Annotated in this window: 58 protein-coding genes and 1 pseudogene (1 of these 59 running past the window's edge); 33 read left to right on the forward strand and 26 right to left on the reverse strand. The window is 61.7% G+C overall.

The annotated features are described in order from the left end of the window. Positions 1–747 (forward strand): sigma 54-interacting transcriptional regulator (locus tag PSTU_RS0107800; RefSeq protein WP_019340482.1); only part of this gene is annotated, 747 nt, incomplete at its 5' end. A gap of 30 nt (positions 748–777) precedes the next feature. Further along, positions 778–855, forward strand: a pseudogene (locus PSTU_RS21275) (DUF2147 domain-containing protein); the annotation flags it as partial. Positions 856–920: 65 nt separating this feature from the next. Here PSTU_RS21275 and typA read toward each other — a convergent pair. Further along, positions 921–2741 (reverse strand): translational GTPase TypA, encoded by a 1821-nt coding sequence (gene typA / locus PSTU_RS0107805; RefSeq protein WP_019340483.1) that lies wholly within the window; start codon positions 2739–2741, stop codon positions 921–923. Positions 2742–2908: 167 nt separating this feature from the next. Then, positions 2909–4363, reverse strand: a complete 1455-nt coding sequence (gene thiI / locus PSTU_RS0107810) for a tRNA uracil 4-sulfurtransferase ThiI (RefSeq protein ID WP_019340484.1) — start codon at positions 4361–4363, stop codon at positions 2909–2911. A 337-nt stretch (positions 4364–4700) separates the two neighbouring features. Here thiI and glnA point away from each other — a divergent pair, with 337 nt between their 5' ends. From glnA to ntrC, 5 genes are all read left to right on the forward strand, one after another. Then, positions 4701–6107 carry a glutamate--ammonia ligase gene (glnA, locus tag PSTU_RS0107815; protein WP_019340485.1) on the forward strand — a complete coding sequence of 469 codons (1407 nt, stop codon included), beginning with the start codon at positions 4701–4703 and terminating at the stop codon, positions 6105–6107. Between the two features lie 182 nt (positions 6108–6289). After that, entirely contained in the window at positions 6290–6817 is a 528-nt protein-coding gene (locus PSTU_RS0107820) for a DUF4124 domain-containing protein (protein ID WP_019340486.1), read from the forward strand. Then, complete coding sequence (locus PSTU_RS0107825; protein WP_019340487.1) at positions 6814–7446, forward strand: DUF4124 domain-containing protein; 633 nt, start codon at positions 6814–6816, stop codon at positions 7444–7446. Before PSTU_RS0107820 ends, PSTU_RS0107825 begins: the two co-directional genes overlap by 4 nt. Positions 7447–7615: 169 nt before the next feature. Next, the gene (gene glnL, locus PSTU_RS0107830; protein WP_019340488.1) at positions 7616–8698 is read left to right on the forward strand and encodes a nitrogen regulation protein NR(II); all 1083 of its coding nucleotides are present in this window, start codon (positions 7616–7618) and stop codon (positions 8696–8698) included. Next, positions 8695–10131, forward strand: coding sequence for a nitrogen regulation protein NR(I) (gene ntrC / locus PSTU_RS0107835; protein ID WP_019340489.1), 1437 nt, complete (start codon positions 8695–8697; stop codon positions 10129–10131). The genes glnL and ntrC overlap by 4 nt, the downstream gene beginning before the upstream one ends. Before the next feature lie 29 nt (positions 10132–10160). Here ntrC and PSTU_RS0107840 read toward each other — a convergent pair whose 3' ends face one another. Further along, a complete protein-coding gene (locus PSTU_RS0107840) occupies positions 10161–10604 on the reverse strand; it encodes a hypothetical protein (RefSeq protein WP_019340490.1) in 444 nt (147 codons plus the stop codon). Between PSTU_RS0107840 and trmL the strand changes: the two genes are divergently transcribed. From trmL to PSTU_RS0107860, 4 genes are all read left to right on the forward strand, one after another. After that, complete coding sequence (gene trmL, locus PSTU_RS0107845) at positions 10603–11064, forward strand: tRNA (uridine(34)/cytosine(34)/5-carboxymethylaminomethyluridine(34)-2'-O)-methyltransferase TrmL (protein ID WP_019340491.1); 462 nt, start codon at positions 10603–10605, stop codon at positions 11062–11064. The two genes, PSTU_RS0107840 and trmL, sit on opposite strands and share 2 nt — an antisense overlap. A gap of 241 nt (positions 11065–11305) precedes the next feature. After that, positions 11306–11842 (forward strand): ATP-dependent protease subunit HslV, encoded by a 537-nt coding sequence (gene hslV, locus PSTU_RS0107850; protein ID WP_021207298.1) that lies wholly within the window; start codon positions 11306–11308, stop codon positions 11840–11842. Between the two features lie 28 nt (positions 11843–11870). Further along, positions 11871–13214, forward strand: a complete 1344-nt coding sequence (gene hslU, locus PSTU_RS0107855; RefSeq protein WP_019340493.1) for an ATP-dependent protease ATPase subunit HslU — start codon at positions 11871–11873, stop codon at positions 13212–13214. A 77-nt stretch (positions 13215–13291) separates the two neighbouring features. Then, complete coding sequence (locus PSTU_RS0107860; protein WP_019340494.1) at positions 13292–13666, forward strand: gamma-butyrobetaine hydroxylase-like domain-containing protein; 375 nt, start codon at positions 13292–13294, stop codon at positions 13664–13666. A 105-nt stretch (positions 13667–13771) separates the two neighbouring features. On the opposite strand, the gene PSTU_RS0107865 is transcribed toward PSTU_RS0107860, so the two are convergent. After that, positions 13772–14050 carry a polyhydroxyalkanoic acid system family protein gene (locus tag PSTU_RS0107865; protein WP_019340495.1) on the reverse strand — a complete coding sequence of 93 codons (279 nt, stop codon included), beginning with the start codon at positions 14048–14050 and terminating at the stop codon, positions 13772–13774. Between the two features lie 173 nt (positions 14051–14223). Between PSTU_RS0107865 and ubiE the strand changes: the two genes are divergently transcribed. The 10 genes from ubiE to PSTU_RS0107915 all read left to right on the forward strand — a co-directional run bounded on the left by ubiE (position 14224) and on the right by PSTU_RS0107915 (position 20678). Then, on the forward strand, positions 14224–14994 hold the full coding sequence (gene ubiE, locus PSTU_RS0107870; RefSeq protein WP_029404672.1) for a bifunctional demethylmenaquinone methyltransferase/2-methoxy-6-polyprenyl-1,4-benzoquinol methylase UbiE: 771 nt from the start codon (positions 14224–14226) through the stop codon (positions 14992–14994). Continuing rightward, positions 14994–15617 carry an SCP2 domain-containing protein gene (locus PSTU_RS0107875; protein WP_019340497.1) on the forward strand — a complete coding sequence of 208 codons (624 nt, stop codon included), beginning with the start codon at positions 14994–14996 and terminating at the stop codon, positions 15615–15617. Before ubiE ends, PSTU_RS0107875 begins: the two co-directional genes overlap by 1 nt. Continuing rightward, the gene (gene ubiB / locus PSTU_RS0107880) at positions 15614–17224 is read left to right on the forward strand and encodes a ubiquinone biosynthesis regulatory protein kinase UbiB (RefSeq protein WP_019340498.1); all 1611 of its coding nucleotides are present in this window, start codon (positions 15614–15616) and stop codon (positions 17222–17224) included. Before PSTU_RS0107875 ends, ubiB begins: the two co-directional genes overlap by 4 nt. A 49-nt stretch (positions 17225–17273) precedes the next feature. Continuing rightward, on the forward strand, positions 17274–17669 hold the full coding sequence (gene hisI / locus PSTU_RS0107885; RefSeq protein ID WP_019340499.1) for a phosphoribosyl-AMP cyclohydrolase: 396 nt from the start codon (positions 17274–17276) through the stop codon (positions 17667–17669). After that, a complete protein-coding gene (locus PSTU_RS0107890) occupies positions 17662–17994 on the forward strand; it encodes a phosphoribosyl-ATP diphosphatase (protein WP_019340500.1) in 333 nt (110 codons plus the stop codon). The genes hisI and PSTU_RS0107890 overlap by 8 nt, the downstream gene beginning before the upstream one ends. Before the next feature lie 24 nt (positions 17995–18018). Further along, a complete protein-coding gene (gene tatA, locus PSTU_RS0107895; protein ID WP_019340501.1) occupies positions 18019–18249 on the forward strand; it encodes a twin-arginine translocase TatA/TatE family subunit in 231 nt (76 codons plus the stop codon). A gap of 6 nt (positions 18250–18255) precedes the next feature. Then, positions 18256–18654, forward strand: coding sequence for a Sec-independent protein translocase protein TatB (gene tatB / locus PSTU_RS0107900; protein ID WP_019340502.1), 399 nt, complete (start codon positions 18256–18258; stop codon positions 18652–18654). Beyond that, positions 18651–19454, forward strand: a complete 804-nt coding sequence (gene tatC / locus PSTU_RS0107905; protein ID WP_019340503.1) for a twin-arginine translocase subunit TatC — start codon at positions 18651–18653, stop codon at positions 19452–19454. Before tatB ends, tatC begins: the two co-directional genes overlap by 4 nt. Next, entirely contained in the window at positions 19451–20158 is a 708-nt protein-coding gene (locus tag PSTU_RS0107910) for a 16S rRNA (uracil(1498)-N(3))-methyltransferase (protein ID WP_019340504.1), read from the forward strand. The genes tatC and PSTU_RS0107910 overlap by 4 nt, the downstream gene beginning before the upstream one ends. Positions 20159–20258: 100 nt before the next feature. Next, on the forward strand, positions 20259–20678 hold the full coding sequence (locus PSTU_RS0107915; RefSeq protein WP_019340505.1) for a UPF0158 family protein: 420 nt from the start codon (positions 20259–20261) through the stop codon (positions 20676–20678). Between the two features lie 20 nt (positions 20679–20698). Here PSTU_RS0107915 and dtd read toward each other — a convergent pair whose 3' ends face one another. Continuing rightward, the gene (dtd, locus tag PSTU_RS0107920) at positions 20699–21136 is read right to left on the reverse strand and encodes a D-aminoacyl-tRNA deacylase (protein WP_019340506.1); all 438 of its coding nucleotides are present in this window, start codon (positions 21134–21136) and stop codon (positions 20699–20701) included. Then, a complete protein-coding gene (gene pip / locus PSTU_RS0107925; protein ID WP_019340507.1) occupies positions 21136–22107 on the reverse strand; it encodes a prolyl aminopeptidase in 972 nt (323 codons plus the stop codon). Before pip ends, dtd begins: the two co-directional genes overlap by 1 nt. A 79-nt stretch (positions 22108–22186) precedes the next feature. On the opposite strand from pip, the gene PSTU_RS0107930 reads away from it, so the two are divergent. Beyond that, positions 22187–22618, forward strand: a complete 432-nt coding sequence (locus PSTU_RS0107930) for a hypothetical protein (RefSeq protein WP_019340508.1) — start codon at positions 22187–22189, stop codon at positions 22616–22618. A 34-nt stretch (positions 22619–22652) separates the two neighbouring features. Here the strand turns inward: PSTU_RS0107930 and PSTU_RS0107935 are convergent, their stop codons facing one another. The 5 genes from PSTU_RS0107935 to PSTU_RS0107955 all read right to left on the reverse strand — a co-directional run bounded on the left by PSTU_RS0107935 (position 22653) and on the right by PSTU_RS0107955 (position 27824). Continuing rightward, positions 22653–23198 carry a lipocalin family protein gene (locus tag PSTU_RS0107935; protein WP_019340509.1) on the reverse strand — a complete coding sequence of 182 codons (546 nt, stop codon included), beginning with the start codon at positions 23196–23198 and terminating at the stop codon, positions 22653–22655. A gap of 9 nt (positions 23199–23207) precedes the next feature. Then, a complete protein-coding gene (bamE, locus tag PSTU_RS0107940; protein ID WP_019340510.1) occupies positions 23208–23462 on the reverse strand; it encodes an outer membrane protein assembly factor BamE in 255 nt (84 codons plus the stop codon). 96 nt (positions 23463–23558) lie between these two features. After that, on the reverse strand, positions 23559–24161 hold the full coding sequence (locus tag PSTU_RS0107945) for a DUF924 family protein (RefSeq protein WP_019340511.1): 603 nt from the start codon (positions 24159–24161) through the stop codon (positions 23559–23561). Between the two features lie 3 nt (positions 24162–24164). Then, positions 24165–25175, reverse strand: coding sequence for a class 1 fructose-bisphosphatase (locus PSTU_RS0107950; RefSeq protein WP_019340512.1), 1011 nt, complete (start codon positions 25173–25175; stop codon positions 24165–24167). 189 nt (positions 25176–25364) lie between these two features. After that, the gene (locus PSTU_RS0107955; protein WP_019340513.1) at positions 25365–27824 is read right to left on the reverse strand and encodes a glycogen/starch/alpha-glucan phosphorylase; all 2460 of its coding nucleotides are present in this window, start codon (positions 27822–27824) and stop codon (positions 25365–25367) included. A gap of 202 nt (positions 27825–28026) precedes the next feature. Here PSTU_RS0107955 and PSTU_RS0107960 point away from each other — a divergent pair, with 202 nt between their 5' ends. From PSTU_RS0107960 to PSTU_RS0107970, 3 genes are all read left to right on the forward strand, one after another. Continuing rightward, entirely contained in the window at positions 28027–28431 is a 405-nt protein-coding gene (locus tag PSTU_RS0107960; protein ID WP_019340514.1) for a YkgJ family cysteine cluster protein, read from the forward strand. Between the two features lie 129 nt (positions 28432–28560). Continuing rightward, on the forward strand, positions 28561–29013 hold the full coding sequence (locus tag PSTU_RS0107965; protein ID WP_019340515.1) for a thioesterase domain-containing protein: 453 nt from the start codon (positions 28561–28563) through the stop codon (positions 29011–29013). Positions 29014–29261: 248 nt separating this feature from the next. Continuing rightward, complete coding sequence (locus tag PSTU_RS0107970) at positions 29262–30050, forward strand: substrate-binding periplasmic protein (RefSeq protein ID WP_019340516.1); 789 nt, start codon at positions 29262–29264, stop codon at positions 30048–30050. A 22-nt stretch (positions 30051–30072) separates the two neighbouring features. Here PSTU_RS0107970 and PSTU_RS0107975 read toward each other — a convergent pair whose 3' ends face one another. The 10 genes from PSTU_RS0107975 to sufB form a co-directional block, all read right to left on the reverse strand. Further along, positions 30073–30768, reverse strand: a complete 696-nt coding sequence (locus PSTU_RS0107975; RefSeq protein WP_019340517.1) for a carbonic anhydrase — start codon at positions 30766–30768, stop codon at positions 30073–30075. A gap of 126 nt (positions 30769–30894) precedes the next feature. Then, positions 30895–31803, reverse strand: coding sequence for a glutaminase B (glsB, locus tag PSTU_RS0107980; protein ID WP_019340518.1), 909 nt, complete (start codon positions 31801–31803; stop codon positions 30895–30897). 227 nt (positions 31804–32030) lie between these two features. After that, positions 32031–33848: a sodium-extruding oxaloacetate decarboxylase subunit alpha gene (oadA, locus tag PSTU_RS0107985; RefSeq protein WP_019340519.1), complete on the reverse strand. Its 1818-nt coding sequence runs from the start codon at positions 33846–33848 to the stop codon at positions 32031–32033. A gap of 10 nt (positions 33849–33858) precedes the next feature. Next, positions 33859–35274 carry an acetyl-CoA carboxylase biotin carboxylase subunit gene (locus tag PSTU_RS0107990; protein WP_019340520.1) on the reverse strand — a complete coding sequence of 472 codons (1416 nt, stop codon included), beginning with the start codon at positions 35272–35274 and terminating at the stop codon, positions 33859–33861. A gap of 287 nt (positions 35275–35561) precedes the next feature. Then, a complete protein-coding gene (locus PSTU_RS0107995) occupies positions 35562–36011 on the reverse strand; it encodes a SufE family protein (RefSeq protein WP_019340521.1) in 450 nt (149 codons plus the stop codon). Between the two features lie 63 nt (positions 36012–36074). Beyond that, positions 36075–36602, reverse strand: a complete 528-nt coding sequence (gene sufT / locus PSTU_RS0108000) for a putative Fe-S cluster assembly protein SufT (RefSeq protein WP_029404674.1) — start codon at positions 36600–36602, stop codon at positions 36075–36077. 130 nt (positions 36603–36732) lie between these two features. Further along, positions 36733–38010, reverse strand: coding sequence for an aminotransferase class V-fold PLP-dependent enzyme (locus tag PSTU_RS0108005; RefSeq protein WP_019340523.1), 1278 nt, complete (start codon positions 38008–38010; stop codon positions 36733–36735). A gap of 6 nt (positions 38011–38016) precedes the next feature. Beyond that, entirely contained in the window at positions 38017–39303 is a 1287-nt protein-coding gene (sufD, locus tag PSTU_RS0108010) for a Fe-S cluster assembly protein SufD (protein ID WP_019340524.1), read from the reverse strand. Between the two features lie 10 nt (positions 39304–39313). Then, complete coding sequence (sufC, locus tag PSTU_RS0108015; protein ID WP_019340525.1) at positions 39314–40072, reverse strand: Fe-S cluster assembly ATPase SufC; 759 nt, start codon at positions 40070–40072, stop codon at positions 39314–39316. Between the two features lie 32 nt (positions 40073–40104). Further along, complete coding sequence (sufB, locus tag PSTU_RS0108020) at positions 40105–41562, reverse strand: Fe-S cluster assembly protein SufB (protein WP_019340526.1); 1458 nt, start codon at positions 41560–41562, stop codon at positions 40105–40107. A gap of 439 nt (positions 41563–42001) precedes the next feature. Here sufB and PSTU_RS0108025 point away from each other — a divergent pair, with 439 nt between their 5' ends. Then, positions 42002–42964 (forward strand): LysR family transcriptional regulator, encoded by a 963-nt coding sequence (locus PSTU_RS0108025; RefSeq protein ID WP_019340527.1) that lies wholly within the window; start codon positions 42002–42004, stop codon positions 42962–42964. Here PSTU_RS0108025 and PSTU_RS0108030 read toward each other — a convergent pair. Continuing rightward, on the reverse strand, positions 42918–43121 hold the full coding sequence (locus PSTU_RS0108030; protein ID WP_019340528.1) for a PA3496 family putative envelope integrity protein: 204 nt from the start codon (positions 43119–43121) through the stop codon (positions 42918–42920). The genes PSTU_RS0108025 and PSTU_RS0108030 overlap by 47 nt on opposite strands. Positions 43122–43226: 105 nt before the next feature. Further along, positions 43227–44093, reverse strand: a complete 867-nt coding sequence (hexR, locus tag PSTU_RS0108035; protein WP_019340529.1) for a transcriptional regulator HexR — start codon at positions 44091–44093, stop codon at positions 43227–43229. Positions 44094–44397: 304 nt separating this feature from the next. Between hexR and zwf the strand changes: the two genes are divergently transcribed. The 6 genes from zwf to PSTU_RS0108065 all read left to right on the forward strand — a co-directional run bounded on the left by zwf (position 44398) and on the right by PSTU_RS0108065 (position 51263). Next, on the forward strand, positions 44398–45840 hold the full coding sequence (gene zwf / locus PSTU_RS0108040) for a glucose-6-phosphate dehydrogenase (RefSeq protein ID WP_019340530.1): 1443 nt from the start codon (positions 44398–44400) through the stop codon (positions 45838–45840). Positions 45841–46496: 656 nt separating this feature from the next. Beyond that, positions 46497–47030, forward strand: coding sequence for a diaminobutyrate acetyltransferase (gene ectA, locus PSTU_RS0108045; RefSeq protein ID WP_019340531.1), 534 nt, complete (start codon positions 46497–46499; stop codon positions 47028–47030). Then, positions 47027–48304, forward strand: coding sequence for a diaminobutyrate--2-oxoglutarate transaminase (gene ectB, locus PSTU_RS0108050; RefSeq protein WP_019340532.1), 1278 nt, complete (start codon positions 47027–47029; stop codon positions 48302–48304). The genes ectA and ectB overlap by 4 nt, the downstream gene beginning before the upstream one ends. Positions 48305–48316: 12 nt before the next feature. After that, positions 48317–48712 (forward strand): ectoine synthase, encoded by a 396-nt coding sequence (locus PSTU_RS0108055; protein ID WP_019340533.1) that lies wholly within the window; start codon positions 48317–48319, stop codon positions 48710–48712. A gap of 114 nt (positions 48713–48826) precedes the next feature. Further along, the gene (thpD, locus tag PSTU_RS0108060; protein WP_029404675.1) at positions 48827–49735 is read left to right on the forward strand and encodes an ectoine hydroxylase; all 909 of its coding nucleotides are present in this window, start codon (positions 48827–48829) and stop codon (positions 49733–49735) included. Between the two features lie 97 nt (positions 49736–49832). Next, the gene (locus tag PSTU_RS0108065) at positions 49833–51263 is read left to right on the forward strand and encodes an aspartate kinase (protein WP_019340535.1); all 1431 of its coding nucleotides are present in this window, start codon (positions 49833–49835) and stop codon (positions 51261–51263) included. A 44-nt stretch (positions 51264–51307) separates the two neighbouring features. Here the strand turns inward: PSTU_RS0108065 and PSTU_RS0108070 are convergent, their stop codons facing one another. Next, the gene (locus PSTU_RS0108070; protein ID WP_019340536.1) at positions 51308–52117 is read right to left on the reverse strand and encodes a cytochrome c oxidase assembly protein; all 810 of its coding nucleotides are present in this window, start codon (positions 52115–52117) and stop codon (positions 51308–51310) included. Then, positions 52114–52584: a DUF2243 domain-containing protein gene (locus PSTU_RS0108075; RefSeq protein ID WP_019340537.1), complete on the reverse strand. Its 471-nt coding sequence runs from the start codon at positions 52582–52584 to the stop codon at positions 52114–52116. Before PSTU_RS0108075 ends, PSTU_RS0108070 begins: the two co-directional genes overlap by 4 nt. Before the next feature lie 184 nt (positions 52585–52768). Here PSTU_RS0108075 and yegQ point away from each other — a divergent pair, with 184 nt between their 5' ends. Next, positions 52769–54142 carry a tRNA 5-hydroxyuridine modification protein YegQ gene (gene yegQ, locus PSTU_RS0108080; RefSeq protein WP_019340538.1) on the forward strand — a complete coding sequence of 458 codons (1374 nt, stop codon included), beginning with the start codon at positions 52769–52771 and terminating at the stop codon, positions 54140–54142. A gap of 467 nt (positions 54143–54609) precedes the next feature. Here the strand turns inward: yegQ and PSTU_RS0108085 are convergent, their stop codons facing one another. Then, a protein-coding gene (locus PSTU_RS0108085) for a putative bifunctional diguanylate cyclase/phosphodiesterase (protein WP_019340539.1) crosses the window boundary here: on the reverse strand, positions 54610–56570 show its 3' portion. 880 nt of this gene lie beyond the right edge of the window; the window shows 1961 of its 2841 coding nt (coding positions 881–2841); the start codon falls outside the window, past its right edge; it ends in the stop codon at positions 54610–54612.

Here is a 56570-nt window from a genome sequence, read left to right on the forward strand (position 1 = left end):
GGCCACGTCAAGGGCGCCTTCACCGGTGCCATCCACCACCGCGCCGGCAAGTTCGAGATGGCGGACAAGGGCACCCTGTTCCTCGACGAGATCGGCGAGCTGTCGCTGACCCTGCAGGCCAAGCTGCTGCGCGTGCTGCAGTACGGCGACCTGCAGCGCATCGGCGACGACCGCAGCCTCAAGGTCAACGTGCGCATCCTCGCCGCCACCAACCGCGACTTGAAAAGCGCGGTGCTGGCCGGGGAGTTTCGTGCCGACCTCTACCACCGCCTCAGCGTGTTCCCGATCAGGGTGCCGGCACTGCGCGAGCGGCAGGAAGACATCGCCTTGCTCAGCGGTTTCTTCTGCGAACGATGCCGCAGCCAGCTGGGCCTCGGCGGACTGGCGCTGAGCAAGGCCGCGCTGACGTTGCTGCAGCGCTACCCCTGGCCTGGCAACGTGCGCGAACTGGAGCATGCCATCCACCGCGCCGCGGTACTGGCGCGGGCCGAACAGGGCACGGGAGAGGTGCTGCTCAAACCGTCCTATTTCTGCCTGGAAGGGCCGACTGCCACCGTCAGCCAGCTGCCACCGGCACCCGCCGGCCTGCCCGGCGTTGGTTTGCGCGAGGCACTCGACGAATTCCAGGGGCGCCTGATTCGCCAGACGCTGGAGAGCTTCAACGGCAACTGGTCGGCCACCGCCCGCGAGCTGCAACTCGACACCGGCAATCTGCATCGCTTGGCAAGGCGCCTGGGCATCAAGTAGCCGGACACGCAGCCTGGTCAGCCTCGCGTCGGTGGCGACAAGCTGGAGGTGCGCGGCTACATCGGCATCGAGGCGCTGGGGCGCAGCCAGACCTGGGTTCGTCAGTAACGCGATCAACTCGCAGACAGCAAAAAGGCGCCCTAAGGCGCCTTTTCGTTGCAGCTAAGCGGGAATCAAGCCTTGGCTTTCTTCGCAGCGCGGTTGCGCTCGCCTTCGTCGAGGATCTTCTTGCGAAGACGGATCGATTTCGGCGTCACTTCGCACAGCTCATCGTCCTGGATGAATTCCAGAGCCTGCTCCAGCGTGAAGCGAACTGGCGGAACCAGGGCGATGGTTTCGTCCTTGCCCGAAGCGCGCATGTTGTCGAGCTTCTTGCCCTTGGTCGGGTTCACGCCCATGTCGTTGTCACGGCTGTTCAGGCCGACGATCTGACCGTTGTAGATTTCCTGCCCGTGCTCGACGAACAGCTTGCCGCGCGCCTGCAGGGTTTCCAGGGAATAGGTCAGTGCCTTGCCGGTATCGATCGACACCAGTACGCCGTTCTGACGGCCGGACATCTGGCCGGACTTCATCACGTCGTAACGGTCGAAGATCGAGGTCAGGATGCCTGCACCGTTGGTGATGGTCAGGAACTGGTTACGGAAACCGATCAGACCACGGGCCGGGATGTTGTATTCCAGACGCACACGACCCTTGCCATCCGGCACCATGTTGCTCAGATCGCCCTTACGCAGGCCCATCTCTTCCATGACCTTGCCCTGGGCTTCTTCAGGAATGTCGATGGTGACGTTCTCGAACGGCTCGTGCTTGGCGCCATCGACTTCACGAATGATTACTTCGGGACGGCCTACGCCCATCTCGAAGCCTTCGCGGCGCATGTTCTCGATCAGTACCGACAGGTGCAGTTCACCACGACCGGAGACCTTGAACTTGTCAGCCGAGTCGCCTTCCTCGACGCGCAGGGCCACGTTGTACAGCAGCTCCTTGTCCAGGCGCTCCTTGATGTTACGGCTGGTGACGAACTTGCCTTCCTTGCCGCAGAACGGCGAGTCATTGACCTGGAAGGTCATGGAAACGGTCGGCTCGTCGACGGTCAGCGGCTTCATCGCTTCGACGTTGTTCTGGTCGCACAGGGTGTCGGAGATGAACAGCTCGTCGAAACCGCTGATGCAGACGATGTCACCGGCGGTGGCTTCGTCGACGTCGACGCGGTGCAGACCGTGGTGACCCATCAGCTTGAGGATACGGCCGTTACGCTTCTTGCCATGCATGTCGATGGCGGTGACCGGGGTGTTCGGCTTGACGCGACCACGGGCGATACGGCCGACACCGATGATGCCGAGGAAGCTGTTGTAGTCCAGCGCGGAGATCTGCATCTGGAACGGGCCGTCGATATCGACGTTCGGAGCCGGTACGTGGTCGACGATGGCCTGGTACAGCGGCGTCATGTCTTCGGCCATGTCGGTGTGATCCAGACCGGCGATGCCGTTCAGGGCCGAGGCGTAGACGACCTGGAAGTCCAGCTGCTCTTCGGTGGCGCCGAGGTTGTCGAACAGGTCGAAGATCTGATCCAGCACCCAGTCAGGACGCGCGCCCGGACGGTCGACCTTGTTGATCACGACAATCGGGCGCAGGCCGGCTTCGAAGGCCTTCTTGGTCACGAAGCGGGTTTGCGGCATCGGGCCGTCCTGGGCGTCGACCAGCAGCAGCACGGAGTCGACCATCGACATCACGCGCTCCACTTCACCGCCGAAGTCGGCGTGGCCGGGGGTGTCGACGATGTTGATGCGGTATTCGTTCCAGCGAATGGCGGTGTTCTTGGCCAGGATGGTGATGCCGCGCTCTTTTTCCTGGTCGTTGGAGTCCATCACGCGCTCGTCGTTGAGCTCGCCGCGCTCCAGGGTGCCGGACTGACGCAGAAGCTTGTCGACCAGGGTGGTTTTGCCATGGTCAACGTGAGCAATGATGGCGATGTTACGTAGATTCTCGATCACAGTAGTGGTCTCGTAGTTGGGATGGACTGCACGGCAAATGCCTCAAGCGGCCCAACGCGAAAAATTGGATGAAGGGAAGAGCTCGTTAACGACGTGTCGCGGCAATTTAGCCGCGCAGCGGGTCGGGAGGGCGATGGCGGATACTGCCGCCTAGCAGGCCGGGCTGTTTAGCTCGGACGATAAACGCGCACATTGACATGCCCCTCACTCAACAGATGATGAGCATGCAGGCGGCTCATGACACCTTTATCGCAATACAGCAGGTACTGGCGATTCACGTCCAGCTCCTTGAAACGGTTGTTCAGTGCATAGAACGGCAGCGTATGCACTTCGATGCCCTGCAGTTGCAGAGGTTCGTCCTCGGCAAGGTCAGGATGGCGAATGTCGAGCACCACCTGCCCGGCACTCGCCTCGATGACTTCTTCAACTTGCAAATCCTGGCCCAGCTCGTCGATCACTCGGTCGATCGCCACCTGGCGCGTGTTTGCCATGGCGCGCTCGAGCACCGCCATGTCGAACTGCTTCTCTTCGTGTTCGATGCGGTAGCGCTTGGCCTTGGTGGTCGGGTTCTTCGAGATCACGCCGCAGTACTCGGGCATGTTCTTGGCAAACTCGGCGGTGCCGATTTCGAAGGCGGTATCGATGATGTCCTGTTTGTGGCTGGCGATCAGTGGTCGCAGCACCAGCATATCGGTGGCCGAGTCGATCACCGACAGATTCGGCAGCGTCTGGCTCGACACCTGGGAAATCGCCTCGCCAGTGACCAGCGCATCGATATGCAGGCGCTCGGCGATCTGCGTGGAGGCGCGCAGCATCATGCGCTTCAAGACCACGCCCATCTGGCTATTGTCGACCTTCTCGAGAATCTCGCCGACGACTTCCTCGAAGGGCACGCTGATAAACAGAACGCGGTGAGAGCTGCCGTACTTCTTCCATAGATAGTGGGCGACTTCCATCACGCCCAGCTCATGGGCGCGGCCGCCAAGATTGAAGAAGCAGAAATGCGTCATAAGCCCGCGGCGCATCATCTGGTATGCCGCCACAGTGGAGTCGAAGCCGCCAGACATCAGCACCAGCGTTTGTTCCAGCGCACCCAGCGGATAGCCGCCGATCCCGTCATGCTGGGCATGAACGATGAACAGGCGCTGATCACGAATTTCCATCCGCACTTCGATTTCCGGCGCCTTCAGCGAAATACCGGCCGCGCCGCATTCCTCGCGCAACCGACTACCGACGAGCCGCTCGACATCCATCGAGCTGAACGGGTGCTTGCCGGCGCGCTTGCAGCGCACGGCGAAGATCTTGCCAGCCAGCCGATCAGCGAAGTGCGCCTTGCATTTCTCGACGATGTCCTCTGGGTCGACCAGTGGATACTCGTGGACTTCCAGGCAGTGCGCAATGCCCGGTGTGCAACGCAGGCGCTCGATCATCTGCTGCAGGATTTTCGCGTCGCTGAGCGCAGTTTCCACCTCAACGTTGTCCCACACCCCTTCCACCCGCAGTTCGGGATCGAGGTCGCGCAGCACGGTGCGGATGTTCTTCGCCAACTGGCGAATGAAGCCCTTGCGCACCGGCGGGCTCTTGATGGTGATTTCTGGGAATACTTTGACGATCAGCTTCATGGAAACAGCGCGTGCGCTGGCAAGGCGTGAAAAGAGGGGGGCGGAGTATATCGGAAATTGATCAAGCTTTAGGCAGTTTTATCAAACGCACCTTATGCGCACTCAAATTGAACAACCCCAAGCAACGTTGCACCAATACAGTGCAGGAAAACACTGCCGTGCGGCGTCGCGCGTCGCGCCTGCACGGCAAGACCCCGTCAGCAGGCATCAAGCGCCAATACAGAGCGCTGGCATGCAATTTGCTCCCTTGTGAGGCAGATCGCCTTGGCGGAACATCGCCGCCCGGCTTCACCCTGATTCGGAAGCGCCAGTCAGCTTCCACCACTTGGAGAACACCATGTCGAAGTCGCTTCAACTGATCAAAGATTACGATGTGAAGTGGATTGATCTGCGCTTCACTGATACCAAAGGCAAGCAGCACCACGTCACCATCCCGGCTCGTGATGCCCACGACGAAGATTTCTTTGAGCACGGCAAGATGTTCGACGGCTCCTCCATCCATGGCTGGAAGGGCATCGAAGCGTCCGACATGATCCTGATGCCGGTCGACGAGACTGCCGTGCTGGACCCGTTCACCGAAGAGCCGACCCTGATCCTGGTCTGCGATATCGTCGAGCCGAGCACCATGCAGGGTTACGACCGTGACCCGCGCTCGATCGCCAAGCGCGCCGAGGAGTTCCTCAAGTCCACCGGCATCGGCGACACCGTATTCGTCGGCCCGGAGCCCGAGTTCTTCATCTTCGACGAAGTGAAGTTCAAGTCCGACATCTCCGGCTCGATGTTCAAGATTTACTCCGAGCAGGGCTCCTGGATGACCGACCAGGACGTCGAAGGCGGCAACAAGGGCCATCGCCCAGCCGTCAAGGGCGGTTACTTCCCGGTTCCCCCGTGCGACCACGACCACGAAATCCGTACGGCCATGTGCAACGCCATGGAAGAGATGGGCCTGGTCATCGAAGTGCACCACCACGAAGTGGCGACTGCCGGCCAGAACGAAATCGGCGTGAAGTTCAACACGCTGGTTGCGAAGGCTGACGAAGTCCAGACCCTGAAGTATTGCGTGCACAACGTGGCCGATGCCTATGGCAAGACAGCGACCTTCATGCCGAAGCCGCTGTACGGCGACAACGGTTCGGGCATGCACGTGCACATGTCCATCTCCAAGGATGGCAAGAACACCTTCTCCGGCGAAGGCTATGCCGGCCTGTCCGATACCGCGCTGTACTTCATCGGCGGCATCATCAAGCACGGCAAGGCGCTGAACGGTTTCACCAACCCGTCGACCAACTCCTACAAGCGTCTGGTCCCGGGTTTCGAAGCTCCGGTTATGCTGGCCTACTCGGCTCGCAACCGCTCCGCCTCGATCCGTATTCCGTACGTCTCCAGCCCGAAAGCCCGCCGTATCGAAGCGCGCTTCCCGGACCCGGCCGCCAACCCCTACCTGTGCTTCGCCGCACTGCTGATGGCTGGTCTGGACGGCATCCAGAACAAGATTCACCCTGGCGATGCCGCTGACAAGAACCTGTACGATCTGCCGCCGGAAGAAGGCAAGCTGATCCCGCAGGTCTGCGGAAGCCTGAAGGAAGCGCTGGAAGAACTCGACAAGGGCCGTGCGTTCCTGACCAAGGGCGGCGTGTTCAGCGACGACTTCATCGATGCCTACCTCGAGCTGAAGAGCGAGGAAGAAATCAAGGTCCGCACCTTCGTGCATCCGCTGGAATACGACCTGTACTACAGCGTCTAAGCCAGTTTGCGTGACTGAAAAGCCTCCTTCGGGAGGCTTTTTCGTTTCTGCGGTGTCACTAGCCAGCAACCCACGTTACGGCAAGCGGCCGCAGTGGCGTCGATCGCAAATCGCAACGGTTGCACTTGCCTAGCCGCCGGAGCGGTGCAAGGCTTCCAATCATCCCTAACGCGGAGCTTCCTATGCGCATTGCATTGTTCAGCCTGCTGCTCATCGTCATCGCCCCCGCCATGGCGCAGATCTACAAATACACCGACGACAAGGGCAACACTGTCTTCACCAATCAACCTCCCGAGGGCGTCGAGGCAAACGCTGTCGATCTTCCACCCGCCAACACCGTGAACATCCAGACGCCCGACGCCCCGCCACCGCTTGCCAACGAGCAACGCAGCGAGGGACAACGGCAGCCCTATCGAAGCCTCGCAATCGGCGGCATCCCGGATGAGCAGGCGTTGCGAGCCAACAGCGGCACCTTTGTCGTTAACGCCCAACTCGATCCGCCGCTAAAGCCGGGCCACCAGATCCGCTTCCTGCTCGACGGCGTTCCCCAGGCAGAACCCAGCACCACGACTGCACTGCAGCTGACCAACGTGGATCGCGGAACCCACCTGCTCGAAGTGCAGGTGCTCAGCGGTGGGCAGGTCGTGCAGCAGGCCGAGGAACAATTCACCGTTCAGCGGGTGCACACTTCAAGCCCGGCACGCCGATGAGGCGCGCTTTGCGGCTTGGCCTGTTCGGCCTGTTGCTGACCCTCGCGCTACCCGCTGGCGCGGCGATCTACAGTTATATCGACGCCGAGGGTAATCGAGTTTTTACCGATCGCCCCGCGGGCCACGCAGCCGAACCGGTCGAGACCAGACCGGCCAACAGCATGGCAGCCCAGCCCGTGCCGCCACTGAAGCAGGCGATCAAGGTGCTCAAGCCAACCATGCCCGGCTACACCTTGATCGATATCGTGCAACCCGTTGCCGATGCCACCATCCGCAACAATGCCGGCGAGCTGACAGTCAGCGTGACCAGTAATCCCGCTTTGCATCCCGGTCACCAATATCGCGTGTTACTCGATGGCGCCCCGGCAGGCGCGCCGGGCGAGAGCCCTGTAGTGATGCTGCAAAACGTCGACCGAGGCAGCCACCAGCTGATGGTCGACGTTATCGATAGTCAAGGTGAGAGCCTGCAGTCCAGCGCGCCCCGTGTATTCCACATGATGCGCACCTCTCTTGCGCAGCGCCGCATGGTCAACCCATGCAAGAAGGGCGACTACGGCGTCCGCCCCGAGTGCGCGTTGAAAGACAAGCCGAAGGAAAAGAAAGACATTCCATTCGTGCCCTTTCTATGATCATTCTATGCACCGGAATGGTGCATAGAGTCAGTCATCTGATTTAGCGCTGCCCTTCCTCGTTCGACGCCCTGCTCTGGAGCCCTAGAGCTCCCGGCGCCGTGCCCGAAATGGTGCGCATTGGTTTGCTTCTTGCATTTGCTGCCTTACACCCCGGACGCAGACTGCCATGATCAACGAAGCCCTACAGCGCCTGCTGATCGACAATCTCACCACCGCCACCCTGCTGCTGAATTCAAGGTTGCGCCTGGAATACATGAATCCCGCTGCCGAGATGCTGCTGGCAGTCAGCGGCCAGCGCAGCCACGGCCAGTTCATCAGCGAACTCTTCACTGAATCGTCCGAAGCCTTGGCCGCATTGCGCCTCGCTGTCGAACAAGCACATCCATTCACCAAGCGGGAAGCGACACTGACCTCCGCCAGCGGGCAGTCGCTGACCGTGGACTACGCCGTGACGCCGGTACTGACGAAGCAGGAGACGATGCTCCTGCTGGAAGTGCTGCCACGCGACCGGCTACTGCGTATCACCAAGGAAGAGGCGCAGCTATCCAAGCAGGAAACCACCAAGATGCTGGTGCGTGGCCTCGCCCATGAGATCAAGAATCCGCTCGGTGGTATACGCGGTGCAGCCCAGCTGCTGGCACGCGAACTACCCGAAGAGCACCTCAAGGACTACACCGAAGTCATTATCGAGGAGGCTGATCGCCTGCGAAATCTGGTCGACCGTATGCTCGGGTCGAACAAGCTGCCATCGCTGGCCGTGACCAACATTCACGAGATTCTCGAACATGTCGCCAGCCTGATCGAAGCCGAATGCCAGGGCAGCCTCATTTTGGTGCGCGACTATGACCCGAGCATTCCCGAGGTGCTGATGGATCGCGAACAGATGATTCAGGCCGTGCTCAACATCATGCGCAACGCCATGCAGGCGCTTGCCGGGCAATCCGAACTGGGGCTCGGCCGCCTGACGCTGCGCACTCGCTCGCTGCGCCAATTCACCATTGGCCATATCCGCCATCGCCTGGTGGCGCGAATCGAAATCATCGACAACGGCCCGGGCATCCCCGCCGAACTGCAGAACACCCTCTTCTACCCGATGGTCAGCGGCCGCCCTGACGGCACCGGGCTGGGCCTGGCCATCACCCAGAACATCATCAGCCAGCACCAGGGCCTGATCGAATGCGAAAGCCATCCCGGGCATACCGCGTTCTCGATCTTCCTACCGCTGGAACAAGGAGCACCAACCGCATGAGTCGCAGCGAAACTGTCTGGATTGTCGACGATGACCGCTCCATCCGCTGGGTGTTGGAGAAAGCGCTGCAACAGGCGGGCATGACCACCGAGAGTTTCGACAGTGCCGATGGCGTACTGGCGAAGCTCGCGCGGCAACAGCCGGACGTGATCATTTCTGACATCCGCATGCCCGGCATCAGCGGCCTCGACATGCTCGCGCAGATCCGCGATCACTACCCGCGCCTGCCGGTGATCATCATGACCGCGCATTCGGACCTCGACAGTGCAGTGGCGTCCTATCAGGGCGGCGCCTTCGAGTACCTGCCCAAGCCTTTCGACGTCGATGATGCCGTGTCCCTGGTCAAGCGCGCGAATCAGCACGCGAAGGAGCAGCAAGGCCTCAAGCCGCCAGCCGACCCGCGCCACACGACGGAGATCATTGGCGAAGCACCGGCGATGCAGGAGGTGTTCCGCGCCATTGGTCGCCTTTCCCACTCCAACATCACGGTCTTGATCAATGGCGAATCCGGCACCGGCAAAGAACTGGTCGCCCACGCCCTGCATCGCCACAGCCCGCGTTCGGCCTCGCCCTTCATTGCGCTGAACATGGCCGCGATCCCCAAGGACCTGATGGAGTCGGAGCTGTTCGGTCACGAGAAAGGCGCCTTTACCGGCGCCGCCAACCAGCGTCGCGGCCGCTTCGAGCAGGCCGATGGCGGCACCCTGTTTCTCGACGAAATCGGCGACATGCCCGCCGACACCCAGACCCGCCTCCTGCGCGTCCTGGCGGACGGCGAGTTCTATCGAGTCGGCGGTCATATACCGGTCAAGGTCGACGTGCGCATCGTTGCTGCCACGCACCAGGACCTTGAAACCCTGGTTCAGGCCGGCAAGTTTCGCGAAGACCTGTTCCATCGGCTGAACGTCATTCGCATCCACATCCCCCGCCTGTCCGACCGCCGCGAAGACATCCCGACGCTGGCCGCGCATTTTCTCGCCAGTGCCGCTACTGAGCTGGCAGTCGAGACCAAGCTGCTCAAGCCTGAAACCGAGGAATACCTGCAGAACCTGCCGTGGCCAGGCAACGTCCGGCAGCTTGAGAATACATGCCGCTGGATCACGGTAATGGCGTCCGGGCGCGAGGTGCATGTCGATGATCTGCCACCGGAGCTGCTCAATCAGCCGGCCGATGCCATGCCGTCGAACAATTGGGAGCAGGCGCTGCGCCATTGGGCCGACCTGGCGCTGACGCGGGGCCAATCGAACCTGCTCGACGAGGCGGTGCCGGAATTCGAGCGCATCATGATCGAGACCGCGCTCAAGCACACCGCCGGACGGCGCCGCGATGCGGCCCTGTTGCTAGGCTGGGGGCGGAATACCTTGACGCGCAAAATCAAGGAACTGGGCATGGGCGGAGACAGCGCGGACGAGGACGAGGGAGACGAAGGCTGACCCGGCAACCGCGGTCAAACCGGCTCGCTTCAACGCGGCTTGATCTTGACCAGCAAGCGCCATTCGCCGTCGATCTTTTCCCCCGACCAATCGGCTACAAGCGGTCGGGTCGCCACGAAATGCAGCAGCAAACCCTTCTCCGTCGCTTGCACACGCCAACCCGCACTGGCGGCGCCCTCGATTTCAATGCGCCCGGCGTCGGCACTGCCCTTGGACTGAAAAAGCATTCCGACAGCGCCATCGACGTCCTGACTGTATAGCTCCGGCTCGCGGTTGAACCATAGCTGCAGCCCACTGGCTACCGGCACGACGCGCAACAACTCCACCGGCTCCGGCCGAAAGATGTGACCAAGGAACGAGCCGAACAACAGCCCAAGCAACACCAGCGAGCCGAAAAAGCGCCGACGATGACGACGTAACGGATCGCCTGCCGCAGTAGAATGCCGGTCGTTTTCTGAGTCGGTGCCGCGCATGTTCCATGTGATCCTTTTCCAGCCGGAGATTCCGCCTAATACCGGCAACATTATCAGGCTCTGCGCCAACGCCGGCTGCAGCCTGCACCTGATCGAGCCGCTGGGCTTCGAGCTGGATGACAAGCGGCTACGCCGCGCCGGGCTGGATTATCACGAGTACGCGCCGCTCAAGCGACACCCCGATCTCGACAGCTGCCTCGAGAGCCTCGGCCACCCTCGCCTGTTCGCCTTTACCACCAAGGGTTCACAGCCCTTCCATCAGGTGCAGTTCCAGCGCGGCGATGCGTTTCTGTTTGGCCCCGAGAGCCGCGGCCTGCCTCCGGAGATCCGCGATGCACTGCCGAACGAGCAACGCCTGCGTCTACCGATGCGCCCCGACAGCCGCAGCCTGAACCTGTCCAACACCGTTGCCGTCGCCGTTTACGAGGCCTGGCGTCAGCTGGATTTCGCGCTGCAATAGGCAGCCCGGTGCATATTTAGCACCCATGCTGCTGTGCACATAGCTCATCGCCCCGCGCCATCGGCGCCGACGCCAGCGGCTGGCAAGGTGCCGCCGACGATCTCACCCACTGATCCGCGCCGATAGGCAGTACAGGGCGTCGGGGGGACGCGAATCCCGAACGCCGGTTGAAATGCGTGGCAGCGTCCCCCATATCAACCGCATTCGGGCATTCATCGCCCCGCTGCGTGGAGATTTTCCTTTGACCACCATCGTTTCAGTGCGCCGCAACGGCAAAGTCGTCATGGGCGGCGACGGCCAGGTTTCCCTCGGCAACACCGTCATGAAAGGCAACGCCAAGAAGGTTCGGCGCCTGTATCACGGCCAGGTCCTGGCCGGATTCGCGGGTGCCACCGCAGACGCCTTCACCCTGTTCGAGCGCTTCGAGGGCCAGCTGGAAAAACACCAGGGCCACCTGGTGCGCGCCGCTGTGGAGCTGGCCAAGGACTGGCGGACCGACCGTTCGCTGAGCCGTCTCGAGGCCATGCTCGCCGTCGCCAACAAGGATGCCTCGCTGATCATCACCGGCAACGGCGACGTGGTGCAGCCCGAGGACGACCTGATCGCCATGGGCTCCGGCGGTGGTTTCGCCCAGGCCGCCGCCATGGCGCTGATGCGCAAGGGCGGCGACGACATGAGCGCGCAGGAAATCGCCGAGACGGCGCTGAACATTGCCGGCAGCATCTGCGTCTTCACCAATCAGAATCTCACCATCGAGGAGCTCGACAGCGCGAACTGATCGCCCTCGAGCCCCGGAGTACCGCACCATGTCCATGACGCCCCGCGAGATCGTCCACGAACTCAACCGCCACATCATCGGCCAGGACGACGCCAAGCGTGCCGTCGCCATCGCCCTGCGCAACCGCTGGCGGCGCATGCAGCTGTCCGCCGAGCTGCGCCCGGAAGTCACCCCGAAGAACATCCTGATGATCGGCCCGACCGGCGTCGGCAAGACCGAAATCGCCCGTCGCCTGGCCAAGCTGGCGAACGCGCCGTTTATCAAGGTGGAAGCGACCAAGTTCACCGAAGTCGGCTACGTCGGCCGCGACGTGGAGTCGATCATCCGCGATCTCGCCGATGCTGCCCTGAAAATGCTGCGTGAACAGGAAGTAGTGAAGATGCGCCATCGCGCCGAGGACGCCGCTGAAGAGCGCATCCTCGACGCATTGCTGCCCCAGGCACGCCCAGCGGGATTCGGCGACGAGCCGGTGCAGAGCACCGACTCCAACACTCGCCAGCTGTTTCGCAAGCGGCTGCGCGAAGGCCAGCTGGATGACAAGGAAATCGATATCGAAGTCGCCGAGAGCCCGGCTGGCGTCGAAATCATGGCCCCGCCCGGCATGGAGGAGATGACCAATCAGTTGCAGAACCTGTTCTCCAACATGGGCAAGGGCAAGAAGAAAAGCCGCAAGCTGAAGATCAAGGACGCGCTCAAGCTGGTACGCGACGAGGAAGCCGCGCGCCTGGTCAACGAGGAAGAACTCAAGGCCCGCGCGCTCGAAGCGGTGGAGCAGCACGGTATCGTCTTCATCGACGAGATCGACAAGGTTGCCAAGCGCGGCAACACCGGTGGCGCCGATGTGTCCCGCGAAGGCGTTCAGCGCGATCTGCTGCCACTGATCGAAGGCAGCACGGTCAACACCAAGCTGGGGATGGTCAAGACCGACCACATCCTGTTCATTGCCAGCGGTGCCTTCCACCTGTCCAAACCCAGTGATCTGGTACCGGAACTCCAGGGTCGCCTACCGATCCGCGTCGAGCTCAAGGCCTTGTCGCCGGAAGACTTCGAACGCATCCTCACCGAACCGCATGCCTCGCTCACCGAGCAGTATCGCGAGTTGCTGAAGACCGAGGGGCTGGGCATCGAATTCACCGATGACGGCATCAAGCGCCTGGCGCAGATCGCCTGGCAGGTCAACGAGAAGACCGAGAACATCGGCGCTCGCCGCTTGCACACACTGCTCGAGCGGCTATTGGAAGAGGTATCGTTCAGCGCTGGCGACCTGGCCGGCCAGCAGAACGGCGAACCGATCCGCATCGATACCGCCTACGTCAACAGCCACCTCGGCGAACTGGCCGAAGACGAAGACCTGTCGCGCTACATTCTGTAAAGCAGCTGGACGCTGGAAGCCTGTCGCTGAACGTAGAAGCGCTGGCTTCAAGCTTCAAATTCCGACGGAGCAGGCCCATGCGTATCCCCACCGCGATCAAGCTACACAAGGCATCGAAAACGCTGGAGCTGGAGTACGGTTCGGAGCAGCGCTACGTGCTAACCGCCGAATTTCTGCGTGTGCACTCCCCCTCCGCCGAAGTGCAGGGCCATGGCAATCCGATCTTGCAGACCGGCAAGATCAACGTTGCACTCGATGGCATCGAGCCAGCCGGGCAATACGCGCTGAAGTTGATCTTCAGCGACGGCCACGACAGCGGACTGTATACCTGGGATTACCTGCACCATCTGGCCGTCGATCATCAACAACTGTGGGCCGATTACCTCGCTGCGCTGGCCACCGCGGGGCAGTCTCGAGACCCGGACATCTCGCCAGTGAAGATGATGCTCTAAAGACCGATCCTAGGGCGCTGGTCGGGTGAATCGCGACTCATCGATCCACCGGCAGGTATCACGGCGGATGTAAAAAACCACATCCACCTTACGACCAGGCCCGCGTCAGGCTGCCAGCGCCTTGTCCAGGGCTCGCTCGATCTGCGCCTGAACGCTGGCGCCCATGGCCGACATGAGCAGGCCGAGATTGAGCAACACACGGACCCGGTCTTCCTCCACCTCGATACGCCCGTCCGCGCCGCTGCGGCGCACTTCCAGTACGTCACCCTTCCACTCGCAGCGCACGCCGAAATCGCGTTCCAGCTTCGCCGCCAGCTGCTCCGCCTTCTCACGCGCGGCGTCCCGGCCAAGGCTGTGGTTGCGCTCGACGATGATGCGGGCCATGGCAACTCCTGACTGCTGTTAAAAAAGGCGCGCACTATAGCAGTTGCGGAGTCTGAGCCAGCTGTTGGGCCGCCTCCGCCAGCCATGGGCTGCGCTGACTTGCCGCTCGCGGCTTGGCGCTCAAGGATGCTTTTAGGTTTAGAATGCCGGCACATTCTTCCGGTGAAAGTGACATGACCGATCCCCGCAAAGAGCGTGACGCAGAAGCCACCACCCACTTCGGCTACAAGAACGTGCCGGAGAGCGAAAAAGCGCAGAAGGTGGCAGAGGTATTTCATTCTGTAGCCGCCAAATACGACCTGATGAACGACCTGATGTCCGGCGGCGTGCATCGCCTCTGGAAGCGCTTCACCATCGAGCTGTCTGGCGTGCGCCACGGCAACCGCGTGCTGGATATCGCCGGCGGCACCGGCGATCTGGCGCGCCAGTTCTCACGCATCGTCGGCCCGACCGGCGAAGTGGTGCTGGCCGATATCAACGCGTCAATGCTCAAGGTCGGCCGTGACCGCCTGCTCGACAAGGGCGTGGCCGGCAACGTGAAGTTCGTCCAGGCCGACGCCGAGAAGCTGCCGTTCCCGGACAACCACTTCGACGTGGTCACCATCGCCTTCGGCCTGCGTAACGTGACGCACAAGGAAGATGCCATCGCATCCATGCTGCGCGTACTCAAGCCCGGCGGACGGCTGTTGGTACTGGAATTCTCCAAACCGACCAATCCGCTGTTCTCGAAAGCCTACGACGCCTACTCGTTCAGCCTGTTGCCGATGATGGGCAAGCTGATCACCAACGATTCCGAGAGCTACCGCTACCTGGCCGAGTCGATCCGCATGCATCCGGACCAGGAAACGCTGAAGGGCATGATGGCCGACGCCGGCTTCGAGCGCGTCACCTACCACAACATGACCGGCGGCATCGTCGCCCTGCATCGCGGCATCAAGCCCTGATGCTGCGCGCCGCCCTGCTGGCCGGTGCTGAGCGCGGCCTCAACCGAGTTCTGCGTCTGGATCCGACCGCCCTGCCGCGGCTGGCCAGGCTCAGTGGCCGGATCATCGAAGTGGATTGCACGGCACCGGCGTGGAAACTGTTCATCCTGGCCGATGCCGATGGCCTGCGGTTAGCAACGCAATGGGGCAGTGAGCCGGATTGCCGCCTGCGCGCTTCCGCCACGGACCTGCTGCGCCTGGCGACCAGCCGCAACAAGACGGCCATCCTGCATGGCCCGAATGTCGAAATCGACGGCGACAGCGGCGTGCTGTTGAACCTCGCCGAAGTTCTGCAGGATCTCGAGCTGGACTGGGAATACGAGGTATCGCGCTGGCTGGGGCCGGTCGGCGCGCATCTGCTCGGTTCCGGCGCGCGGAGCCAATCCACCTGGTTGCGGCAGACTGCCGACAGCCTGCAGCAGAACCTGGCCGAATACCTCAGCGAAGAATCACGCACCCTGATCGGCACAGCCGAGGCTGAAACGCGCTTCGCTGAGCTCGACCGCCTCAAGCTCGACCTCGACCGACTCGAAGCCCGCATCGAGCGGCTCACCCACTCCCAGAAACCAGACCGATCCGAATGAAGCTGTTCGCCGCGGCCCGCCGCCTGTTTCGCATCCTGCTGGTGGTGATCCGCTACCGCCTGGACGACATTATTCTAGATCTGCCGATGCCGTGGTGGCTGCGCACAACCAGTTACCTGCTGCCATGGCGATGGCTGCCGCGCCGGCGCACCGAACTCTCGCGAGGAGCGCGTCTGCGCCTGGCGCTGGAAGGGCTGGGGCCGATCTTCATCAAGTTCGGCCAGATTCTTTCGACCCGCCGCGACTTGCTGCCGCTGGATATCGCCGAAGAGCTGGCCATGCTTCAGGATCGGGTACCGCCGTTCGACTCCGCAGTCGCCACGGCACTCATCGAGCGCGAGCTCGGTGCGCCGGTCGGCGAGGTGTTCGCGCGGTTCGACAGCAAGCCGCTGGCGTCCGCCTCGGTCGCCCAGGTGCATGCGGCCAGATTGCGCAGCGGCGAAGAAGTCGTGGTGAAAGTCGTGCGGCCGAATCTGCGCCCGATCATCAGCCAGGACATTGCCTGGTTATTCCTGCTGGCGAAGACGGCCGAACGCGCCTCCAACGAGGCGCGCCGCCTGCATCTCGTGGAAGTGGTCGACGACTACGCCAAGACCATCTACGACGAGCTCGATCTGCTGCGCGAAGCGGCCAACGCCAGCCAGCTCAAGCGCAACTTCCAAGGCTCGCCGCTGCTCTACGTCCCGCAGGTTTACTGGGATTACTGTCGCCCGCAGGTGCTGGTGATGGAGCGCATCTACGGCGTGCCGGTGACTGACATGAAGCGCCTGGCCGAGCAGCGCACGGACATGAAACAGCTGGCCGAGCGCGGTGTGGAGATCTTCTTCACCCAGGTCTTCCGTGACAGCTTCTTCCATGCCGACATGCACCCCGGCAACATTTTCGTCAGCACGCACCAGCCGTGGAATCCGCAGTACATCGCGGTCGACTTCGGCATTGTCGGCAGCCTTACACCGGAAGATCAGGATTACTTGGCGCGCAACCTGATGGCCTTCTTCAAGCGTGACTACCGCAAGGTGGCGCAGCTGCACATCGACTCGGGGTGGGTGCCGGCAGAGACCAAGGTCAACGAATTCGAGGCGGCGATCCGTACCGTTTGCGAGCCGATCTTCGAGAAGCCGTTGAAGGACATCTCCTTCGGCCAGTTGCTGGTGCGCCTGTTCCAGGTTGCCCGTCGCTTCAACATGGAGGTCCAGCCGCAGCTGGTGTTGTTGCAGAAGACGCTGCTCAACATCGAAGGCCTGGGCCGCGAGCTGTACCCGGAGCTCGATCTGTGGACCACCGGCCAGCCGTACCTTGAACGCTGGATGCGCGAGCGCATGAGTCCCAAGCAGCTGCTGAAGAATGCCCAGGCGCAGATCGAGCAGTTGCCGCATCTTGCCGGGATGACCCGCGAGCTGCTCGAGCGAATGTCCGGACCCCATGCGAATAACCCGCCGCCGCCCTGGCGCGAGCACCATCACCACTGGCCATTGCGCCTGGTTGGCGCTGCGTTGCTAGCCGGGGGCGCCACGCTGGCGGCGGCCGCTGAAAGCCTTTCCGCGCTGGCCACCTGGCCTGCCTGGTTGATGCTGGCAGCCGGCATCTACATCGTGGTACGCCGATAGCCAGCGGTCGGGCAGGCTGGCACACTGCGCGTACAGAGTGGAGAATTCGATGAACTGGCTGGACCAAATCAACTGGAACGAAGACGGGCTGGTACCGGCGATCGCCCAGGACCATCAAACCGGGCGCATCCTGATGATGGCCTGGATGAACCGCGAAGCGCTGGAGCTGACCGCTGCGGAGCACCGCGCCATCTATTGGTCACGTTCGCGCGGCAAGCTGTGGCGCAAGGGCGAAGAATCCGGCCACGTGCAAAAGCTCCACGAGCTGCGCCTGGACTGTGATGCCGACGTGATCGTGCTGCTGGTCGAGCAAGTCGGCGGCATCGCCTGTCATACCGGTCGCGAAAGCTGCTTCTACCGGGTCTTCGAGAATGGCGATTGGAAGGCCGTCGAACCGGTTCTAAAGGACCCGCGCGCGATATACGCGGAGCACGCACATGAGTGATACTTTTTCCCGTCTGGCCGAGGTGCTGGAAGCCCGCAAAGGCGCCGCGGCAGACAGTTCCTATGTCGCCAGCCTCTACCACAAGGGACTCAACAAGATTCTCGAAAAGGTCGGCGAAGAGTCGGTGGAAACCATACTGGCAGCCAAGGATGCTGCAGCCAGCGGAGACGCCAGCGACCTGATCTACGAAACCGCCGACCTCTGGTTTCACAGCCTGGTGATGCTGGCCGCACTGGACCAGCACCCCCAGGCGGTGCTGGACGAATTGGACCGGCGTTTCGGTCTCTCTGGGCATGCGGAAAAAGCCGCTCGCCCACAATCCTGATAAACAACTCTGGAGTACTGCAGCATGGGTTTTGGTGGAATCAGCGTCTGGCAACTCCTGATCGTTCTGCTCATCGTGGTCATGCTTTTTGGCACCAAGCGCCTCAAGGGTTTGGGCTCGGATCTCGGCGATGCGATCAAGGGGTTCCGCAAGTCCATGGGCACCGATGAGGAAAAACCCGGTGTCGAGGAGAAACAGAACCACACCATCGATGCCGAGGCCCGCAAGGTCGAAGAACCGACGAAGAAGAACTGAGGCGCCATGTTCGATATCGGTTTCACCGAACTGCTGCTGATCGGCCTGGTTGCGCTGTTCGTACTTGGCCCGGAGCGCCTGCCCGGTGCCGTGCGTACAGCTGGCCTGTGGATCGGGCGTGCCAAGCGAAGCTTCGCCAACATCAAATCCGAGGTTGAGCGCGAAATCGGCGCCGACGAGATTCGTCGGCAGCTGCACAACGAGCGCATCCTCGACCTTGAGCGGGAAATGAAGCAGAGCATCATGCCCAGTTCGCCCAGTTCGCCCAGCGCGAACAGCACGCCGTCCCCGCAATCGGCCACACCGCCGCCAGATGCCAGCCATCTTGAAACGGCAGCGCCTGCCGAAGCCAAACCCGCCGACACGGCCCCCGTACCCCGCCCGGACAAATCGCCTGAGCCATGAGCAAAACATCCATCGATGATCAGGAAATGCCGCTGATTGCCCACCTGACCGAGTTGCGCAAGCGACTGCTGCGTTGCACGGTGGCGATCCTGCTGCTGTTCGGCGGGCTGTTCTACTTCTCGCAGCAGATCTATGCGCTGGTCGCGGCGCCACTCAGAGCGTACCTGCCGGAAGGCGCGACCATGATCGCCACCGGTGTCGCCTCGCCGTTCCTGACGCCGTTCAAGCTGACGATGATGGTGGCGTTGTTCCTGTCGATGCCGGTCATCCTGCATCAGATCTGGGGCTTCATTGCGCCCGGTCTATACAAGCATGAAAAGCGCGTGGCGGTGCCTCTGCTGATCTCTAGCATCTTTCTCTTCTACGGCGGCATGGCCTTCGCCTACTTCGTGGTGTTTCCGATCATGTTCGGCTTCTTTGCCAGCGTGACGCCGGAAGGCGTGGCGATGATGACCGACATCGGCCAGTACCTGGATTTCGTGCTCACGCTGTTCTTCGCCTTTGGCGTGGCGTTCGAGATTCCGGTTGCGACCTTCCTGCTGATCTGGGTGGGCATCGTTGATGTAGAGACGTTGCGCAAGAGTCGTCCGTACGTCATCGTCGGCTGCTTCGTTATCGGCATGGTGCTGACGCCACCGGATGTGTTCTCCCAAGCGTTGCTCGCCATACCTATGTGGATTCTGTTCGAAGCCGGGTTGATCTGCGGCAGCATGGTGAAAAAGCGCGAGGAAGAATTCCGCGGCGATGCAGACAGCAGCGATCCCCATCCCGGCGATCAACCGCCTGCTTCACGCCAGTGAATCTGCTGCTGCTGGAGGCGGCCGACTTCGTTGCCGCCAATAGGGTCATCCTGCGTGACCGCCGCCTGACACACATCCAGGAGGTTCACCGCGCCGAGGCAGGTGGCTCACTGCGGGTCGGGTTGCTAGGCGGGCAGATGGGCCAAGGGCAGCTGCTGCGTCTGGATGCCCGAGAAGCCGAACTCGAGATCAAGCTTCAGCAAGCCCCACCCGCCAAATTGCCCGTTACGCTGCTGTTGGCCTTGCCCCGCCCAAAAATGCTGCGCCGCGTGCTGCAGACCGTAGCCAGCATGGGCGTACCCAGGCTTGTGTTGCTCAACAGCTACCGCGTGGAAAAGAGCTTCTGGCAGACCCCGTTCCTTGAGCCGCTGGCCATTCGCGAGCAGTTGCAGCTCGGCCTGGAACAAGCGCGCGATACGGTGCTACCTGAGGTCAGCGTCGAGAAACGCTTCAAACCCTTCGTCGAAGACCGCCTGCCACAACTGGTCGCCGGCACGCGCGGTCTGGTGGGTCATCCGGGTGATTACCCAACCTGCCCTCGCGCACTGAGCGAACCGGTGACGCTCGCCATCGGCCCGGAAGGTGGCTGGATACCCTACGAAGTAGAGAAGCTGACCGAGGCCGGCCTGCAGCCCGTGCAGCTCGGTGATCGCATTCTGCGCGTAGAGACAGCCGTCAGCGCCCTGTTGGCGCGCCTGTTCTGAAGCGCCGTTTTGCCAAGATGCGACGCAGTACCGATGAACGTAGCGCACGCAGCTGGTGCGTACGGGTCATAGGCTGTGAACCCTCACAACAGTTGTAGCCATGCGACCCTTGACCATCGACCTTCACCGCCTGGAATACGCGCTGGATAACCGCGACGCCAGCGAGCACTACCTGGACTTGGAATCAGGCCAAATACGCGCGGTTTTTCCTGGCGAAGCCGCGCCGGGCGTCAATGAGAAATATGATGTGCAGGACGATCGTTATCTGCACATCGAACCGCTCGGTTTACCGCAGTCCATCGCCATGCGCGAGGCGTTCCTGTTCACCCAGCATGACCCCAACGCCCATGCCGTTCTCAGCAACGCACTGCAAGGACGCAAGCCGCTGCGGACCTTCGACTTCAAGTTGGAGGATTTTCCAGCGGTCCGTCAGGCCTGGCTGGACTACCAAACCGTGCAGCTACGCGAGTATGCGATTACCTGGTTGCACGACAACGGCCTCGAACCGTCGAGCCGCTGACCTGCTCTGCCGTCTTACCCTCAGCTTTCCAGCAAAAAGGTCACCGGCCCGTCGTTTTGAAGGTGCACTTGCATAGCTGCACCGAAACGGCCGAAGGCCACATTTGGATGCTGAAGACGCGCCTGAGCGGCCAGATAATCATAGAGTTCTTCGCCAAGGGCAGGCGGTGCGGCACTCGAGAAGCTTGGTCGCAGGCCACTGCCTGTGTCGGCCGCCAGCGTGAATTGAGACACCAGCAACAAGCCACCACCAACATCTGCAAGCGAGCGGTTCATCTTGCCGTTGTCGTCGCTGAACACTCGATATCGCAATAGCTTGTGCAGAAGCTTGTCGGCACGCGCCCGATCATCTTCCCGCTCCACCCCTACCAGCACCAGCAGCCCCTGGTCGATCGAACCGACCACCTCTCCCGCCACCTCGACCCGCGCCTGCTGCACGCGCTGGATCAGCCCCTTCATCAGGCTTCCTCGGGCGGCAAATCGAGCAGGCGCTTGGCAATATCGGCGGCGGCTCGCACCAGCGCGTCGCAGATGCCCGACTCGGAAGCCGAGTGTCCTGCCTCACGAATGATCTGCAGCTCGCTGTTAGTCCACACCTCGTGTAGCTCCCAGGCGTTGTCCAGCGGGCAGATGACGTCGTAGCGACCATGCACGATGATGCCAGGCAGGTGCGCAATCTTGTGCATGTCGCGCAAGAGCTGATCCGGCTGCAGAAACGCTTGGTTGACGAAGTAGTGGCATTCGATGCGCGCCATCGCCAGCGCCCGATGTGTATCGGAGAAGCGGTCGACGACCTGGGTGTTGGGTCGCAAGGTCGCGGTGCGTCCCTCCCAGCATGACCAGGCCTTGGCTGCATGCATCTGGGCAATCTGGTCGCTGCCCGTCAGGCGCTTGTAGAACGCCTGCATCAGATCGCCGCGCTCTTCCGGCGGGATCGGTGCAATGTAATCCTGCCAATAGTCGGGGAACAAACGGCTGGCACCGTCCTGATAGAACCATTCGAGGTCCTTCGTGCGGCAGAGAAAGATGCCCCGCAGAATGAGGGCATGGACGCGTTCTGGAAAGCTCTGCGCATACGCCAGTGACAGCGTCGAGCCCCAGGAGCCGCCGAACAGCACCCACTTGTCGATACCGAGAAATTCGCGGATGTGCTCCATGTCTGCGATCAGGTGCGCCGTGGTGTTATTTTCGAGGCTTGCATGGGGGGTGGAACGACCGCAGCCGCGCTGATCGAAGGTGATGATGCGATACAGGTTGGGGTCGAAGAAACGGCGACTCAGCGCATCGCAACCACCGCCTGGACCACCGTGAACGAACACCACGGGCAGCCCCTCCGGCGATCCACTCTCGTCGACGTAAAGCACATGCGGCGCTTCAACCGCCAGCTCATGCCGGGCGTAGGGTTTGATCTCCGGATACAAGGTCTGCATGGCACACTCCGTGGTCGGTGCGCGGGTCGCGGACCCGCCTGACGTTTCCGGCATCATAACGAGGTTCGAGAGGTTCGGCATGCTCCTATGGAAATTAGCCGCCGCGGTGCTGGCGATCGCGCTGCTGCTTGTCGGTTGCGGTCGGGATGACCCAGAGGCTGCGCTGCGGGCGGCGGTTGAATCGCTGCAGAACAGCATCGAAAACAAGGACACCTCGCAGCTCCTGGACGTTGTCCACACCGACTTCAGCGCCAACCGAGAGCTGGACCGGGACTGGGTTCGACGCACGGCTACCTTGATGTTCTTGCGTCATCGCAACGTGAGCGTCATCGCGCTCAATAGCCGCAGCTGGATTGACCCAACCTACCCGGACAAGGGCTACAGCGAAGCGCAGATCGCGCTGACCGGCGCTGAAGGCTGGTTACCGCAGCGCCTCGGCCACTACGACGTCCGGCTCGAATGGTGGCTTTCGGAGGGAGAATGGCGGCTGGCACGCTTGAACTGGGAGTGACCCAGTTGCCGAGCGCGGCTTGGGGCGACGAAGCCTAGGACGACTCGCCACGCCAAATCAGCTCGTTGGTGTTGTAGCCACGCTTGCGCGCCTCGTCGAGCAGCCTGTCGCGCATTGCCGCGTCGATCTCCTTGTCCCTCGACAGTAGCCAGAGATTGTCCCGATCCGGGCTGCCGACCAGCGCCACGCTGTAGTCATCGGCCAGATAGAGAATCCAGTAATGCCCCTTGGTCAGGCCAGGGAAGAGCTTGCTGAACCAGTTATCGAAGCGAACCCACAGCTTGTCGGTTCGCCCCTCCTGCTGAGGGAACGCTTCGCCTTCGGCCTGCTTCCATTCCCCATCGGTTGTTTCACAACGGTTGGTCACAGCCGTACGGCCGTCGTCCTGCAGACGATAGTGGGCTTCCGATCGGACGCAATTACGCTGGAAGAACATTGGCAATCTCGCCTGCTCGTACCACACGCCCTGGTAGCGTTTCAGGTCGACCTGCCCGGCTGTGTCCGGCCCGTCGACATCACTACCGGAGCCAGCACATCCAGAGATAAGCAGTACTGAGAAAAGCGCAACCAGCAGACGCATACGACCTCCTTATTTCAGGCCCTGGCCCGAGAACATCATGACCTTGTCGCCTGCGAACTGGATGCTGATGAAGCGATTCTTCTGGCCCCAGGTGCAACTCGACATACCCAGCGCACCCGCGCACTCACCCGGCTTGCCCAGCAACTCTTCAACCTCGGCGCGGGACATCCCAGCCTGCAACTTGGCGAAGTTTTCCTGGGTCACCGGGCTGCACGCAGCCAACAGCACGACAGCAGCGATCAGCGATAAATAGCGCAACGACATGACAGGATCCTTTGTTGGTCGGCAACGGGCCTTGCTTGGCCTTGCCTTGCGATAACAGATAGAAAACAAGCCACCCGGGAAGGTTCCTCGGGAAAGCTAGAAGTGCGAGCCGGGCTCGGCAAGAAAAGCCCGTTCCGCCTCGCTGGAGGCGCGTCCGAGTATTTCGTTGCGATGGGGGAAGCGGCCGAAACGGGCAATGACTTGCCGATGGCGTTCAGCGAAGTCGAGGAAACCGGCAAACAGCTTTCGCTCATACGCATCGGCAATACCAAGGAGCTGCTCGAACTGCTGAACGGCCTGATCCTGAATGCTGAGATCTTCAGCGTGCTCCAGCACCAGATAGATAAACACTCGCTGGATCGGTGCAAGCAGGACGTCGCCGCCGTGGGCCATGCCGTCCCGCACAAGCTGCAGTGCGAGTTCGCCGCCGGCGAACGCCTGCGGTGTGCCGCGATGGATCATACGCGGCAGCTGGTCGAGCAACAGGACAAGCCCGAGCCAGCCCTGCGGCGATCCTGCCCAATCGTTCAGCTCACCTGCAAGTGCACGTTCGCTGAGGTCACCGAAACGTTCGCGCGCTTCGGCATCCTGTTCGGACTTGTAGCCGAACCAGAGGCCGTTCTTTGCGCCGGCTATTTCAGTGGCGGTCACGCCCTCACCGAACCACCAGTGCAGTAAGTCCTGTGCGGGCGAAGTCATCTGTCAGGCCTGGTGGTAACCGGTGACGCGCTCGACTTCTTCCTTGGAGCCCAGGAACACCGGGACACGCTGGTGCAGCGACTCGGGCTGCACGTCGAGGATGCGCTGAGTGCCGGTGGTTGCCGCGCCGCCGGCCTGCTCGATGATGAAGGACATCGGGTTGGCTTCGTACATCAGGCGCAGCTTGCCGGCCTTGCCAGGCTCGCGGGAGTCGCGTGGGTACATGAACATGCCGCCGCGGGTCAGGATACGGTGCACATCGGCGACCATCGAGGCGATCCAGCGCATGTTGTAGTTCTTGGTCAGCGGGCCTTCTTCGCCGGCCAACAATTCACTGACGTAGCGCTGCACCGGTGCTTCCCAGTGGCGCTGGTTGGACATGTTGATGGCGAATTCAGCGGTGCTTTCCGGCACGCGGAGATTTTCGTGAGTCAGCACGAAGCTGCCCAGTTCGCGGTCGAGGGTGAAGCCCATGACGCCGTTACCCAGGGTCAGTATCAGCATGGTTTGCGGGCCGTAGATCGCGTAACCCGCAGCCACCTGTTTGGTGCCCGGCTGGAGGAACGCCTCCTCGCCCAGCGCGTCGTTCTGGCTGAAGCATTCGCCGGGGCAACGCAGCACCGAGAAAATGGTGCCGACCGACACGTTGACATCAATGTTGCTGGAGCCGTCCAGCGGATCGAAGACCAGCAGGTAGGCGCCTTTCGGGTACTTGCCCGGAATCTGGTAGGCGTTGTCCATTTCTTCGGACGCCATGCCGGCCAGGTGACCGCCCCACTCGTTGGCTTCAAGCAGGATTTCGTTGGACAGCACGTCGAGCTTTTTCTGCACTTCGCCCTGGATGTTCTCGCTATCGGCGCTGCCGAGCACACCGCCCAGCGCGCCCTTGGAGACCGCGTGGCTAATTTCCTTGCACGCTCGAGCCACTACTTCGATAAGGAAGCGCAGATCTGCAGGGGTGTTGTTGCTGCGGGTCTGCTCAATCAAGTAGCGACTCAGGGTTACGCGTGACATGGAATGGCTCCGGAGGGATGGATAAGCCCGCGCAGTTTAGCAGGCCAAGGGGAAACTAACCCCCCTCAGACCTGCCGACCGTGCGCAGAGTTCAGCGCAGCGGCAAAGGGCCTGCCAGCCACCTCCAACATCCCAGCACCGCTTTTTTGTGCCGAAGAGGCAACGGCGTGATCGGCCACCCCTTTCCCGTCAGAGCACCTTCCAGATTTCCTCGGCGTATTCGCGGATGGTGCGATCCGAGGAGAACCAGCCGGTGCGTGCCGTATTGAGCACCGCCGAACGCCACCAGCTGTCCGCATCGCGCCAGCGCGCCTCGACTTCCAGCTGCGCCTGCCAATACGCCTCGAAGTCGGCGCAGACCATGAACGTATCGTGCCATTTCAAGCCGTCGATCAAGGCGGTATAGCGACCCGGATCTTCGGCCGAGAAAGCACCATTGCGGATTGCCATCAACACTTCGTTGAGCCGCGGCGAACTGATGATGGTGGCTTCGGCGTTGTACTCGTTGGCCTGTTTGCGGGCCTCGACCTCTTCGGCGGTCATACCAAAGATGAACATGTGCTCGGCGCCGATCTGCTCGCACATTTCGACGTTGGCGCCATCCAGCGTGCCGATGGTCAGCGCGCCATTGAGGGCGAATTTCATGTTGCTGGTTCCCGACGCCTCGAGTCCGGCGGTAGAAATCTGCTCGGACAGGTCAGCGGCCGGGATGATGCGCTCGGCCAGGCTGACGTTGTAGTTGGGCAGGAACACGACCTTCAGCAAGCCACGCACGGTCGGATCATCATTAATGGTCCGCGCGATATCGTTGGTCAGTTTGATGATCAGTTTGGCCGTGTGATAACTGGCCGCCGCCTTGCCGGCGAAGATCTTCACGCGTGGCACCCAATGGCCGCCCGGATCGGAGCGAATCGCCTGATACAGCGCGACGGTATGCAGCAGGTTCAGCAATTGGCGCTTGTACTCATGGATGCGTTTGACGTGCACATCGAACAACGCATGCGGATCGATGCTGATCCCCAGCCGCTCCTGAATCATGCGTGCCAGCAACTGTTTGTTGCCCAGCCGCTGGGCGGCGAAGCGGGCGCGGAAGTCCGGCTGGTCAGCGTAGGGCTCCAGCTCGCGCAGCAGTGTTTCTGGCGAGTCGAGCAGTTCTTCGCCGACGTGATCGACCAGCAGACGGGTCAGCTGCGGGTTGGCCTGGTACAGCCAGCGGCGGAAGGTGATGCCGTTGGTCTTGTTGCTGATCCGCTTGGGATAGAGTGAATGCAGGTCCGTAAACACCGTCTCGCGCATGAGGCCAGTGTGCAGCGCCGAAACGCCATTGACGCAGTGCGAACCGAGAAACGCGAGATTGCCCATGCGCACGCGGCGGCCATGACCCTCTTCAATCAGCGAGACCGAGCGCAGCAGGTTTACGTCGTGAATCCCCCGCTCACGCAAGGCATCGAGATGCTGCGCGTTGATCAGGTAGATGATCTGCATGTGCCGCGGCAGCAGGCGCTCCATCAGCCCCACGGGCCAGGTTTCCAGCGCCTCGGGCAGCAGCGTGTGATTGGTATAGGACAGCGTGCCGACGGTCAGCTCCCAGGCTTTACGCCAGGGAATGTCGTGCACATCCACCAGCAAGCGCATCAACTCGGCAACCGCAATGGCGGGGTGCGTGTCGTTGAGCTGGATCGCAGCGAACTCGGGCAGGTTCATCAAGGTCCCGCGCTGGTCCAGGTGGCGCCGTATCAAGTCCTGCAGCGAAGCGGCGACGAAGAAATACTCCTGCCGCAGGCGCAGCTCCTGCCCTGCTTCGGTGCTATCGGCGGGATACAGCACGCGGGAAATACTTTCAGCGCGCGCTTCCTCGGCGACCGCCCCGATGTGGTCGCCAGCGTTGAAGCGTTCCAGATGGAAATCCGCCTCGGCCCGCGCACGCCACAGGCGCAGCGTATTGACGCTGGCGCCGCGCCAACCCACCACGGGCGTGTCGTAGGCAATCGCACGAACGCCTTCGGCCCAGTGCCAGAAATGCTTGGGCTGGTCGGTGCCGCTGCCGTCCGATGGCATCGCCGCCACGCTACCGCCAAAGCCGATCAGGTAGCTGACTTCCGGGCGTTCGAACTCCCAGGGGTTACCGAAATTGAGCCAGGTTTCGGTCTGCTCGTGCTGCCAGCCGTCGACAATCGCCTGGCGGAACAGACCGTGGTCGTAGCGGATGCCGTAGCCATGCGCGGCCACACCGAGGGTCGCCATGCTTTCCATGAAGCAAGCCGCCAGCCGCCCCAGGCCACCATTACCCAAGGCGGCGTCAGGCTCCAATACACGAATGCGCTCGAAGTCGACATCAACGCCGGCCAGCGCCTCGCGTGCGACATCGAGCAAGCCCAGGTTGCTGAGGCTGTCGGTGAGCAGACGGCCGATCAGAAATTCCAGCGAGAGGTAATAGACCCGCTTTTTGCCTTCGCGATAGCCCTGCCGGGTACGGTCCATCCACTGGTCGATCATGCGGTCACGGGTGGCCAGCGCCACCGCCTCGAACCAGTCATGGTCGGAGGCATGCTCGGGGTCCTTGCCGATCGAGTAGGTCAGCTTGCTGATTACATTCTCACGAAAAGCTGTGACCTCATCGGCGTTGGGAGCGGTCGTTTCTTGCGTCATGGACAGGCCTCGTGGAGCTGAAGATAGAAAATGAGGGGTTCATGGCGGCGCCGGGCCACCGCTGCAAATGGCAATGCAGACAGGTTTGCAGGTTTCGTCTGAGTTTGCGTGACCGTCTGTCCGGCGTTCGACTCGTCGGATTCGCTGGAAATTCCACGCCGTGTCGTTATGATCGCGCGCCGCCATTACCGATACCGCCACCGTGAAGACACGCATAATCGCTTCAGCCGACCCTGACCGCCTGGAGACCTGGGCTCGATACAGCAATGGGCTGTGCCGCGATTGCCAAGCGACCTGCTGCACACTACCCGTCGAAGTGCGTTTCGATGACCTGATTCGCCTGGAGCTGGTCGATGCCTTCGAGCGTGACGAACCACCAAAGAACGTTGCCAAGCGCTTGAGCAAAGCCGGCATCGTCGAGCACTTCAACCAGAAGCACGGCATCTTCACCCTGACCCGCCTGGCCAACGGCGATTGCCTCTTCCTCGATCGCAAGACACGCTTGTGCACGGTCTACGCCAAGCGCCCGGACACCTGCCGCAACCATCCGCATGTCGGCCCACGGCCTGGCTATTGCGCGTACCAGCAGAAACAACCGGCTCGCTGAACGAGCGCCGCGCATCCAGAAGCCTTTATCGGGGCGCTAAAAAGCCGTTCGGAAACTGGCAATATCGTGACTCAGCAGTCATGCTTGACGTCTGCCTGTATCCGCAAACGTTTTAGGAATCCGCCCGGCATGAGCCGTGATAGCCGCTACCTGGAAGCCATCCTGCACCACGACATCCCGCTGACCCGAGCAATGGGCTTGCGTGTCGAGCATTGGGAAAATCATGAGCTGCGCTTGAAGGTCCCGCTGCAAGCGAACATCAACCACAAGAGCAGCATGTTCGGTGGCAGCCTGTACTGTGCTTCGGTGCTGGCGGGCTGGGGGTGGCTGCATCTGCGCTTGTGCGAAGCCGGCATCGACGACGGTCATATCGTGATCCAGGAAGGACAGATCGACTATCCGCTTCCAGTAGTCGATGACGCCACAGCCATCTGCGCGGCGCCGGACAAGGGGGCCTGGGAACGCTTCGAGACCATCTACCGCCGCCGTGGCCGCTCGCGTCTGACGCTTCACAGCCGCATCCTCGCCGCCGATGGCCGCGACGCGGTGCGTTTCACCGGTCAGTTTGTGCTGCATAAGTAACCCAGCCGCTCACCGCTCTGCCCCGGTGCGCTGAACCTCAGGTTCGCGCACTCAGCTCCTTCGGCGCGTCGAGTGCCAACGCACCAGGCTGCCTTGCAGCTCGCGGTCACCTTCAGCTCGCTACAAGCCGCATTTCCCACCGAACGTGTACCGGCGCACGCCATGCCGACTGCGTACTGGCACCTCGACACTGCGGGGGCTACCCTCCTGCTTGCCAACATAAAAACAGCATCGAGGATACCGATACCATGGGCATGTCCCGTATAGCCGTCCTATCGTTCGGTGTTCTGCTCGTTCTCTCTGGCGCAGCCCGTGCGGAGTTGCCGAAGGACTACCAGATCATCCTGCAGACCGACAATTTCCCACCGTTCAACATGGGGCCCAACCACAAAAATTTCGCTCGCGGAGACGAGGTTCTGGGCATCGCCACCGACACCGTGCGGGAGATATTCAAACGCGCCGGCATCGATTACAGCCTGACGCTGCGCTCGCCCTGGGACCGCATCTACACCCAGACCCTCGCCGATGCCGGCCATGGCCTGTTCTCCGTCACTCGCACCGTGCAGAACGAAGGACAGTTCAAGTGGGTTGGCCCTCTGGCCCGATACGAAAGCGTGCTGCTCGCGGCAGCGGACACGCGCGTCGACCTGAGCACGCTGATGCAGGCCAAGGGGCTGCAGATCGGTGTGCAGAAAAGCAGCGGTGTCAGCCAATATCTGGAGAGCCAAGGCCTACGACCGACTGACAGCCTCAGCGAAGAGGAAAACCTGCGCAAACTGCTCAGCGGCCGCTTGGACCTATGGGCAACGGCCGACCCGGTCTGGCGTTACCAAGTCAAGGAGCATGGAGCAGAAGGCATCAAGCCGGTGCTGAATCTTCGCGCTGAAGATCTGTACCTGGCGCTGCACAAGCACACGCCCGACGAAGCCGTCGAGCGTTTGCAACGCGCACTTAATGAAGTGATCAGCGAGGGCTATGCCGGCTGCAGCAACACTCCCGACCTTTGCTACCTGATCCGCGACCGCAAGGCACCGTGACCGCGCCGCATCGCGGCAACGATCACACGTAGCGCGACTTGGGTGTAGCCATTGGCAGCGGGCCGTCGCCGATCAGGCGGAACTCGCCCTTGGCCGCATCGTAGGCGCGGATTTCGCTGGTGCCGATGTTGTAGACCCAGCCGTGAATGAACAGCTGCCCGCTGGCCAGCCGCGCCGCGACTGAGGGGTGCGTGCGCAGGTGATCGAGCTGGGCCAGCACGTTCTCTTCGGTCAGCACGCCCAGCGTATTGTGATCGGCGCAGCCGCAGTTTTCCTCCACCACTGTCCTGGCCACTTCGGCATGGCGCAGCCAGCTGCGTACGGTCGGCATGCCGTCGAGGCTCTTCGGATCCAGCACCGCTTTCATCGCGCCGCAATCGGAATGGCCGCAGACGATGATGTGATGCACGCCAAGCGCCATTACCGCGAACTCGATGGCGGTCGACACGCCGCCGTTCATGATCCCGTAGGGCGGCACGATGTTGCCGACATTACGGGTCACGAACAGGTCGCCTGGCGAACTCTGGGTGATCAGCTCCGGCAGGATGCGCGAGTCGGCGCAGGTGATGAACATTGCCCGCGGCGTCTGCTCGTGGGCCAGCTTGCTGAACAGCTCACGCTGCTCCGGGTAGATTTCTTCGCGGAACTGAATGACCCCCGCGATCAGGTTGTCGAGCGCCTCCTGCGCTGTTTCGGTCGTCTTGTCGTCGAGACTCATAACAGGATCTCTCTTATGGTTTGGTTAGGTAAAACTGCACGCTGGTGGCCGGGCCCTGCACCGATGTGACAGACCGTGCCGAACGCCGGGCGCTTGCCCCGACGTGATGAATCCTTAGCGATGGCCTCAAAAGACGGACCAGCCAATGCGCTGCGAAAGCTTCTCCAGTGCCGCCATGCCGATCAGTGAATTGCCCGCCTGGTTGAGTTCAGGCGACCAGACGCACACCGTGAAACGCCCCGGCACCACGGCCACGATGCCGCCGCCGACCCCGCTTTTGCCAGGCAGGCCGACGCGATAGGCAAAGTTGCCGGCCTCATCATAGAGCCCGCTGGTGGCCATGATGGCATTGACCTGTTTGGCCTGGCGCGGGCTCAGCACGGGTTCGCCCCCGTTCAGACAGGCCCCGTCACGCGCGAGGAAGCCGAACGCACGGGCCAGATCAATGCAGTTCATGCGCAGCGCACAGTGATGGAAATAGCTGCGCAGCACCGCCTCGACATCGTTGTGGAAGTTACCGAAGGCTTGCATCAGATAGGCCATCGCCGCGTTGCGCGCCCGATACTGGTATTCCGACTCCGCAACCCGTGAGTCCGACACGATCAGCGGATTGCCCGACAGGTGCCGGACGAAATCGCGCATGGACAGCGCCGGTACGGCAAAGCGCGACTGGTTGATGTCGCAGATCACCAGCGCGCCGGCATTGATGAAGGGATTGCGCGGCCGGCCGCGCTCGAACTCCAGCTGCACCAGCGAGTTGAACGGCTGCCCGGACGGCTCATGACCCAACCGCTCCCACAGCGACTCGCCGCCATGCTGGATCGCCTGGACCAGGCTGAACACCTTGGAAATGCTCTGGATCGAAAACGGCGTTTTCGCATCGCCTGCGTAATAGAGCTCACCTTCGGCGCTGTAGACCGCGATACCCAGCTGATCGGCCGGCACGTCCGCAAGCGCTGGAATGTAATCGGCAACCTTGCCCTGCCCCAACAGGGGGCGAACTTCATCGAGGATTTCTTCAAGCAGCGCTTGCATATCTTGCGGCTCCAACCAGGTCTGTTGGATGGACGCCCCAGGCTTCGATTGCATCACACAAGCGCGCTCAGGCGTACGGCTGCATGGCCATTTCGCCGCAAGTCGGATACCGGGCACGTCTGTCATTCGGCCTCCTTCTGCGCGGTAGTCTTTCGAATCGACCCAGTTGCTTGAGCCGCGGCGGCACGTATAAAAAAGGGAGCCTTTCGGCTCCCAAGGGACAACTGTCAGGCTTCAATCTCTATCAGAAGATCGCCAGGGGTCACCCGGTCGCCTTTAGCCACATGCACCGCCTTAACCGTGCCGGCGATAGGCGCCTGGATTTCGGTCTCCATCTTCATCGCTTCACTGATCAGCACCGGCTGTCCGGCTCTGACCGTATCGCCTTCCTTGACCAGCACATCGACCACGTTGCCCGGCATGCTGGTGCTGACATCGCCCGGCGCGCTGGCCTGTTTGCGCTGTCCGGCGCTGCCGCCACCGACGAAATTGTTCAGCGGCTCGAACACCACTTCTTCCGGCATGCCGTCGATGGAGAGGAAGAAATGCCGCTTGCCCTCGCCCTTGACGCCCACTCCGGTGATGTCGACGCGATAGGTCTCGCCGTGTACGTCGATGACGAACTCGGTCGGCACGCCTTCGCCACTGGCGGCGCCCACCGCGCTGCCATCCGGGATCGGCAGCAGCACTTCCGGTTGCAACGTGCCGGCCTCGCGCTCTTCAAGGAACTTGCGGCCGATGTCCGGGAACATGGCGTAGGTCAGCACGTCCTCTTCGCTATGGGCCAGCGCGCCGATCTCCTGGCGCAGCTTGTCCAGCTCCGGCTTGATCAGATCGGCCGGACGCACCTCGATGAGCTCCTCGCCGCCGATGGCCTGGCGCTGCAGCTTCGCGTCGATGGTCCCAGGCGCCTTGCCGTAACCGCCCTGCAAGTAGAGCTTCACCTCGTTGGTGATGGTCTTGTAGCGCTCGCCGGCCAGTACGTTGAAAAACGCCTGGGTGCCGACGATTTGCGAGGTCGGCGTGACCAGCGGCGGGTAGCCCAGGTCTTTCCGAACGCGGGGAATCTCGGCGAGCACCTCGTCCATGCGGTCGAGCGCGCCTTGCTCCTTGAGCTGGTTGGCCAGGTTGGAAATCATCCCGCCCGGCACCTGGTTGACCTGCACGCGGGTATCGACCCCGGTGAAGTCGCTTTCGAACTGGTGGTACTTCTTGCGCACCGCGTAGAAATACAGGCCGATCTCCTGGATCAGCTCGAGGTCCAGACCGGTGTCGTATGGGGTACCGCGCAGCGCGGCGACCATCGACTCGGTGCCCGGATGGCTGGTGCCCCAGGCCATGGAGGAGATCGCCGTGTCGATGTGGTCGGCACCGTTCTCGATCGCCTTGAGCTGGCACATGCTGGCCACGCCGGCGGTGTCGTGCGAGTGGATGAACACCGGCAGGTCGATCTCGGCTTTCAGTGCGCGCACCAGATCGCCGGTGGCGAACGGCGTCAGCAGACCGGCCATGTCCTTGATCGCGATGGAATCGACGCCCATGTCGCGCATCGCCCGGCCCTGCTCGACGAACAGCTCGACGGTGTGCACCGGGCTGGTGGTGTAGGCGATGGTGCCCTGGGCGTGCTTGCCGGTCTTCTTCACCGCCTTGATGGCGGTTTCCAGGTTCCGCACGTCATTCATCGCATCGAAAATGCGGAACACGTCGATGCCGTTTTCGGCCGCCTTGGCGCAGAAGGCCTCGACCACGTCGTCGGCGTAATGCCGGTAGCCCAGCAGGTTCTGGCCGCGCAGCAGCATTTGCAGGCGGGTGTTGGGCAGCGCCGCCTTGAGTTGGCGCAGGCGCTCCCAGGGGTCTTCCTTGAGGAAGCGCACACAGGCGTCGAACGTCGCGCCGCCCCAGACTTCCAGCGACCAGTAGCCGACGCGGTCGAGCTTGTCGCAAATAGGCAGCATGTCCTCGGTGCGCATGCGGGTGGCCAGCAGGGACTGGTGAGCGTCGCGCAGGATGGTGTCGGTAACGGTGATTTTCTTCTGAGCAGTCATGGTTCGTTCCTCACAGTCCTGCGTGGGCGGCGATGGCGGCAGCGATGGCCAGGGCCAGTTCGCCCGGCTTGCGTTTGATCGAGTAATTCAGCAGTTCCGGATGGTTATCCACGAAGCTGGTGTTGAACTGACCGCTGCGAAAATCCGGGTTGTCGAGAATCTTCTGGTAATAGGTCGCCGTGGTTTTCACGCCTTGCACGCGCATGTCGTCCAGTGCGCGCGAGCCGCGTGCCAGCGCCTCTTCCCAGGTCAGCGCCCAGACGATGAGCTTCAGGCACATGGAGTCGTAGTACGGCGGAATGGTGTAGCCGGTGTAGATCGCCGTGTCGGTGCGCACGCCGGGGCCGCCGGGCGCGTAGTAGCGGGTGATCTTGCCGAAGCAGGGCAGGAAGTTGTTGCGCGGCTCCTCGGCGTTGATGCGGAACTGCAGGGCGAAGCCGCGATACTGGATGTCTTCCTGCTTGACCGAGAGCGGCAGGCCCGAGGCGATGCGGATCTGCTCGCGGACGATGTCGATGCCGGTGATTTCCTCGGTGATGGTGTGTTCCACCTGCACGCGAGTGTTCATTTCCATGAAATACACCTCGCCATCGGCGAGCAGGAATTCCACGGTACCGGCGTTCTCGTAACCCACCGCCTTGGCCGCGCGCACCGCGAGATCGCCGATATAGGCGCGCTGCTCCGGGGTCAGCTGCGGGCTGGGGGCGATCTCAATGAGCTTCTGGTTGCGCCGCTGGATCGAGCAGTCGCGCTCGAACAGATGCACGGTGTTGCCGAAGGAGTCGGCCAACACCTGAGCCTCGATATGCTTGGGCTCGACGATGCACTTTTCGAGGAATACATCCGCCGAACCAAAGGCCTTGGTCGCCTCGGAGATGACGCGCGGATAAGCTTGCGCTAGCTCTTCGCGCGAGTTGCAGCGGCGAATGCCGCGGCCGCCGCCGCCGGAGGTCGCCTTGAGCATGACCGGATAGCCGATACGCTCGGCCTCAGCCAAGGCTTCGTCGACATCCGCCACGTTGCCTTCGGTGCCAGGCGTGACCGGCACGCCGGCCTTGATCATGCTGCGCCGCGCTTCGGTCTTGTCGCCCATGCGGCGGATCACTTCGGCGCTGGGGCCGACAAAGCGGATACCGCGCTCGGCGCAGATTTCCGCTAGCTCGGCATTCTCGGAGAGGAAACCATAGCCGGGATGCAGCGCATCGCAACCGGTCTCGACGGCAAGATTTACCAACTTGCGTGGGTTCAGGTACCCGGCCAGCGGGTCTTCACCAATGAAATACGCCTCATCGGCGCGCTTGACATGCAGGGCGTGGCGGTCAGGTTCGGCAAAAACCGCTACCGAGCGCACACCCATTTCGGCACAGGCCCGCACGATGCGGACGGCTATTTCACCGCGATTGGCGATCAGCAGCTTTTTGATCACGCTGTCATCCCTCGGTCGATGGGGCAAAGGCCGCCTGGCGGAGGCCGTGTAGCGCTTGCATCCCGTGCAAGCCCATAAACCCTACGCCCATCGGAGTGATAACTGAAAATAAATAATAGTTTGCTGCTGAATAGGTAATTACTTATATCTAGCGAATTTGCAGTCGAAGGGTGTCATTTTTTCGCGATAAAAAATGATCAAACGCATGAAAGGATTGGAGTACGGCAGGCGGGCCGACAGATACGATCGCCGCCTCGAATCGCCGCCGCTCCGGCTATCTGACGCGTTCAGCTATCAGTGGCAACGGCGCGGATGCGATCAACCATACTTCGCAGGCCATTGCCACGCGTCGGCGATATGTGCCGAAACAGGTCGAGGGTGCGAAACACGTCGTCGATGTCGACCGCCAACAGGTCTTCGGGGGTGCGAGCATTCAGCGCGACCAGCACGATCGCGGCCAGTCCTTTGACGATGATCGCGTCGCTGTCGATGAGAAAGAACAGCTTGCCGCTCGCCGGATCTTTCAGATGCGTCAGCCAGACCTGACTCTGGCAGCCCTGGACGAAGTTGTCTTCGGTGCGCTCGTCATCGGGAAATGCCGGCAGTTTACGCCCCAGATCGACGATGTAGGCGTAGCGGTCTTCCCAGTCATCAAGCACGTCGAACGCGTCCACGACGTCGTCCAGACGAATGTCGGTGCCGAGGCTGGTGTGGGTAAAGTCGGTACTGGTCGTCATAAGGCGCGGTTCGATTCTGTGGGCATCATTGCGGGTGGGTAACGGGCTGCATGAGGTATCGCCTCACAGCATCCCCAGTTCCAACTTGGCTTCGTCGGTCAACATATCGCTGTTCCACGGCGGGTCAAAGGTGATTTCCACCGCCACTTCTTCGACGTTGGGAACCTCCTGGAGCTTTCGCTTGACGTCGTCGGCGATCACCTGGCCCATGCCACATCCCGCCGCCGTCAACGTCATCAGAACGTCGATCCGGTGTCCGCTGATCCTGCAATCATAGATCAGCCCCAGGTCCACTACGTTCACCGGTATTTCCGGGTCGTAGCAGGCGCGCATGGCTTCCCAGACCTGACTCTCGTTGATCGAGCCATCCGCGGTCTCCTCGAACCTGTTCTGCAACGGCTGCTTGCCCAGCCCGTCGGCGTCATGGCCTTCGATACGTACCAGATTGCCATTCAGCGCGACGGTAAAGCTGCCGCCCAGCGACTGGGTGATGGTTACGAACGTATCCGCCGGAACCATAACCTCGGTACCCGAAGGCACCAGTCGGCCGGCTATTTCACGTTTGGTGAGCACTACTTCCCGTTCATGCATGTTGTCGGGCTCCTCTATCTTGGCTGTCCCGGCAGTGCGCATGCGCCGTGACGCCTTCGGTCATTTGAGTCATTCGCCGTCAGCCTGGCCAGCGCACCGGATGCGGTTCAAAGCGCGCCGCGGGTGCGCCTTACCCGGCAAACAGCCGCTGCAGTTTCGCCAGCGCCTGGAACAGCTGATCAACCTCCTCCAGCGTGTTGTAGAACGCGAAGGACGCGCGTGCCGAGCCACTCTCGCCGAAGCGGTCCATCAGCGGCATGGCGCAGTGATTACCGGTGCGGATGGCGATGCCCTGTTGATCGAGCAATGTGCCGATATCGCTGGAATGCAGCCCCTGAATCTGAAACGACAACACGGGAACCTTATGCCGCGCAGTGCCCATGATCGTCATGCCTGGTACCGTCTCGACCAGTTCGTTGGCGCGCTGCAATAGCGCAGCCTCCACCGCTTCCACAGCCTCGCGGTCAAGCCCGTCGAGATACTGGATGGCGGCTTCGAGTCCGATGGCTTCGGCAATCGCTGGCGTACCGGCTTCGAAGCGGTGAGGCAACGCCGCCCAGGTGGTTTTCGCGAACGTCACCCGCTCGATCATCTCTCCGCCGCCCTGAAACGGCGACAGCTGCTCGAGGATGCTTTCGCGCCCGTACAGCACGCCAATTCCGGTCGGCCCCAGCAACTTGTGGGATGAAAACGCGTAGAAGTCGCAGTCCAGCTCGCGTACATCCACCTTCAGATGAGGGACCGCCTGGGCGCCGTCGATGACTGTGATCACGCCCTGGGCCCGGGCCGTGGCGATCATCTCGCGAACCGGATTGATCGTTCCCAGCACATTCGACACGTGTGTCATGGCCAGCACGCGGGTTCGATCCGTCAGTTGTTCGCTGAAACTTTGTTGGTCCAGCTCGCCTTCGTCGGTGACCGCGATGACCCGCAGTTCGGCGCCGGTGCGCTCGCAGACCATCTGCCAGGGCACGATATTGGCGTGATGTTCCATGTGGGTAACGAGAATCTGGTCGCCGGGCTTGAGCATCGTGGCCAGGCCGTTGGCGACGATGTTTATGGCCTCGGTGGTGCCTCGGGTCCAGATGATTTCCCGCGTGCTGGCGGCATTGATGAATGCGCGGACCGTCTCGCGGGCCGACTCGAACGCGACGGTGGCCCTGTCGCCCAGGGTGTGGGCGCCGCGGTGCACGTTGCTGTGCGAGGTGCGGTAGTAACGATCCATCGCCTCGATGACCGGGACAGGTTTCTGCGCTGAAGCGGCGTTGTCCAGGTACACCAGCGGCTTGCCGTTGACCGTCTCGCCAAGAATCGGAAAATCAGCCCGAATACGGTCGATATCCAGCCGCGGCCTGCTGGATAGGGCGGGAGTCGGGGCGGAGCCTGCGTGGCGGACAGCTTCGGTCATGGCAGGTCAATCCTCGATAAGGTTGTTCTGAATGAAACCGGCCAGCCGCTCATCGATCCACGCGCGTACATCTTCCAGCGGAATCTGGGCGACCAGTTCGTTGATGAAGCCCATGCTCAGCAGGGTCCTGGCCTCGGCCCTGTCGATGCCGCGGGACAGGAGAAAGAACATCGCCTCCGGGTCGAGCTGGCCAATGGTGGCGCCGTGGCCGCACTTGACGTCATCGGCGTAGATCTCGAGCTCGGGCTTGGTATCGATCGACGCGTGTGGCGACAGCAGCAGATTCTTGCTGTTCATCTGCGCACTGGTCTTCTGGGCATCGCGGTGGATATGAATGCGGCCGTTGAAGACACTGTGGGACGTGCCCGCAGCCATGCACCGGTAGTTCTCTTCGCTGGTGCAATTGGCGGCGATGTGTTCGAGCACCGTGTGGTTGTCGTAGTGCTGATTGTTCTGGGTGACGGCAACGCCATTCAGCAGGCAATGCGCGCCGGGCGCCTCGAAACGGACCTGCAGGTCATGCCGACGCAGCGTGCCGCCAAAGCCGAAGCAGTGGCTCTCGAAATGGCTGCCGCCCGCCAGACGCACGCCTGTCGCCCCGACGTGGCCAACCGATTCGGGTTCGAGTGCAAGGCGGATGTAGGTCAGCGTGGCGCCCTCGCCGACATCGGCCTCGGTAACCGCATCGACCAGATAAGCCTGCGCGTCGGTGGCTTCGTACTGCTCGACCAGCGTAAGCGTGCTGCGCTCCGCCATCGTCAGCATGATCCGTGGGTAAACCGAACCGCTCTGCTGGGCATCCGTCAGGATCTGGATATACAGCGGGCGGTCGACTTCGGTCTCGGCCGCGACCTCGACCAGCACGCCATCTTCCAGGCGCGCCGTGTTCAGGCGAGCCAGCTGGGTCGTTGCGGTGTCCAGCGCCTGGTCGAGACGCGCTGCGAGCTGCTGCGCCCGGTCGACATCGAGCTCACTGAATGGCGTGACGCGAAAGCCCGCCTGGTCCGGTAGCTCAGAGGCCGCGAGGTCGACCAGACCGTTGCGAATGACGATCCGATAGCCGCTGACCGCCATGGGCTCCAGCACTTGCGTGCCTTCTTCGAGGGCTGGGGCGAGCGCTTCATCGAACGACAGATAACGGCTGGAATACTTCCAGTTTTCGGTCTTGCGCGTAGGCAGCGGCATATCCTGCAATGCCCTGCCGCGTGCTGTTCTGAGTTCGCGCAACGGCTGCGGCAAACGCTCGCCGCCATCAGCCAGAAACGCTGCAGGCAATGTCGGTACTGCCTTCATCATGGCCTCCTTAGCGCGCTACTGCGTCGTTGATGCCCAGCCAGCCGTAGCCTTTTTCTTCCAGCTCCAGCGCCAGCTCCCGCCCGCCGGAGCGGATGATCCGCCCACCGGCAAGCACGTGCACGTAATCCGGAACGATGTAGGACAGCAGGCGCTGATAGTGGGTCACGACGAGAAAGGAGCGATCCGGCGAGCGGTTGGCGTTGACCCCATCGGAAACCGTCTTCAGCGCATCGATATCCAGGCCCGAGTCGGTCTCGTCGAGAATCGCCAGGCGCGGCTCGAGCAGCATCATCTGCATGATCTCGTTGCGCTTCTTCTCGCCCCCGGAGAAACCTTCGTTGACGCCGCGCTTGAGAAACGAAAGGTCCAGATCGACCTCACCGGCGACCTGCTTGGCCAGCTTCATCAAGCCCACGGCGTCGAGCTCCGGCTGCCCGCGGTGCTTGCGCATCGCATTGACTGCCGTGCGCAGGAACTGGATGTTGCTGACACCGGGAATCTCGACCGGGTATTGGAACGCCAGGAACAGACCGTCGCGGGCGCGCTCTTCGATTTTCTGCTCGAGCAGGTTCTTGCCATCCATGGTGACTTCGCCAGCGGTCACCTCGAACGCCTCGTGCCCGGCCAGCACTTGCGCCAGGGTGCTTTTACCGGAGCCGTTCGGGCCCATGATCGCGTGCACTTCACCGGCACCGATCTCCAGATCGATGCCCTTGAGGATCGGCGTTCCATCGACGCTGGCGTGCAGATTCTTGATACTCAGCATTAGGTTCTAACCTCTCTTTTGACCAATAGGTGCTAGCCGACCGAGCCTTCGAGGCTCACTTCGAGCAGCTTGCCGGCTTCCACGGCGAACTCCATCGGCAGCTCCTTGAAGACTTCCTTGCAGAACCCGTTGACGATCATCGAAACGGCCTGTTCCGGCTCGATGCCACGCTGGCGGCAGAGGAACATCTGCTCGTCGCTGACCTTCGATGTGGTGGCCTCGTGTTCGACGATGGCGCTCTGGTTTCGGCTTTCGATGTAAGGGAAGGTATGCGCCCCGCATCGGTCACCGATCAGCAGCGAATCGCACTGGGTAAAGTTGCGCGCACCCTGGGCGCCAGGCCCGAACCGTACGAGACCGCGATAGCTGTTGTTGCTGCGCCCGGCGGAAATGCCCTTGGAGATGATCGTGCTGCGGGTGTTCTTGCCCAGATGGATCATCTTGGTGCCGGTATCGGCCTGCTGGCGGTTGTTGGTCAGCGCGACCGAATAGAACTCTCCGACGCTGTTGTCGCCCTGCAGGACGCAGCTGGGGTACTTCCAGGTAATCGCCGAGCCGGTTTCCACCTGGGTCCAGGAAATACGGGAATTCTTGCCGCGGCACGCGCCGCGCTTGGTCACGAAGTTATAGATGCCACCCCGACCCTCAGCATCGCCGGGATACCAGTTCTGTACCGTGGAGTACTTGATCTGGGCATCGTCCAGCGCCACCAGCTCGACCACCGCAGCATGCAGCTGGTTCTCGTCGCGCATGGGCGCGGTGCAGCCTTCGAGGTAACTGACATAGGCGCCTTCGTCGGCGATGATCAGCGTCCGCTCGAACTGGCCGGTGTTGGCCGCGTTGATCCTGAAGTAGGTGGACAGCTCCATCGGGCAGCGCACGCCCTTGGGGATGTAGACAAATGAGCCATCGCTGAACACGGCGGAGTTGAGCGCCGCGTAGTAGTTGTCGCCTTGGGGAACGACGCTGCCGAGGTACTTCTTGATCAGCTCGGGGTGCGCATGCACCGCCTCGGAGATGGGGCAGAAAATCACCCCGGCCTCGGCCAGGCGCTTCTTGAAGGTGGTACCGACGGAAACCGAATCGAACACGGCATCCACGGCGACATCCCGCACACCGGCCAGCGCGGCGCGCTCGTGCAACGGAATGCCCAGTCGCTCGTAGGTGCGCAGCAACTCCGGATCGACTTCATCCAGACTCTTCGGCCCATCCTTCTGGGATTTGGGCGCCGAATAATAGGAGATCGAGTGAGGGTCGACCCGTTCAAACTCGACATGGGCCCAATCCGGCTCGTCCATTTTCAGCCATCGACGGTAGGCGTCCAGTCGCCACTCCAGCATGAACTCCGGTTCGCGTTTGATCGCCGACAGACGGCGAATCACCTCTTCGCTCAAACCGGGCTCGAACGTATCGGCTTCGATTTCCGTGACGAAGCCATGCTCGTATTCGCTTCTGATCAGCTCGTCGACCTGTTTACCTGCGTTGGCCATGATGGACGCTCCGTTCTCTCTCAGGTTTCTACGGTAAAGCCCGGCTACCAGGCTGCGGTCGCTGACGATGTCGTCTCGCCTGTATCTGCGGCAAGCGGCAAGCAGCAGCGATCATCGTTCCAGCCATGATCCGCCGGGTTTGTAATTATGGTTTTGACGCTACTGTACATTACCAGAGCAATTTAGTCAGGTATTAAGCGATGATGATGCGCGACGCTGATTTAGCCGAAGTCCGACCGCGATGGCGGGGCTCTCGGTCGCCAGGGGTTCGACTGCTTATACATTGCCGATTCATCGTGTAATGCTTGCATGCTGGGAGCGCAATCAGCACGGTGCGACGTCACGACGTGAGGCGACAGCTGCCGAACCAGGAACCCGCCGATGAGGTGCTTGCCGCTAACGATGGCGGCGGCAGGAAACAGACGAGAGCAGCAAGCCGATGCGAAAAAGCATGATGCGGATCACCCTGCGCCAGTTGCAGGTATTCAGGGCGGTCTGTGATAGCCGCTCCTACAGCCGTGCGGCGGAAGAAATGGCGCTGACCCAGCCAGCCGTGAGCCTGCAGATCCGCCAGCTTGAGGAGCTGATTGGCCAACCGTTATTCGAGTACCTGGGAAAAAAACTCTACCTCACTGTCGCTGCCGAAGCCCTGCAGCGCGCCAGCGCCGATATTTTTGGCCGCCTGGACAGCCTGGACATGCAGCTGTCCGATCTGCAGGGCTCGCTTCAGGGGCAACTGACCCTCGCCGTAGAATCGAGCGCCAAGTACATCACGCCGCATCTGTTCGCCGCGTTCAAACGCCAGCATCCGGAAGTCAGCCTGGAACTGGTCGTGGTCAATCACGCCCAGGTGGTCAAGCGCCTGTCGACCAGCCGCGACGACCTGCTGATCATGTCGCAGGTGCCGACCGACATGGACCTGGAGTTCATGCCTTTTCTGAACAATCCCATCGTGGCGGTTGCGCCAATGGACCATCCGCTGAGCCAGGCAACTGACCTGACCCTGCAGGACCTGACCGCCTACCCACTGGTTATACGTGAACCCGGATCAGGCACACGCAAAGCGGGCGAAGACTATCTACGGCAAAAGCGCGCGCATTTCGCTCAGACGATACAGGTGGCGTCGCTGGATGCGCTGCGCGAGGCCGTGGTGGCCGGGTTGGGCGTGGCGCTAATGCCACGCCATGCGGTTCACCTGGAACTGGCTCACGGCCTGCTGCGAGAGCTGCCGGTTCAGGAACTGCCGCTGTACCGCAGCTGGTGCGTGGTGCATCCCAGAACCAAACGTCTGAGCCCGGTCGCTCAGGCGTTCTTTGCCTTCATCCGTGAGGAGCGCGCTCAGATCAGCGCGTTGGCTACACGTTTTGCCGGTGCTCCGCCTGACGCTCCAGCAGTGGGCTGACCATCAACAGATCGGGGAACTCCATCAGTTGCGCGTGCAGCTGGCGCTGCTCGTCATAGCTTTCGATGGCGCGGCGGAAGTGCATGCGGCGCTCGTCCTGTTGCTTGCGGCGGGCACGGGCATCGAGGTTGACGTAGGCTTCACGGTGCTGGGACATGCGTGGTCTCCGGAACGGGTGTCGGGAGAGCCCAGCATCGAAGCCTCAGGTGACGCTATCAGGACGAACAGATGACGGGGCGATGAACGTCGCTCAAAGGCCGCCTCATTCCTCGTGCGGCTTCACCGACTTGGGCGACAGGCGCAGGCTGCGCAAGCTGCGCTTGACGCTCTTCAGGTGATTGACCAGGCTCGGGCCACGCGCCATGGCGACGCCCATCGCCAGCACATCGATGACCACCAGGTGGGCGATCCGCGAGGTTAGCGGCGTGTAGATCTCGGTATCTTCCTGCACGTCGATGGCCAGGTTGATCGTCGCCAGCTCCGCCAGCGGCGTCTGGCTCGGACAGAGGGTGATCAGTGTGGCGCCGGACTCGCGCACCACATTGGCAGTGATCAGCAGGTCCTTGGAACGTCCCGACTGGGAAATGCAGATCGCCACATCGGTGGGTTTCAGCGTGACCGCCGACATCGCCTGCATGTGCGGATCGGAATAGGCCGCCGCGCTGAGCAGCAGCCGGAAGAACTTGTGCTGGGCGTCGGTGGCGACCGCACCCGAGGCGCCAAAACCATAGAACTCGACACGCTCGGCCTTGGCCATGGCGGCCACCGCGCGCTCCAGCGCGTCGGAATCGAGCTTTTCACGCACTTCAATCAGCGTGTGCAGGGTCGTGTCGAAGATCTTCAGCGCAAAATCGGTGACCGAATCGTTCTCGCTGATAGCGAACTGACCGAAACTGGCGCCCGCGGCGAGGCTTTGCGCCAGTTTCAGCTTGAGGTCCTGAAACCCGAGGCAGCCGATGGCGCGGCAGAAGCGCACGATGGTTGGCTCGCTGACACCCACTGTATGGGCCAGATCGGCCATCGAACTGTGCATCACGGCAGCCGGGTCGAGGAGCACATGGTCGGCCACCTTGAGTTCCGACTTGCGTAACGAACTTCTCGATTGAGCGATGTGTTGCAGCAGGTTCACGTAGGCGACTCACTTTGATCAAAACCCGGCAAGAATGGTCGAACGCTGCGGGTGCGCTCGCACCCGTCATGCCGGCTGGGTTGTAGTGGGCTTGTAGTTATACTACAAGCTTCGCTGTATCGCCCACCTGGGTGCCGTTTAAAACGCAGACGGGGCAGGCAAAACAAGGCGGAAAAAACGGAAAAGCGGAGTTCAGGTTCCGGCAAATGGGCTCTCCGAGACCGTTTTTAACGCGGCATTGCCGACGCTGGCAGTTCTAAGCGGCACGTCAATCGACATCTGTCCACCTTCTAGGAGTGACGCTGTGTCCATTTCCTGCGACATGCTGGTATTCGGCGGTACCGGCGACCTGGCACTACACAAACTCATCCCTGCGCTGTATTACCTGCACCGCGAGCAGCGGCTGCATGCTGACGTTCGCATCCTGGCAATCGCCCGTCAGGACATCGACCGCAACGCCTACCTGGTACTGGCCGAGCGTCATCTCCGAGCACAGATTGCACGCACGGACTTCGAGACCGAGATTTGGAATGCGTTCAGCCAACGCCTCGACTACTTCCCAATGGACGCCACCCAGCGCGGTGAATACATCCGCCTCGCGCATCACCTCGGCCAGGCCGAAGGCCGCGTGCGCGTGCATTACCTGGCAACCGCACCCAACCTGTTCGAGCCCATAGCGTCGAACCTTGAAAGCGCCGGCCTTGCGGGGGAAGACGCCCGCATCGTGCTGGAAAAGCCCATCGGCCATTCATTGGAATCGGCGCTGGAAATCAACGCGGCCATCGGTAACGTCTTCCCGGAATCACGCATCTACCGGATCGACCACTACCTCGGCAAGGAAACCGTGCAGAACCTCATGGCGTTGCGCTTCGCCAACGCACTGTTCGAGCCGATCTGGCGCAGCGGTCATATCGACCATGTGCAGATCACCGTGGCCGAAACCCTCGGCGTCGAGGAGCGCGGCAGCTATTACGACCATGCCGGGGCGATGCGCGACATGCTGCAGAATCACCTGCTGCAACTGCTCTGCCTGGTGGCGATGGAAGCCCCAGTGCGCTTCGACGCCAAATCGATACGCGGCGAGAAGGTCAAGATCCTCGAAGCGCTCAAACCGATCACCGGCAACGACGTGCAGGACAAGACCGTGCGTGGGCAGTACGTCGCCGGGCAGATCGGTGGCCATGACGTGCAGGCCTACTACTTCGAAAAGGACGTCGATAACGACAGCGACACCGAAACCTTCGTCGCCGTGAAAGCCGAGATCAATAACTGGCGCTGGGCCGGTGTGCCCTTCTATCTGCGCACCGGCAAGCGCATGGCGAAGAAGCGTTCGGAGATCATCATCACCTTCAAACAGGTGCCGCACATGCTATTCACCAAGGGCGAGGTCAACCGCCTGGTGATCCGCCTGCAGCCCGAAGAGAGCATCAGCCTGCAGCTCATGGCCAAGGCACCGGGCAAAGGCATGCAGCTGGAGCCCGTCGAGCTCGATCTGAACCTGGCGCACGCATTCAGCAGCACGCGTCGCTGGGAGGCCTACGAGCGGCTGTTGCTGGACGTGATCGAAGGCGACTCGACACTGTTCATGCGCCGCGATGAAGTGGAAGCGGCGTGGAACTGGGTTGACCCAATCCTCTGTGGCTGGCAGAGCCATTACCGCAAACCCAGACCCTATCCGGCTGGAACCGACGGCCCTGAGCAGGCGCACCAGCTGATCGAGCACCAGGGTCGCCAGTGGTGGCGTTGAGCCAGCCGAGAGCGTCCGCCGCGGGCGCCGATTACGCGTTGTACGGCCCGAAATAGAGCTGCTCTGCGCGAGCAGCTGTAACTAACACAGCGAGCAGCTCGCAACTAGCAGCTGAACTTTCCAGCATCGTCGGTAATTGGGCTGACCAATAAATTTAACCAAATGCGACGAAGTCGCCATCTCCGCGAAGCGGATCGCCGATATCCAGCCAAGATATCGGCGACTGAACTTGCCAGTTCTGGCCTGCTGATTCAGGGCTTAATCCATCAACAACTCCGGCAAGTTTCGGCCAGGCAAATGCGGACGTTATCCACAACCGTACCGGCATTGGCGCAACCCTCGCAAAGCCCCATTCTGAAAGGGCTCCGCTCTGTTGGCTAAGCGTACTGATCTGCGCTTTTGCCGCGCCTTGATCATCTAGCAGAGCCCGCCCAGCAACGTGCGCCGATCCGACGCTGATATACCACTGTATATAGGCATCAGATCAGACCCGATCCTGGCGCTTGGCGAGCAAGTTCAACTTTCGCGATAAACGGCGAACTTCGGAGATATCAGCGCCGATTCAATGCCCATGATCGGCGACTTGGGTTGAGATTAATTTTTTGATGTGTTTATTCTAATAAAGGATTTCAATCAGCAACCCCAAAGGTCTTGTTTTGAGTGTTCCTACCGTAACGCTCCGTCGCCCAACCGACGGCGACGGTTATCCCCTCCATGAGCTGGTAGCGCGCTGCCAACCCCTGGATATCAATTCGGCGTACTGCAACCTTCTGCAATGCTCCGACTTCGCCGACACCTCCATTGCCGCCACAGATGCGGATGACCAATTGGTAGGTTTCATTTCCGGTTACTGCCCTCCTGCTCGCCCGGACACCTTGTTCGTCTGGCAAGTCGCGGTCGACGCTTCGATGCGCGGCCAGGGTCTGGCGCTGCGCATGCTGATGGCATTGATCGCTCGAGTCGCCAGAGAGCAAGGCGTCAGCCACCTGGAAACAACCATCTCGCCGGACAACGGGGCATCTCAGGCGCTGTTCAAAAAGGCCTTCGCCAAACTTGGCGTGGACTACAGCACCCGAACCCTGTTCTCCCGCGCCGAACATTTCGCCGGCAAGCACGAAGACGAAGTGCTCTACCGCGCCGGCCCGTTCGCCGCACCCCATTCAGAAGAAGAACTAGAGGAAAACGCATGAAAACTTTCGAACTGCACGAATCTGGCGTTCGCAGCTACTGCCGCTCCTTTCCCGTGGTCTTCAAGCAGGCCCGTGGCGCTGAACTCATCACCCGCGAAGGCAAGTCCTACATCGACTTTCTCGCCGGTGCCGGTACGCTGAACTACGGCCACAACCATCCGGTGCTCAAGCAGGCGCTGCTCGACTACATCGAAGCCGACGGCCTCACCCATGGCCTGGACATGTACTCCGAAGCGAAGGAGAACTTCCTCTCCACCTTCGATCGGCTGATCCTCAAGCCGCGCAACATGGACTACGTCATGCAGTTCACCGGTCCGACCGGCACCAACGCGGTGGAAGCCGCGCTGAAGCTGGCGCGCAAGGTGACTGGCCGCAACAACATCATCAGCTTCACCAACGGCTTCCATGGCTGCAGCATCGGCGCGCTCGCTGCGACCGGTAACAAGCACCACCGTGGCGCCGCAGGCGTTCCGCTGACCGACGTCAGCCGCATGCCTTACGCCAACTACTTCGGCGACAAGGTCAACACCATCGCGATGATGGACAAGCTGCTGACCGACCCATCCAGCGGTGTCGACAAGCCCGCTGCCGTGATCGTCGAAGTGGTCCAGGGCGAAGGCGGTCTGAACGCCGCCTCGGCCGAGTGGGTGCGCAAGCTCGAGAAGCTGTGCCGCAAGCACGAAATGCTGCTGATCATTGATGACATCCAGGCCGGTTGCGGCCGGACTGGCACCTTCTTCAGCTTCGAAGAAATGGGCATCAAGCCGGACATGATCACCTTGTCCAAGTCGCTGTCGGGCTACGGCCTGCCGTTCGCCATGGTGCTGCTGCGCAAGGAGCTGGACCAGTGGAAGCCGGGCGAGCACAACGGCACCTTTCGCGGTAACAACCACGCGTTTGTCACCGCTGCTGCCGCCATCGAACACTTCTGGAAGGACGAAGAGTTCGCCAACAGCGTCAAGGCCAAGGGCAAGCGCATCGCCGATGGCATGCACAAGATTGTCCGCCGCTATGGCCCGGACTCTCTGTTCGTCAAAGGTCGCGGAATGATGATCGGCATCAGCTGCCCGGACGGCGACACCGCTGCCGCCATCTGCCGTCACGCCTTCGAGAACGGCCTGGTCGTTGAAACCAGCGGCGCGCATAGCGAAGTGGTCAAGTGCCTCTGCCCGCTGATCATCAGCGAAGAGCAGATCGACAAGGCCATGAGCATCCTGGACAAGGCCTTCGCTGCCGTGATGTCCGACCAGGACTCCAACCAAGCAGCTTCTTGAGGACTTAGCAAAATGATCGTACGTACCCTGGCCGAATGCGAGCAGTCCAACCGCAAGATCAAGACCGATACCTGGGACAGCACCCGGATGCTGCTCAAGGACGACAAGATGGGCTTCTCGTTTCACGTAACCACCATCTACGCCAACACCGAGACGCACATCCACTACCAGAACCATCTGGAGTCGGTGTATTGCATGAGCGGTAACGGTGAAATCGAGACCATCGCCGACGGCAAGATCTACAAGATCGAGGCCGGCACGCTGTACATCCTCGACAAGCACGACGAGCACTTGCTCCGTGGCGGCACCGAGGACATGAAAATGGCCTGCGTCTTCAATCCGCCGCTCAACGGCAAGGAAGTTCATGACGAGAGCGGTGTCTACCCGCTGGAGGCCGAAACCGTTTAAGAGCATGGTGATGCGCGGCATCACCCGCTATCGATGGTTGTGCCCATCCTGCGAGTGACCGCAGGGTGGGTGAAACCCGCCAAGGAACCGAAAGGAGACTGTGAAGTGAACCCCGTGCAAGCCGACCTGTACCCTTCGCGCCAGCACGACGAACCCAGCTGGCAAGAGCGTCTGGATCCGGTCGTCTACCGCAATGACCTGGCCAACGCCCCTATTGCACCAGAACAGATCGAACGCTTCGAGCGTGATGGTTATCTGGTCATCCCCAATCTGTTCAGCGCCGAGGAAGTCGCGGTGTTCCGCGAAGAACTCGATCGCATGCGCCAGGACCCGGCCGTCTCCGAGTCCGGCAAGACCATCAAGGAACCCGATAGCGGCGCGATCCGCTCGGTGTTCGCTATCCATGCCGACAATCCGCTGTTTTCCCGTGTCGCCTGTGACGAGCGCATTGCTGCTATCGCCAGCTTCATACTCGGCGGTGACATTTATGTGCACCAGTCGCGGATGAACTTCAAACCCGGCTTTACCGGCAAAGAGTTCTACTGGCACTCGGATTTCGAAACCTGGCACGTCGAAGATGGGCTGCCACGCATGCGAACTCTGAGCTGCTCGATCCTCCTCACCGACAACGAGCCGCACAACGGCCCGCTGATGCTGGTGCCGGGGTCGCACAAGCACTACATCCGCTGCGTCGGCGCGACGCCGGAGAACCATTACGAGAAATCGCTGCGCAAGCAGGAGTTCGGCGTACCCGACCATGACAGCCTGACCCGCCTGGCGGACCGCTACGGCATTGACACGGCCACCGGCCCGGCAGGTAGCGTGGTGTTTTTCGACTGCAACACCATGCACGGCTCCAACAGCAACATCACCCCCAGCGCGCGCAGCAATCTGTTCTATGTCTACAACCATGTAGATAATGCCGCGCAGGCCCCATTCTGCGGCCTCTCGCCACGCCCGGCCTTTGTCGGCGAGCGCGAGAATTTCAAGCCTCTGCAGATCAAGCCACAACAGTATCTCTGACGTATCCATCAGGCCCGCATACCGGGCCTGATCTTTGTTGGCGGCCGAGAGGCGGCCCAGGGATGAAAATTCACCCCCAAGACGGGACGATGAATCGATGCATACCGTAGAAAAGATCGGCGGCACATCCATGAGCCGCTTCGACGAACTGCTCAACAACATCTTTATTGGCCATCGCACAGGCGACGAGCTCTATCAGCGCGTCTTCGTCGTATCGGCCTACAGCGGCATGACCAATTTGCTGCTGGAACACAAGAAGACCGGAGAACCGGGCGTCTACCAGCGCTTCGCCGATGCCCGCAGCGAGGGCGCCTGGCTCGACGCGCTGGAAACCGTGCGTTCGCGCATGCTCGACAAGAATGCTGAGCTGTTCGGCGAGTTCGAGCAGCGTGCGGCCAACCAGTTCATCAACTCGCGCATCGACGATGCCCGCGAATGCATGAGCAGCCTGCAACGCCTCTGCGCCTACGGCCACTTTCAGCTCGACGAACACCTGATGAAGGTGCGCGAGATGCTCGCCTCGCTCGGCGAAGCGCACTCAGCCTTTAATTCGGTGCTGGCGCTCAAGCACCGCGGCATCAACGCGAAAATGGTCGACCTCACCGGCTGGCACCGCGACGCGCCGCTGCCCTTCGACGAGATGGTGCGCCACAGCTTCGAAGAGGTGGACCTATCCCGCGAACTGGTCGTCGCGACCGGCTACACGCATTGCAGCGAAGGCCTGATGAACACCTTCGACCGCGGCTACAGCGAGATCACCTTCGCCCAGATTGCTGCTGCCACCGGCGCCCGCGAAGCGATCATTCACAAGGAATTTCATCTTTCCAGTGCCGACCCGAACCTGGTCGGCGCCGACAAGGTGGTCACCATCGGTCGTACCAACTACGACGTGGCCGACCAGCTGTCGAACCTGGGCATGGAGGCGATCCACCCGCGTGCAGCCAAGACGCTGCGTCGCGCCGGCATCGAGTTGCGCATCAAGAACGCGTTCGAACCCGAACACGCCGGCACTCTCATCAGCCAGGACTACAAGAGTGAGCGGCCCTGCGTCGAGATCATTGCCGGGCGCAAGGACGTCTTCGGTATCGAGGTGTTCGATCAGGACATGCTCGGAGACGTCGCCTACGACATCGAGATCAGCAAGTTGCTCAAGCAACTGCGCCTGTACGTCGTGAACAAGGACTCCGATGCCAACAGCATCACTTATTACGCGGCTTCGGGCTCGCGCAAGCTGATCAACCGCGCCGCCCGGCTGATCGAGGAAAAATATCCGGCCGCCGAGGTCACGGTGCATAACGTCTCCATCGTCTCGGCGATCGGCTCGGACCTCAAGGTCAAGGGCATCCTTGCCAAGACCGTGGCCGCGCTGGCCGGTGCTGGGATCAGCATTCAGGCAGTGCACCAGTCGATCCGTCAGGTGGAAATGCAGTGCGTCGTCAACGAGGAAGACTACGACGACGCCGTCGCCGCGCTACACCGCGCGCTGATCGAGCCGGAGAACCACGGCGATGTAATCGCCGCGGCATAACGACTTCGCGCCATCGCAACACCGACCGCCGGATCTGGCTCGCGCTAGCTCCGGCGGTCTGCCGTCTGCCATTCGCTGGCCGATTCGGACAGCTTGCGGCGCCGATACCAGCCGGCGAAGAACACCAGCGCCAGGATCAGCTCGGCCAGGTCGCCGCCGTAGTACATCAGTTGCGCCGCCGCTTCGATCTCGGCCAGTTCAAGGCCGGCGTCTCGGGGAAATCCGTAGGCATACATCAACTTGCCGAGCACCGCGTGAGCGGCGATAGCGGCGAACAGCACCCCCAGCCGCATCCGCATTCCCGGCCGATGGGGCGCGGGGTCCGGTCCGGCAATGGACCAGCTGAACAGATAGCCAGCAAGGACAAAATGCAGGTGTAGCCAGATGTGCAGCACCGGTTCGCTGAAGCTCAACTGGAACAGCGGTGTGAGATAGAGCACATAGAGCGCGCCAATGTCCAGAAACAACGCAGTGGCGGGATGGCTCAGGCAACGCACCGGCATGGTCGCCGCGAAATCGGTGATGCGGCGTGCAGTGGTTACCGGCACGCTGCGCAGCAACAGAGTGCCCGGCGCCCCGAGCATCAGCGCGATGGGGGCGAACATACCCAGCAACAGGTGCTGAGCCATGTGCCCACGCAGATCTGAATGTCCCCACTCGACCACAGGCGGCGAGAAGGCCAGCACCAACAGCCCGCAGCCAAGGCTGAAACTGACCAACCGCCAGCAATGCCAAACCTTGCGACGCCTGCGCTGTGCACGGACCCCCAGCACATAGGCAAACCACAGCCCTTGGGTCACCAGCACCAGCATGAAGGTCCCGGCGAGCGTCAACAGATGAGCGTCATGACTCACAGACCGCTCACCCCGCGCGGTCGCCGCCCGACACCTGCCCTACGCCAGACAAAGAAACCCACCGCCAGCAGCAATACGCCGAAGCCATTCCACGCCAGGTCGTAGAGCCAGAGATTGTCGACGTAGCGCACCTGGTGCAAACGCAGCACCTTGTGATCGACAACGCCGTCAAACAGCTGGAAGCCTCCCGCTCCGAGCAACAGCCCCGCCCAGGCGTGCCAGCGCGACACCGCTTGATGACGACTCAGCCGAACGAACAGGTAAAACCCGGCCGCCAGCATCAGCAGCTCAGCCGAGTGCAACAGGCCATCGGACAGGAGCGAGATGGCAGGAGTCGAACGGTCGAAAAAGTGGTGCCAGGCGAGAATCTGATGAAAGACGATTTCATCGACCGCGGCCATCAGACCGATACCGAGCAAGAGCGTCGCGGTCAGGCTGCCTCTGGCGTCGACGAAGTTGGCGCTCACGATGGCCTCCGGGTGAGTACGGGTTGGCCTGCGTCGGAGCTCGGTGCACTCGACTCAAGCCTCGTCTAAGAGTGACTTGGGTCGGCCGCAGGAGTTCGCGATGCACTTGATCTGGCGCGGCGAAAAGCGCCAGGCAACTCGGTAGAATCCGCACACTTTTGTCGGTATACAGAGCCACCGCACCATGACCCAGCCACGCACCGAATTGCTGTCGCCCGCCGGCACCCTCAAATCCATGCGTTATGCCTTCGCCTACGGCGCCGACGCGGTCTATGCCGGGCAGCCACGTTACAGCCTGCGCGTGCGCAACAACGAGTTCGACCACGCCAACCTGCGTCTGGGCATCGACGAGGCGCATGCCCAGGGCAAGCAGTTCTACGTGGTGGTCAACATCGCGCCGCACAACGCCAAACTGCGCACCTTTATCAAGGATCTGGAGCCGGTGGTCGCGATGGGCCCGGATGCGCTGATCATGTCCGATCCAGGGCTGATCATGCTGGTGCGCCAGCACTTTCCGGAGATGACCATTCACCTCTCGGTGCAGGCTAACGCGGTGAACTGGGCCAGCGTCGAGTTCTGGCGTCAGCAGGGGCTGACCCGGGCGATTCTCTCCCGCGAGCTGTCCTTGGAAGAGATCGGTGAAATCCGCGAAAAAGTGCCGGGCATGGAGCTGGAAGTTTTCGTTCACGGCGCGCTGTGCATGGCCTATTCCGGACGCTGCTTGCTGTCGGGCTACATCAACAAGCGCGACCCCAATCAGGGTTCCTGCACCAACGCCTGTCGCTGGGAGTACAAGACCCACGAGGCGAAAGAAAACGAAGTCGGCGACATCGTGCACAAGTACGAGCCCATCGCCGTGCAACCGGCCGAGCCCGACCGATCCGAACCGACGCTCGGGGCCGGCGCACCGACCGATGAGGTGTTTTTGCTCGAAGACAGCAGCCGTCCGGGCGAATTCATGTCCGCCTTCGAGGACGAGCACGGCACCTACATCATGAACTCCAAGGACCTGCGCGCCGTGCAGCACGTCGAGCGCCTGGTGCAGATGGGCGTGCATTCGCTGAAGATCGAGGGCCGGACCAAATCCCACTACTACGTGGCGCGCACCGCGCAGGTCTACCGTAAGGCCATCGACGACGCAGCCGCCGGCAGACCGTTCGACAAATCACTGATGGACACGCTGGAGTCGCTCGCACACCGCGGCTATACCGAAGGCTTCCTGCGTCGTCACGTGCACGACGAATACCAGAACTACGAGCGCGGCTTCTCACTGTCGGACCGCCAGCAGTTCGTCGGCGAACTGACCGGCGAAAGGCGCAACGGCCTGGCCGAAGTGATCGTCAAAAATCGCTTCGCTGTCGGCGACCGCCTGGAGTTGATGACGCCGCAAGGCAACCTGAGCTTCCGCCTGGACGCCCTGGAAAACAAACGCGGAGAGCGCACCGAAGTGGCACCTGGCGATGGTCACGTGCTCTACGTGCCCGTCCCGGAAAGCATCGACCTGCAACATGCCCTGCTGATGCGCGAACTGGACGGCGGCAGCACCACACGCGGCTAACAGGTGACGCTCAGTGGGTGGCGCAGCAGATGGACCCGGTGGCGTCCTCGTGACAGCCATGGTGGGCTTTAGCGCCGTGGGCTGAAGCCCACCCCGAACGGACCTGCAGGTGTTCGGGGGCTCTGTCCCTGTAAGTGATCGCTCGGGTTAGAAGCGAACCGGGTCGAATCGACGCCCCCCTGCAGCGCTGTGCGTTAACGACGCAGCCGAGCCATTCGCGGTCAAGACTGCTCCCACGGGAGAACTTGGTACCGCTGCTTTCGCGGTCGAGACCGCTCCCACGGGGGTTGGTGCTGACACGCATTTGCGAGCGTGGCTTTCCCAAGGGGACGGGGGCACCTGAGGCTATGCACGGCACCGAACCTGTGGGAGCGGTCTTGACCGCGAGCTTTTCAGCGAAGCCGCGCTCAGAACACCCGGCGCCCGATGAAGCAGCGCGCTGTTCGCCGCTACGACCGGCCGGCCTCTCACATCAGAAGCTTGACGAACTCGCCCGCCGGCACCGGCCGGCTGATCAGGTAGCCCTGCATCTCGTCGCAGCCGTGCGCCTTGAGGAAGTCCGCCTGGGCCTGGGTTTCGACGCCCTCGGCGACAACCTTCAGCTCCAGGCTATGGACCATGGCGATGATGGCTCGAACGATGGCCGAATCCTCGCCGACCTGATCCAGCTCGCAAATGAATGAACGGTCGATCTTCACGTAGTCCACCGGGAAGCGCTTGAGGTAACTGAGTGAGGAATAGCCGGTACCGAAGTCGTCGATGGCCAGCTTCACGCCCAATGAGCGCAGTTGGCGACTGATGGTGATGGCATTGTCGATGTCATCGAGCAGCTGGCTTTCGGTCAGTTCCAGTTCGAGCCGGTCGGCTGGCAGCCCGGTCTCCTCCAGCACCTGGCGCACCAGGCTGACGAAGTTGCCCTGACGCAATTGCTTGACCGACAGGTTCACCGAGACCCGAATTGCCGCCAGTCCATCGAGTTGCCACTGCCGCGCCTGCCGACAGGCCTCGCGCAGGACGAACTCCCCGAGGGCAATGATCAGCCCGGTTTCCTCCGCCAGCGGAATGAAAGAGCCCGGCGCAATGAGGCCGTTCTGTGGATGCCGCCAGCGCACCAGCGCTTCAGCCGCATCCAGGCTGTCTTCCGTCACGCTCAATCGTGGTTGGTAGAAGACTTCCAGCTGGCCTTCCTCGACGGCGCGGCGCAGCTGGTTTTCCAGTTTGAGATTTTCCAGGCTCGACACCTGCAAACGCTCGGTGAAGAACTGCAGGGTATTGCCGCCCAGATGCTTGGCATGCTGTGTGGCCATGTTCGCCTGCAACAGCAGCGAGGCCGCCTCACGCGAGTTGTCCGGCATCAGGCTGACACCGATGGACGCGCTGATGACCAGCTCCTGATCATCGATCTGAATGGGTTTGCTGATGCGCGACAGCAGACGGCTACCGCTGTGCGCCAGGCTGGCGAGGCTGCCGTGCCCTTCGACCACCACCACGAACTCATCACCGGACAAACGGGCAATGGTATCGGCGTCTGAGAATGTATGAGATAGGCGGCGCGAGACCTCACGCAGCAACTGATCAGCCGCCTCGTGCCCAAGGCTTTCGTTAAGCGTCTTGAAACGGTCCAGATCGATATAGAAGACCGCGAGCCCGCGATTGCTGCAGCGGCTGCGCTCGCAGGCGCTGTGCAGCCGTTCCTTGAGCAAGCTGCGATTGGCCAGCCCGGTCAGCTCGTCGAAGTGGGTCAGGTAGCGCAGACGTTCCTCGACCTGGCGCCTGACGCTGAGATCGGAAACAAATGCGACCACGTTGCAAACGTTGCCTTGCCGATCGTGCACCACGCGCATCTGCGCCCATTGCGGGTAGACCTCGCCGTTTTTGCGGGTTTCGATCAGCTCGCCTTGCCAGCTGCCGTGCTGCGCCAGGCTTTCGCGAATCGCCGCATATTGCTGGCGACTGTCCTCGGAGCTGGCCAGCAGGGCGACGCTTTTGCCGATCAGCTCTTCTCGGCTGAAGCCGGACAGCTCGCAGCAGGCCTGGTTGACCGCCAGCAGATGGAACTCGGGGTCCATGATCGCCATGCCCTCGCCCGACGCCTCGAACACAGTCGCGGCCAACCGCAACTGCTCGGCCTGACGGCGGCTCTCGCTGATGTCCCGCCGGGTACCGATCATGCGCAAGGCCCGGCCGTTGGCATCACGTTCGGTCACGCGTCCGCGATCCTCGATCCATACAGAGCTACCGTCCTTAAGCATGGCTCGGTATTGCACGGAGTAGCTGTCAGTCCTGCCCTTCAGATGATCAATCATGTCCTGGCGTACGCGCGCGACGTCTTCGGGATGCACTTCAGGACGCTGCTGGTCAGCCAGCCGCAGTCGATCGCTCTGGCCAACCCCGAAAATGACATCCATCCGCGAGTGATGGACCTCAT

Source organism: Stutzerimonas stutzeri SDM-LAC (genome assembly GCF_000235745.1).
In the GTDB taxonomy this organism is placed as follows: Bacteria; Pseudomonadota; Gammaproteobacteria; order Pseudomonadales; family Pseudomonadaceae; genus Stutzerimonas; species Stutzerimonas stutzeri_H.

Bases quoted from the DNA above. Each gene is read 5' to 3' on its own strand.
- sufC (WP_019340525.1), bottom strand. From the start codon at position 40,072: ATGCTGAGTATCAAGAATCTGCACGCCAGCGTCGATGGAACGCCGATC.
- tatA (WP_019340501.1), top strand. From the start codon at position 18,019: ATGGGTTTTGGTGGAATCAGCGTCTGGCAACTCCTGATCGTTCTGCTC.
- yegQ (WP_019340538.1), top strand. From the start codon at position 52,769: ATGACCCAGCCACGCACCGAATTGCTGTCGCCCGCCGGCACCCTCAAA.
- tatC (WP_019340503.1), top strand. From the start codon at position 18,651: ATGAGCAAAACATCCATCGATGATCAGGAAATGCCGCTGATTGCCCAC.
- PSTU_RS0107820 (WP_019340486.1), top strand. From the start codon at position 6,290: ATGCGCATTGCATTGTTCAGCCTGCTGCTCATCGTCATCGCCCCCGCC.
- dtd (WP_019340506.1), bottom strand. From the start codon at position 21,136: ATGAAGGGGCTGATCCAGCGCGTGCAGCAGGCGCGGGTCGAGGTGGCG.
- PSTU_RS0108030 (WP_019340528.1), bottom strand. From the start codon at position 43,121: ATGTCCCAGCACCGTGAAGCCTACGTCAACCTCGATGCCCGTGCCCGC.
- ubiB (WP_019340498.1), top strand. From the start codon at position 15,614: ATGAAGCTGTTCGCCGCGGCCCGCCGCCTGTTTCGCATCCTGCTGGTG.
- ntrC (WP_019340489.1), top strand. From the start codon at position 8,695: ATGAGTCGCAGCGAAACTGTCTGGATTGTCGACGATGACCGCTCCATC.
- sufD (WP_019340524.1), bottom strand. From the start codon at position 39,303: ATGAAGGCAGTACCGACATTGCCTGCAGCGTTTCTGGCTGATGGCGGC.
- ubiE (WP_029404672.1), top strand. From the start codon at position 14,224: ATGACCGATCCCCGCAAAGAGCGTGACGCAGAAGCCACCACCCACTTC.
- sufT (WP_029404674.1), bottom strand. From the start codon at position 36,602: ATGCATGAACGGGAAGTAGTGCTCACCAAACGTGAAATAGCCGGCCGA.
- oadA (WP_019340519.1), bottom strand. From the start codon at position 33,848: ATGACTGCTCAGAAGAAAATCACCGTTACCGACACCATCCTGCGCGAC.
- PSTU_RS0107860 (WP_019340494.1), top strand. From the start codon at position 13,292: ATGCGTATCCCCACCGCGATCAAGCTACACAAGGCATCGAAAACGCTG.
- PSTU_RS0107955 (WP_019340513.1), bottom strand. From the start codon at position 27,824: ATGACGCAAGAAACGACCGCTCCCAACGCCGATGAGGTCACAGCTTTT.
- PSTU_RS0107840 (WP_019340490.1), bottom strand. From the start codon at position 10,604: ATGCGCGGCACCGACTCAGAAAACGACCGGCATTCTACTGCGGCAGGC.
- tatB (WP_019340502.1), top strand. From the start codon at position 18,256: ATGTTCGATATCGGTTTCACCGAACTGCTGCTGATCGGCCTGGTTGCG.
- trmL (WP_019340491.1), top strand. From the start codon at position 10,603: ATGTTCCATGTGATCCTTTTCCAGCCGGAGATTCCGCCTAATACCGGC.
- PSTU_RS0107865 (WP_019340495.1), bottom strand. From the start codon at position 14,050: ATGGCCCGCATCATCGTCGAGCGCAACCACAGCCTTGGCCGGGACGCC.
- PSTU_RS0108065 (WP_019340535.1), top strand. From the start codon at position 49,833: ATGCATACCGTAGAAAAGATCGGCGGCACATCCATGAGCCGCTTCGAC.
- PSTU_RS0108055 (WP_019340533.1), top strand. From the start codon at position 48,317: ATGATCGTACGTACCCTGGCCGAATGCGAGCAGTCCAACCGCAAGATC.
- PSTU_RS0107890 (WP_019340500.1), top strand. From the start codon at position 17,662: ATGAGTGATACTTTTTCCCGTCTGGCCGAGGTGCTGGAAGCCCGCAAA.
- thiI (WP_019340484.1), bottom strand. From the start codon at position 4,363: ATGAAGCTGATCGTCAAAGTATTCCCAGAAATCACCATCAAGAGCCCG.
- PSTU_RS0107875 (WP_019340497.1), top strand. From the start codon at position 14,994: ATGCTGCGCGCCGCCCTGCTGGCCGGTGCTGAGCGCGGCCTCAACCGA.
- PSTU_RS0107995 (WP_019340521.1), bottom strand. From the start codon at position 36,011: ATGACGACCAGTACCGACTTTACCCACACCAGCCTCGGCACCGACATT.
- glnL (WP_019340488.1), top strand. From the start codon at position 7,616: ATGATCAACGAAGCCCTACAGCGCCTGCTGATCGACAATCTCACCACC.
- PSTU_RS0107825 (WP_019340487.1), top strand. From the start codon at position 6,814: ATGAGGCGCGCTTTGCGGCTTGGCCTGTTCGGCCTGTTGCTGACCCTC.
- ectB (WP_019340532.1), top strand. From the start codon at position 47,027: ATGAAAACTTTCGAACTGCACGAATCTGGCGTTCGCAGCTACTGCCGC.
- PSTU_RS0107975 (WP_019340517.1), bottom strand. From the start codon at position 30,768: ATGAGTCTCGACGACAAGACGACCGAAACAGCGCAGGAGGCGCTCGAC.
- PSTU_RS0107970 (WP_019340516.1), top strand. From the start codon at position 29,262: ATGGGCATGTCCCGTATAGCCGTCCTATCGTTCGGTGTTCTGCTCGTT.
- PSTU_RS0108025 (WP_019340527.1), top strand. From the start codon at position 42,002: ATGCGAAAAAGCATGATGCGGATCACCCTGCGCCAGTTGCAGGTATTC.
- hisI (WP_019340499.1), top strand. From the start codon at position 17,274: ATGAACTGGCTGGACCAAATCAACTGGAACGAAGACGGGCTGGTACCG.
- PSTU_RS0107945 (WP_019340511.1), bottom strand. From the start codon at position 24,161: ATGACTTCGCCCGCACAGGACTTACTGCACTGGTGGTTCGGTGAGGGC.
- glnA (WP_019340485.1), top strand. From the start codon at position 4,701: ATGTCGAAGTCGCTTCAACTGATCAAAGATTACGATGTGAAGTGGATT.
- glsB (WP_019340518.1), bottom strand. From the start codon at position 31,803: ATGCAAGCGCTGCTTGAAGAAATCCTCGATGAAGTTCGCCCCCTGTTG.
- PSTU_RS0107935 (WP_019340509.1), bottom strand. From the start codon at position 23,198: ATGCGTCTGCTGGTTGCGCTTTTCTCAGTACTGCTTATCTCTGGATGT.
- PSTU_RS0107965 (WP_019340515.1), top strand. From the start codon at position 28,561: ATGAGCCGTGATAGCCGCTACCTGGAAGCCATCCTGCACCACGACATC.
- pip (WP_019340507.1), bottom strand. From the start codon at position 22,107: ATGCAGACCTTGTATCCGGAGATCAAACCCTACGCCCGGCATGAGCTG.
- PSTU_RS0107950 (WP_019340512.1), bottom strand. From the start codon at position 25,175: ATGTCACGCGTAACCCTGAGTCGCTACTTGATTGAGCAGACCCGCAGC.
- hslU (WP_019340493.1), top strand. From the start codon at position 11,871: ATGTCCATGACGCCCCGCGAGATCGTCCACGAACTCAACCGCCACATC.
- PSTU_RS0107930 (WP_019340508.1), top strand. From the start codon at position 22,187: ATGCTCCTATGGAAATTAGCCGCCGCGGTGCTGGCGATCGCGCTGCTG.
- PSTU_RS0107915 (WP_019340505.1), top strand. From the start codon at position 20,259: ATGCGACCCTTGACCATCGACCTTCACCGCCTGGAATACGCGCTGGAT.
- sufB (WP_019340526.1), bottom strand. From the start codon at position 41,562: ATGGCCAACGCAGGTAAACAGGTCGACGAGCTGATCAGAAGCGAATAC.
- PSTU_RS0108005 (WP_019340523.1), bottom strand. From the start codon at position 38,010: ATGACCGAAGCTGTCCGCCACGCAGGCTCCGCCCCGACTCCCGCCCTA.
- bamE (WP_019340510.1), bottom strand. From the start codon at position 23,462: ATGTCGTTGCGCTATTTATCGCTGATCGCTGCTGTCGTGCTGTTGGCT.